The organism is Comamonas sp. A7-5 (genome assembly GCF_039581385.1).
Taxonomy (GTDB): Bacteria; Pseudomonadota; Gammaproteobacteria; order Burkholderiales; family Burkholderiaceae_C; genus Comamonas; species Comamonas thiooxydans.
In genome coordinates this window covers 454,121-510,713 of the sequence record NZ_JBCPWO010000001.1, presented here as the reverse complement: position 1 = coordinate 510,713, position 56,593 = coordinate 454,121, and the positions used below count along the sequence as shown (strand labels likewise).

Annotated in this window: 50 protein-coding genes and 2 tRNA genes (2 of these 52 cut by a window edge); 33 read left to right on the top strand and 19 right to left on the bottom strand. The window is 61.8% G+C overall.

Annotation, left to right across the window (positions count from 1 at the left end; translation table 11 throughout):
- The 4 genes from AAIL67_RS02300 to AAIL67_RS02285 all read left to right on the top strand — a co-directional run.
- A protein-coding gene (locus AAIL67_RS02300) for a DUF4178 domain-containing protein (protein ID WP_063660844.1) crosses the window boundary here: on the top strand, positions 1-1,219 show its 3' portion. Its footprint begins 308 nt before the window's first position; 1,219 of the gene's 1,527 nt are visible here — the last part of the coding sequence; its start codon lies off the left edge, out of view; the stop codon is at positions 1,217-1,219.
- A gap of 51 nt (positions 1,220-1,270) precedes the next feature.
- The gene (locus tag AAIL67_RS02295) at positions 1,271-1,489 is read left to right on the top strand and encodes a DUF350 domain-containing protein (RefSeq protein ID WP_003063240.1); all 219 of its coding nucleotides are present in this window, start codon (positions 1,271-1,273) and stop codon (positions 1,487-1,489) included.
- A 196-nt stretch (positions 1,490-1,685) separates the two neighbouring features.
- Positions 1,686-3,236, top strand: coding sequence for a polyamine aminopropyltransferase (locus AAIL67_RS02290; protein ID WP_034383795.1), 1,551 nt, complete (start codon positions 1,686-1,688; stop codon positions 3,234-3,236).
- On the top strand, positions 3,236-4,972 hold the full coding sequence (locus tag AAIL67_RS02285; protein WP_343483297.1) for an FAD-dependent oxidoreductase: 1,737 nt from the start codon (positions 3,236-3,238) through the stop codon (positions 4,970-4,972). The genes AAIL67_RS02290 and AAIL67_RS02285 overlap by 1 nt, the downstream gene beginning before the upstream one ends.
- A gap of 6 nt (positions 4,973-4,978) precedes the next feature.
- Here the strand turns inward: AAIL67_RS02285 and AAIL67_RS02280 are convergent, their stop codons facing one another.
- The 3 genes from AAIL67_RS02280 to AAIL67_RS02270 form a co-directional block, all read right to left on the bottom strand.
- Positions 4,979-5,971 carry an HD domain-containing phosphohydrolase gene (locus AAIL67_RS02280; RefSeq protein WP_034383801.1) on the bottom strand — a complete coding sequence of 331 codons (993 nt, stop codon included), beginning with the start codon at positions 5,969-5,971 and terminating at the stop codon, positions 4,979-4,981.
- A gap of 15 nt (positions 5,972-5,986) precedes the next feature.
- On the bottom strand, positions 5,987-6,625 hold the full coding sequence (locus AAIL67_RS02275; protein WP_063660998.1) for a TIGR02281 family clan AA aspartic protease: 639 nt from the start codon (positions 6,623-6,625) through the stop codon (positions 5,987-5,989).
- A 126-nt stretch (positions 6,626-6,751) separates the two neighbouring features.
- Positions 6,752-7,237, bottom strand: a complete 486-nt coding sequence (locus AAIL67_RS02270; RefSeq protein WP_003063225.1) for a YajQ family cyclic di-GMP-binding protein — start codon at positions 7,235-7,237, stop codon at positions 6,752-6,754.
- Positions 7,238-7,340: 103 nt separating this feature from the next.
- Between AAIL67_RS02270 and murB the strand changes: the two genes are divergently transcribed.
- The gene (gene murB / locus AAIL67_RS02265; protein WP_034351763.1) at positions 7,341-8,438 is read left to right on the top strand and encodes a UDP-N-acetylmuramate dehydrogenase; all 1,098 of its coding nucleotides are present in this window, start codon (positions 7,341-7,343) and stop codon (positions 8,436-8,438) included.
- Positions 8,439-8,500: 62 nt separating this feature from the next.
- Here murB and AAIL67_RS02260 read toward each other — a convergent pair whose 3' ends face one another.
- Positions 8,501-8,992, bottom strand: a complete 492-nt coding sequence (locus AAIL67_RS02260; RefSeq protein WP_034351767.1) for a hypothetical protein — start codon at positions 8,990-8,992, stop codon at positions 8,501-8,503.
- A gap of 262 nt (positions 8,993-9,254) precedes the next feature.
- Here AAIL67_RS02260 and phaR point away from each other — a divergent pair, with 262 nt between their 5' ends.
- From phaR to AAIL67_RS02235, 5 genes are all read left to right on the top strand, one after another.
- Entirely contained in the window at positions 9,255-9,800 is a 546-nt protein-coding gene (gene phaR, locus AAIL67_RS02255; protein ID WP_012837888.1) for a polyhydroxyalkanoate synthesis repressor PhaR, read from the top strand.
- Positions 9,801-10,015: 215 nt separating this feature from the next.
- Entirely contained in the window at positions 10,016-11,398 is a 1,383-nt protein-coding gene (locus AAIL67_RS02250) for a DUF1329 domain-containing protein (protein WP_034351768.1), read from the top strand.
- A gap of 143 nt (positions 11,399-11,541) precedes the next feature.
- Positions 11,542-12,306 (top strand): SDR family oxidoreductase, encoded by a 765-nt coding sequence (locus AAIL67_RS02245; RefSeq protein ID WP_045839077.1) that lies wholly within the window; start codon positions 11,542-11,544, stop codon positions 12,304-12,306.
- A gap of 150 nt (positions 12,307-12,456) precedes the next feature.
- The gene (locus tag AAIL67_RS02240) at positions 12,457-12,849 is read left to right on the top strand and encodes a VOC family protein (protein WP_343483296.1); all 393 of its coding nucleotides are present in this window, start codon (positions 12,457-12,459) and stop codon (positions 12,847-12,849) included.
- 418 nt (positions 12,850-13,267) lie between these two features.
- Positions 13,268-14,524: a tetratricopeptide repeat protein gene (locus AAIL67_RS02235; RefSeq protein WP_343483295.1), complete on the top strand. Its 1,257-nt coding sequence runs from the start codon at positions 13,268-13,270 to the stop codon at positions 14,522-14,524.
- A 53-nt stretch (positions 14,525-14,577) separates the two neighbouring features.
- Here the strand turns inward: AAIL67_RS02235 and AAIL67_RS02230 are convergent, their stop codons facing one another.
- Both AAIL67_RS02230 and AAIL67_RS02225 read right to left on the bottom strand, forming a co-directional pair.
- Positions 14,578-14,970, bottom strand: a complete 393-nt coding sequence (locus AAIL67_RS02230) for a VOC family protein (RefSeq protein ID WP_057092062.1) — start codon at positions 14,968-14,970, stop codon at positions 14,578-14,580.
- Between the two features lie 129 nt (positions 14,971-15,099).
- Positions 15,100-15,663 (bottom strand): TetR/AcrR family transcriptional regulator, encoded by a 564-nt coding sequence (locus AAIL67_RS02225; RefSeq protein WP_003063204.1) that lies wholly within the window; start codon positions 15,661-15,663, stop codon positions 15,100-15,102.
- 193 nt (positions 15,664-15,856) lie between these two features.
- Here AAIL67_RS02225 and AAIL67_RS02220 point away from each other — a divergent pair, with 193 nt between their 5' ends.
- From AAIL67_RS02220 to AAIL67_RS02195, 6 genes are all read left to right on the top strand, one after another.
- A complete protein-coding gene (locus AAIL67_RS02220; protein ID WP_063660849.1) occupies positions 15,857-17,017 on the top strand; it encodes an efflux RND transporter periplasmic adaptor subunit in 1,161 nt (386 codons plus the stop codon).
- Positions 17,018-17,081: 64 nt separating this feature from the next.
- Positions 17,082-20,228, top strand: a complete 3,147-nt coding sequence (locus AAIL67_RS02215) for an efflux RND transporter permease subunit (protein ID WP_343483294.1) — start codon at positions 17,082-17,084, stop codon at positions 20,226-20,228.
- Entirely contained in the window at positions 20,225-21,640 is a 1,416-nt protein-coding gene (locus tag AAIL67_RS02210; protein WP_343483293.1) for an efflux transporter outer membrane subunit, read from the top strand. Before AAIL67_RS02215 ends, AAIL67_RS02210 begins: the two co-directional genes overlap by 4 nt.
- Before the next feature lie 312 nt (positions 21,641-21,952).
- The gene (locus AAIL67_RS02205) at positions 21,953-22,435 is read left to right on the top strand and encodes a sigma-70 family RNA polymerase sigma factor (protein WP_343483366.1); all 483 of its coding nucleotides are present in this window, start codon (positions 21,953-21,955) and stop codon (positions 22,433-22,435) included.
- Between the two features lie 3 nt (positions 22,436-22,438).
- Positions 22,439-23,455 carry a FecR domain-containing protein gene (locus tag AAIL67_RS02200; RefSeq protein WP_343483292.1) on the top strand — a complete coding sequence of 339 codons (1,017 nt, stop codon included), beginning with the start codon at positions 22,439-22,441 and terminating at the stop codon, positions 23,453-23,455.
- Between the two features lie 136 nt (positions 23,456-23,591).
- Positions 23,592-26,054, top strand: coding sequence for a TonB-dependent siderophore receptor (locus AAIL67_RS02195; protein ID WP_224650515.1), 2,463 nt, complete (start codon positions 23,592-23,594; stop codon positions 26,052-26,054).
- Between the two features lie 362 nt (positions 26,055-26,416).
- Here AAIL67_RS02195 and AAIL67_RS02190 read toward each other — a convergent pair.
- From AAIL67_RS02190 to AAIL67_RS02175, 4 genes are all read right to left on the bottom strand, one after another.
- Positions 26,417-26,507: transfer RNA gene (locus tag AAIL67_RS02190), tRNA-Ser, on the bottom strand.
- 67 nt (positions 26,508-26,574) lie between these two features.
- Positions 26,575-26,665 (bottom strand) — tRNA-Ser (locus AAIL67_RS02185).
- A gap of 92 nt (positions 26,666-26,757) precedes the next feature.
- On the bottom strand, positions 26,758-27,678 hold the full coding sequence (locus AAIL67_RS02180) for a stomatin-like protein (RefSeq protein ID WP_003063190.1): 921 nt from the start codon (positions 27,676-27,678) through the stop codon (positions 26,758-26,760).
- A 90-nt stretch (positions 27,679-27,768) separates the two neighbouring features.
- Positions 27,769-28,194 carry an NfeD family protein gene (locus AAIL67_RS02175; protein WP_063660854.1) on the bottom strand — a complete coding sequence of 142 codons (426 nt, stop codon included), beginning with the start codon at positions 28,192-28,194 and terminating at the stop codon, positions 27,769-27,771.
- Positions 28,195-28,333: 139 nt separating this feature from the next.
- Between AAIL67_RS02175 and AAIL67_RS02170 the strand changes: the two genes are divergently transcribed.
- The gene (locus tag AAIL67_RS02170; RefSeq protein WP_343483291.1) at positions 28,334-30,856 is read left to right on the top strand and encodes an arginine/lysine/ornithine decarboxylase; all 2,523 of its coding nucleotides are present in this window, start codon (positions 28,334-28,336) and stop codon (positions 30,854-30,856) included.
- A 127-nt stretch (positions 30,857-30,983) separates the two neighbouring features.
- Entirely contained in the window at positions 30,984-31,247 is a 264-nt protein-coding gene (locus tag AAIL67_RS02165; RefSeq protein WP_343483290.1) for a VanZ family protein, read from the top strand.
- 91 nt (positions 31,248-31,338) lie between these two features.
- Here the strand turns inward: AAIL67_RS02165 and AAIL67_RS02160 are convergent, their stop codons facing one another.
- The 3 genes from AAIL67_RS02160 to AAIL67_RS02150 all read right to left on the bottom strand — a co-directional run bounded on the left by AAIL67_RS02160 (position 31,339) and on the right by AAIL67_RS02150 (position 34,654).
- Positions 31,339-32,301 (bottom strand): tripartite tricarboxylate transporter substrate binding protein, encoded by a 963-nt coding sequence (locus tag AAIL67_RS02160; protein ID WP_343483365.1) that lies wholly within the window; start codon positions 32,299-32,301, stop codon positions 31,339-31,341.
- 157 nt (positions 32,302-32,458) lie between these two features.
- The gene (locus AAIL67_RS02155) at positions 32,459-33,673 is read right to left on the bottom strand and encodes a CaiB/BaiF CoA-transferase family protein (RefSeq protein ID WP_343483289.1); all 1,215 of its coding nucleotides are present in this window, start codon (positions 33,671-33,673) and stop codon (positions 32,459-32,461) included.
- Positions 33,674-33,718: 45 nt separating this feature from the next.
- Entirely contained in the window at positions 33,719-34,654 is a 936-nt protein-coding gene (locus tag AAIL67_RS02150) for a hydroxymethylglutaryl-CoA lyase (protein ID WP_343483288.1), read from the bottom strand.
- Between the two features lie 141 nt (positions 34,655-34,795).
- Between AAIL67_RS02150 and AAIL67_RS02145 the strand changes: the two genes are divergently transcribed.
- A complete protein-coding gene (locus AAIL67_RS02145; protein ID WP_343483287.1) occupies positions 34,796-35,524 on the top strand; it encodes an IclR family transcriptional regulator in 729 nt (242 codons plus the stop codon).
- A 61-nt stretch (positions 35,525-35,585) separates the two neighbouring features.
- On the opposite strand, the gene AAIL67_RS02140 is transcribed toward AAIL67_RS02145, so the two are convergent.
- The 3 genes from AAIL67_RS02140 to fabI all read right to left on the bottom strand — a co-directional run bounded on the left by AAIL67_RS02140 (position 35,586) and on the right by fabI (position 38,164).
- The gene (locus AAIL67_RS02140) at positions 35,586-36,491 is read right to left on the bottom strand and encodes a DNA ligase (RefSeq protein ID WP_082877214.1); all 906 of its coding nucleotides are present in this window, start codon (positions 36,489-36,491) and stop codon (positions 35,586-35,588) included.
- Positions 36,492-36,669: 178 nt separating this feature from the next.
- Entirely contained in the window at positions 36,670-37,191 is a 522-nt protein-coding gene (locus AAIL67_RS02135; protein WP_034393115.1) for a superoxide dismutase family protein, read from the bottom strand.
- A gap of 172 nt (positions 37,192-37,363) precedes the next feature.
- Positions 37,364-38,164: an enoyl-ACP reductase FabI gene (gene fabI, locus AAIL67_RS02130; protein WP_003063172.1), complete on the bottom strand. Its 801-nt coding sequence runs from the start codon at positions 38,162-38,164 to the stop codon at positions 37,364-37,366.
- Positions 38,165-38,284: 120 nt separating this feature from the next.
- Here fabI and AAIL67_RS02125 point away from each other — a divergent pair, with 120 nt between their 5' ends.
- From AAIL67_RS02125 to AAIL67_RS02105, 5 genes are all read left to right on the top strand, one after another.
- Positions 38,285-40,099 carry an extracellular solute-binding protein gene (locus AAIL67_RS02125; protein ID WP_343483286.1) on the top strand — a complete coding sequence of 605 codons (1,815 nt, stop codon included), beginning with the start codon at positions 38,285-38,287 and terminating at the stop codon, positions 40,097-40,099.
- Positions 40,100-40,488: 389 nt separating this feature from the next.
- Positions 40,489-41,517, top strand: a complete 1,029-nt coding sequence (locus tag AAIL67_RS02120) for an ABC transporter permease subunit (protein WP_034351795.1) — start codon at positions 40,489-40,491, stop codon at positions 41,515-41,517.
- Between the two features lie 48 nt (positions 41,518-41,565).
- On the top strand, positions 41,566-42,666 hold the full coding sequence (locus AAIL67_RS02115) for an ABC transporter permease (protein ID WP_343483285.1): 1,101 nt from the start codon (positions 41,566-41,568) through the stop codon (positions 42,664-42,666).
- Positions 42,663-44,318, top strand: coding sequence for a dipeptide ABC transporter ATP-binding protein (locus AAIL67_RS02110; RefSeq protein ID WP_343483284.1), 1,656 nt, complete (start codon positions 42,663-42,665; stop codon positions 44,316-44,318). Before AAIL67_RS02115 ends, AAIL67_RS02110 begins: the two co-directional genes overlap by 4 nt.
- Before the next feature lie 197 nt (positions 44,319-44,515).
- Positions 44,516-44,677 (top strand): hypothetical protein, encoded by a 162-nt coding sequence (locus AAIL67_RS02105; RefSeq protein ID WP_003056362.1) that lies wholly within the window; start codon positions 44,516-44,518, stop codon positions 44,675-44,677.
- Between the two features lie 102 nt (positions 44,678-44,779).
- Here AAIL67_RS02105 and AAIL67_RS02100 read toward each other — a convergent pair whose 3' ends face one another.
- Both AAIL67_RS02100 and AAIL67_RS02095 read right to left on the bottom strand, forming a co-directional pair.
- Positions 44,780-45,112, bottom strand: coding sequence for a chaperone modulator CbpM (locus AAIL67_RS02100; protein ID WP_034394175.1), 333 nt, complete (start codon positions 45,110-45,112; stop codon positions 44,780-44,782).
- A gap of 11 nt (positions 45,113-45,123) precedes the next feature.
- Positions 45,124-46,104 (bottom strand): J domain-containing protein, encoded by a 981-nt coding sequence (locus AAIL67_RS02095; RefSeq protein ID WP_343483364.1) that lies wholly within the window; start codon positions 46,102-46,104, stop codon positions 45,124-45,126.
- A gap of 230 nt (positions 46,105-46,334) precedes the next feature.
- Between AAIL67_RS02095 and AAIL67_RS02090 the strand changes: the two genes are divergently transcribed.
- The 7 genes from AAIL67_RS02090 to typA all read left to right on the top strand — a co-directional run bounded on the left by AAIL67_RS02090 (position 46,335) and on the right by typA (position 55,196).
- On the top strand, positions 46,335-46,715 hold the full coding sequence (locus AAIL67_RS02090) for a thioredoxin family protein (RefSeq protein WP_224650528.1): 381 nt from the start codon (positions 46,335-46,337) through the stop codon (positions 46,713-46,715).
- Positions 46,716-46,895: 180 nt separating this feature from the next.
- Positions 46,896-47,474, top strand: a complete 579-nt coding sequence (gene rimP / locus AAIL67_RS02085; protein ID WP_034351798.1) for a ribosome maturation factor RimP — start codon at positions 46,896-46,898, stop codon at positions 47,472-47,474.
- An 83-nt stretch (positions 47,475-47,557) separates the two neighbouring features.
- Positions 47,558-49,045, top strand: a complete 1,488-nt coding sequence (nusA, locus tag AAIL67_RS02080; protein ID WP_003063156.1) for a transcription termination factor NusA — start codon at positions 47,558-47,560, stop codon at positions 49,043-49,045.
- 23 nt (positions 49,046-49,068) lie between these two features.
- Positions 49,069-51,903 (top strand): translation initiation factor IF-2, encoded by a 2,835-nt coding sequence (infB, locus tag AAIL67_RS02075; RefSeq protein WP_012837914.1) that lies wholly within the window; start codon positions 49,069-49,071, stop codon positions 51,901-51,903.
- 95 nt (positions 51,904-51,998) lie between these two features.
- The gene (gene rbfA, locus AAIL67_RS02070; RefSeq protein WP_003056352.1) at positions 51,999-52,376 is read left to right on the top strand and encodes a 30S ribosome-binding factor RbfA; all 378 of its coding nucleotides are present in this window, start codon (positions 51,999-52,001) and stop codon (positions 52,374-52,376) included.
- A gap of 4 nt (positions 52,377-52,380) precedes the next feature.
- Positions 52,381-53,373, top strand: a complete 993-nt coding sequence (truB, locus tag AAIL67_RS02065; protein WP_003080481.1) for a tRNA pseudouridine(55) synthase TruB — start codon at positions 52,381-52,383, stop codon at positions 53,371-53,373.
- Positions 53,370-55,196 (top strand): translational GTPase TypA, encoded by a 1,827-nt coding sequence (typA, locus tag AAIL67_RS02060; protein WP_034351801.1) that lies wholly within the window; start codon positions 53,370-53,372, stop codon positions 55,194-55,196. Before truB ends, typA begins: the two co-directional genes overlap by 4 nt.
- Positions 55,197-55,526: 330 nt before the next feature.
- Here typA and AAIL67_RS02055 read toward each other — a convergent pair whose 3' ends face one another.
- Entirely contained in the window at positions 55,527-55,832 is a 306-nt protein-coding gene (locus AAIL67_RS02055; protein ID WP_034350048.1) for a c-type cytochrome, read from the bottom strand.
- A gap of 113 nt (positions 55,833-55,945) precedes the next feature.
- Here AAIL67_RS02055 and AAIL67_RS02050 point away from each other — a divergent pair, with 113 nt between their 5' ends.
- The gene (locus tag AAIL67_RS02050; RefSeq protein WP_343483283.1) at positions 55,946-56,185 is read left to right on the top strand and encodes a TIGR04438 family Trp-rich protein; all 240 of its coding nucleotides are present in this window, start codon (positions 55,946-55,948) and stop codon (positions 56,183-56,185) included.
- Between the two features lie 140 nt (positions 56,186-56,325).
- A protein-coding gene (ilvD, locus tag AAIL67_RS02045; protein WP_003063146.1) for a dihydroxy-acid dehydratase crosses the window boundary here: on the top strand, positions 56,326-56,593 show its start. The gene runs 1,592 nt beyond the window's last position; the window shows 268 of its 1,860 coding nt (coding positions 1-268); the start codon lies at positions 56,326-56,328; the stop codon falls past the right edge of the window.

The following is a 56,593-nucleotide window of genomic DNA, read 5'->3' as shown; positions in this document are numbered from 1 at the left end:
CAACGGCGAGCTGGCCTGGCTGAGCGAGGACAACGGCAGCTTTGTCTTTGCCGTGAGCTGGCAGCCGCCGGGCTGGAACGTGAAAGAGTTCCAGCAGCGTGAATGGCGCATGGGCCGCGAGCTCAAGGCAGGCACCGAATCCTTCACCGTCACCAGCATTCAGGATGCGCAACTGATGGCGGCTCAGGGCGAGCTGCCCCAACTGCCTCAGCTGGGCAAGAGCTTCAAGCTGGTGGAGCTGCGCAGCGACAAGAACCAGATTCTCTCCATCGACTTCAGCGACAAGACACCGGCCTTCAGCCTGGGGGCAGCCGTGGCGCTGGATGCTTTGCAGATGCAGGGTCTGCGCAGCAGCGCCCAGCAGAAAACCCAGGGCCGCCACTTCAACTGTCCCAAGTGCGGTGCCGTGGTGCCCGTGCGCTTCGACACCACCAAGGCCCTGAGCTGCCCCAGCTGTGGCAGCCTGATCGACATGTCCAAGGGCATGGGGGCGGAGCTGAGCTATGCCGAGCAGCGCAGAAAGGTCAAGCCTCTGATCCCGCTGGGCAGCGAAGGCACGCTGGATGGCCTGAAATGGCAGGTCGTGGGTTTTCAAAGGCGCAGCGGGCGTGGTCTGGGCGAGGATGAGGACGACAGCTTCACCTGGGACGAGTACCTGCTCTACAACAAGAAGGCGGGCTTTTCGTTCATCGTCGATTCGGAAGACGGCTGGAGCACGGCCCGCGTCATCACGGGTGCTCCCAAGCTCAGCAAGAACGGCGCCACTGCGACCTATCTGCAGCGCAAATACCAGCGCGACTACGCCTACCTGGCGGAGACGGAATATGCAGAGGGCGAGTTCTACTGGCCCGTCTTCAAGGGCGCCAAGTCCAGCAATGTGGACTTTGCCAATGGCGGCAAGCAGTCCACGCTGGCGCTGGAGACTGCCAATCAGGAAACGACCTGGACCCATGGCCAGCGCGTTTCGGCTGAGACGGTGGCCAAGGCGTTCGGCACGGCCAAGCTCAAGGATCGCTCCCAGGTCAGTCCTCTGTCGGGCAGCGGCTTCAGCTGGGGCACGATTCTGTTCTGGTTGTTCCTGCTGCTGTTCATCCTGCCGTTCCTGCGTGCCTGCATGTCCAGTCCCAACTGCGACCCGCGCACAGATCCCAACTGCACGTACAGCCGCTCCAGCAGCGGCTCCTACGGTGGTTACACCTCCGGTGGCAGCCATAAATAAGCGTCGCTGCTCTCACAGGCAGGCCCCCTATCTCATTACAGGAGAGACATCATGAATTTCGACTGGTTCAGCGCCCAGAACTTCTTCGGCTCCATCATCTACGCCCTGGTGGGCGTGGTGGTGTTCTGGCTGTGCTTCATCATCATCGACAAGATCACGCCCGTGGACATGTGGGCCGAGATCGTGGAGAAGCACAACAAGGCACTGGCCATGGTGGTGGCGGCCATGTGCCTGGGGATCAGCATCATCGTCGCTGCGGCGATTCACTAAACACCCCCTGAGGCGCCCGTGCCTTCCCCCTCTCTCGCTACGCGGGAGGGGGACGACTGCATCGCTGCGCGGCGGCGCTTGCTGGCAGTCCCTCGTTTGCAGCGCGCCGGGTCTGAGCTTCAGAGTCCAATGGGAAGTGCTGATTCCTGAGGAGTGCAGGCCGATGGTGTGCTGAACTAGATAGAAAGTACCTTTGATGACTTCGATGGTGGCCGAGCAGGACAGCGCTGGCCTGGGGCCTAGGCCCATTGATGTGGCGCTGCTGGCCAGCGTCTTCGTGATTGCGGCCTGCGGTCTGCTCTATGAGCTGGCGGCAGGCGCGCTGGCATCCTATCTGCTCGGTGATTCGGTGCTGCAGTTCTCCACCATCATCGGCACCTATCTGTTTGCCATGGGCATAGGCTCGTGGCTGTCGCGCTATTTCGAAGATCAGCTGCCCGCGCATTTTCTGCGCGTGGAGCTGATGGTGGCGCTGGTCGGCGGTGCCTTGCCGGCCGTGCTGTTTCTGGCCAATGCCTATGCGCCGGGCGCGTTCCGCTTTCTGCTCTACGGCATGGTGATGGTGGTGGGAACGCTGGTGGGGCTGGAGATTCCGCTTGTCATGCGCATTCTCAAGCGCAATGCATCGCTCAAGGATCTGGTCTCCAAGGTGCTGACCTTCGACTATCTGGGGGCCTTGGCCGTGTCGCTGGCGTTTCCCATCGTGCTGGTGCCCAAGCTGGGCCTGGTGCGCACAGGTCTGCTGTTCGGCTTCATGAACGCGGCCATTGCCGTGTGGGCCCTGGTGCTGTTCAAGCATGAGCTGCGCAATCTGCGCGCCCATGCCTGGGCCTGTGCGCTGGTGCTGCTGGCCCTGGGCGGCGGCATCGCGGGCGCGGATCAGCTGACCCGGCTGGCCGACGACCATTTCTACCAGGACCGCATCGTGCTGAGCAGCAGCTCGCCCTACCAGCGCATCGTGGTGACACAGGGGCGCCAGGGCGCGCGGCTGTACCTGAACGGCAATCTGCAGTTTGCCCAGAGCGACGAGTACCGCTATCACGAAGCGCTGGTCCACCCCGCCATGGCCGCACATGGTGCACCGAGGAAGGTGGCGGTGCTGGGTGGTGGCGACGGCATGGCCGTGCGCGAGGTGCTCAAGTACCCCGGCGTGGAGTCCGTGGTGCTGGTGGAGCTGGACCCGGCCATGACCGGCCTGTTCAAGAGCAATGCCATGATGACGGCGCTCAATGGCAATGCACTCAACGATGCCCGCGTGAGCATCGTCAACACCGACGCCTTTCACTGGTTGCAGGAGACTGCAGACACCTTCGATGTGATCGTGGTGGACTTTCCCGATCCCACGAATTTCGCCATAGGAAAGCTGTTCACCAATAGTTTTTATTCGCTGCTGGACAAGCGTCTGGCGGCCAGCGGCTATGCCGTGATTCAAACCACCTCGCCGCTGATTGCGCGCCAGAGCTTCTGGACCGTGGTGCAGACCGTGGAGTCCGTGGGTCTGACGGCGAAGCCCTATCACGTGCATGTGCCCAGTTTTGGCGAATGGGGTTTTGTGCTGGCCAGCCACCGTCCCTGGCGCGAGCCCGAGGCTTTGCCCGCTGGCATGCGTTTTCTGACCCTGCCCACGCTGCGCCTGATGTTTGACTTCCCTCTCGATATGGCGCGCCTGCCGACCGAGGTGAATCGCCTGTCCAATCAGGTCCTGGTCAACACCTATGAGCGCGAGTGGGGCAAGGTGGAGCATTGATGCGGGCCGATCTGAAGCGGCGCGACTGGCTCGGGCTGGCGGCTGCCAGCGCTTTGGGCGCAGCTGGCCTGGCCGGCTGCAAGCAGCCAGCGCCCAGACTGGAGGACTTGCCTGGCGGCTTCAGCGGCGTGGCGCTGGAGCGTGGTCATGGCCTGCGCCCTTTCTGGCAGCGCCTGGCGCAGGGGCTGGAGCTGCCTGCACCTGCGGTGGTGCACCGAGCGCCGGTCGTGATTGCGGGCGGGGGCATGGCCGGGCTGGCGGCGGCACGCGCGCTGGAACTGGCTGGCGTGCAGGGCGCAGCCTTGCTCGATACCCAGGCCGCCATGGGAGGTAACAGCCAGGCCGGGCAAGTCAAGGGCATTGCCTGCCCCTTGGGCGCGCACTATCTGCCCGTTCCCGGCGACGATGCCCATGAGGTGCAGGACTGGCTGGAGGAGCTGGGCGTGCGCCAGCGCTTCGCTGGCCGCTGGCGCTATGACGAGCGCTATCTCTGCCATAGCCCGCAGGAGCGCCTGTACTGGCAGGGCGTCTGGCACGAAGGACTGCTGCCCGTGCAGGGCGTGAGCCAGCGCACGCTGGAGCAATATGCGCTGTTTGAAAAGCAGGTCGAGGCAGCGTCTCGGGCCGCAGCCTTTGCCATGCCTTCCATCCGTGTCTGGCAGCGCGAAGCGGGTCTGCCTGCCTCTCATGCGGTGCTCGATGCACAGCGTTTCGACCAATGGCTGGCGGCGCAGGGCCTCGATGACGAGCGTCTGCTCTGGTATCTGGACTACAGCTGCCGGGATGATTTCGGTGCCGGTCTGAGCCGCGTATCGGCCTGGGCGGGGATTCACTATTTCGCCAGCCGCCATGGTTTCCACGCGCCGCGTCCGCAGTCCGAGCACGAGAGCGAAGCGGATGGCGAGCAGGTGCTGACCTGGCCCCAGGGCAATGGCTGGCTGTCGCAGCAACTGGCGGCGGGACTGAAGGCCACGCAGCTGCAGACCGATTGCAGCGTGCTTGCCGTCACCGAGGACGCGGGCGGCGTGCAGATCGAGGTTTATCACCATGGCCGCCAGCAGCATGAGCGCTGGCTGGCGCGCCATTGCGTGGTGGCGCTGCCCAGCTTTGTTGCTGCAAGAGTGCTGCGCAATGCGCCCGATTTTCTGCGTGCCGTGGCGGCTCGCCTGGACTGGGCCCCCTGGCTGGTGGCGAACATCCATATCGACCGACCATTGGCCGACTACCCCGGCGCCGAGCCCGCCTGGGACAATGTGCTGTATCGCGATGGCAATGCGGGCGGGCTGGGCTATGTGGATGCGGGCAATCAGCGACTGGACCGCATCCGCAGTCAGCCCACGGTGCTGAGCTACTACCAGGCGCTGGGGGACTGGGCCGATGGGCGCCGGCAATTGATGCAGCAGCCGTTTGCCTTCTGGCGCGAGCGCATCGTGAACACGCTGAGCGAGCCGCACCCAGACTTGCTGCAGCATGCCACACGCATGGAAATCACCCGCTATGGCCATGCGATGGCGATTCCGCGTCCTGGCGATCAGCGGATATTGAGCGAAATAGCCGTCAAGTTCAGTACCAGCAAGCGCAATCTGCTATTGAATGGAGAGCGAGTGCAAGGCCTGCCCACGCCTGCGACGGCGCGGCTGAGCTTTGCGCATTCGGACTGGGCCGGCTACTCGGTACTGGAAGAGGCGTTCACGCGTGGCCACCATGCCGGCCTGATCGCTGCACAAGGCGTCTAGAAAGGGTCAGCGTCTGCTACCCGGCAGCTTCACCATGCGGTACAGCTCCGCATTGCCGCGTGCACTGTGAATGCCCAGCTGTGCCATGGAGCGCAGGTCCAGATCCAGCGTGAGCGACGAACGAGCCAGCGCGGAGGTGATGGCCGGCCTGCGCCCGTCCAGATGCCAGATGGGCGGGTACATGCTGTGACCGTCACGGTCGATCACGCTGGCAATCTCGGGCTCTTCCAGACTTTTTCCGCGGCGCAGCACCACGGCCACTTCGCCATTGTCCAGCTGCACATAGGTGCCGGGCGGGTACAGGCCCACGACATCGATCAAGGCCTGCTTGACCTCATCGGCGTATTGGCCGCCCTGCTGCAGCACTTGCAGCGACTCGGTAGCCGAGCGGCCGCTACGGGTCTTGCGTGGGCTGATCAGGGCCGCATATCGGTCTACCGTGCCCAGAATGCGTACCAGACGCTCCAGCGGCTGCAACTGTGCCAGCGGCGCGGGCTGCAGCACCACGTGGTGGTATTGCACGGTGTCCAGCCAGAGTCGGTCACGCACCATGAGCCGCTCCAGCATCAGCCGGCCCTCTGTGGGGTGCTGCTTGACAGCTTCGGCCTGCTGGCTGCTCAGCGGTGTACGCTGCTCGGCCAGCTGATTCTGCAGCACGGTCATGCCGATGTTCATGGTCAGAGCGGCCTGGATCAGCGTGTCGCGCTCGGATTGAGGCAGGTCAAGCTCCTTGGCAAGGATATGGCACAGGCCCGCGCAGACCACGGCGTGAGACGGGCTATAGCCCACGGTTGTCGAGCTGGCACGCTGAAACATCAGATACAGCGCGGCATCGCTGTCCTGCGTGATGAGGTCTTGCAGCCATAGATCAAGCTGGTGCAGCTTGATGGCAAAGCCGGGGATGCGCAGCGGCTCGGTCAGCAAAACCGCGAGTGCGGCCTCCAGATCCGACCACAGGCCCAGCAGGTCTTCATAGGGGTCGTCGTAGCGTGCGTGCATGGGCGAGAGGCGGGTTCAGTTCTTTTCCAGAACCATCTCATTGCCCTTGCGGGTCATCTGAAACCGGGTCAGCAGACTGTTGCCCAGCAGCACATAGGGCATGGACTGGGGGGCAACGACGGCCTCTATGCCGTAGACCTCCATCTCGCCCAGTCTGACGCTGTCGAGCTTGATGCGCCAGCCCTGGGCAGTGCCGTTGGCCGTGCGCATCAGGACGGGGGCACCCTGCTCGTAGGGCAGTCCCATGCGATCGGCATCGGCACGGCCTATGGCAATGGTGCTGGCGCCGGTGTCCACCATGTACTGCATGGTTTTCCCGTTGATATAGCCTCGATCCACAAAATGGCCGCGCGAGTCGGCGATCAGGATCAGCCGGCCCGAGCGCGCGGCGCCGCCAATGCCGCCCCTGCTGCCCACGCTGACCGGAGCTGCTCCCAGATGCACGGTCTGGCGCTGGCCCTTGATATCCACCACGGCGGAGTCGCCGCTGATCTGCAGCAGGCGCACCTCCTTGTGGCTTTCGTTGACGGCCAGCGCCTTGGGGGCACTGCCATCAATGACCAGCAAGGCCTTGCTGCCCAGCACGCCGGTCAGGGCTACGGACTGTCCAAAGGCACTGCTGGAGGCCACAGCGACTGAAAGCAAGAGCCCCATGCGACGCAGGCGAGAGGCGCGGGGCAAGGAGCTGAGCTGGCCGCGTCGCCCTGTGGCAACGGCCTCGCCCCCCTCCCGCAAGGCGAGGGAAGGGGAAGCAGCGGAGCTGCGCAGGGGGGGCTTCATTCAATCGCGGAAGTTGTTGAACGACAGAGGGTGGTCGGCCAGATCCTTGCGGATCAATGCCATGGCCGCCTGCAGATCGTCACGCTTGGCTCCGGTGATGCGGACCTTCTCTTCCTGAATGGCAGCCTGCACCTTGAGCTTGCTTTCCTTCATCAGCTTCTGGATCTTCTTGGCCAGCTCGGACTCGATGCCGTTCTTGACCTTGATGAGCTGCTTGACCTTGTCGCCGCCAATCTTCTGTGCCTTCTGGATGTCCAGGAAGCGCACATCGACATTGCGCTTGGTCAGCTTGTTGCGCAGCAGGTCCTCGACTTGCTGCAGCTGGAACTCGGCATCGCCGTAAATGGTGATTTCCTTGTCCTTGAGTTCGACGGCGGCCGATGTGCCCTTGAAGTCGAAACGGGTGCCAATTTCCTTGGTGGCGTTGTCAACGGCGTTCTTCACTTCGACGAAATCGGCTTCGCAAACAGTGTCAAAAGAAGGCATGTGTAATTCCTATCAGTATCAGAGCGGTAAACAGCCACAGTGCGCCGGGCCGTGATGTGCTGCTTGCCAGCAGCAGAGCAGGCGCAGTGCGACAATTGGATGGATGTTAGTCGAGAAAAATGTTCCCCTGCAGCATTGCAACACCTTTGGCATTGCCGCGCGCGCCGAAACGCTGGTGCGCATTCGTAGCCAGGACGATATCCGTCAGTTTCTCGCCGACCCGCTATGGGGGCGGCAGCCTGTGTTCGTCCTTGGCGGTGGCAGCAATGTGGTGCTGACGGGCGACGTGGCCCCCGTGGTGCTCAAGATGGAAATCATGGGCATGCGGCTGCTGCGCGAAACCGACAGGCACTGGATTGTCGAGGTCGGGGCGGGCGAGCGCTGGCATGACATGGTGGCATGGACGCTGGCCCAGGGCTATACAGGCCTTGAAAACATGGCCCTGATTCCAGGCACGGTAGGCGCGGCCCCGGTGCAGAACATCGGCGCTTACGGGATGGAGCTGCAGGATCGCTTCGACTCCCTGGACGCGATCGATCTGGTCACCGGCGAGCAGTTCAGCCTCAATGCCGCGCAATGTGCCTTCGGCTACCGTGACTCGGTGTTCAAACATGCACCGGCTCAGCCCAAGTACTGGCCCGTGACGGGCTCGACGGCTGTCCCGCGCGGCCTGGGTCTCAAAGGACGGGCGGTGATCACCCGGGTGCGTCTGGCGCTGCCCAAGAGCTGGCAGCCGGATCTGGGCTATCTCGATCTGCAGCGCAAGCAGGCAGAAAAAGGCATAGAGCAGCCGACTGCACAGCAGATCTTTGAATGGGTCTGCGAGATTCGTCGTGCCAAGCTGCCGGACCCCGAAGTCATCGGCAATGCGGGCAGCTTCTTCAAGAATCCCACGGTGACGACCGAGCAATGCGCGGACATCATCGCGCGCGAGCCCAAGATTGTTCACTATCCCATGGATGACGGCTCCATCAAGCTGGCGGCCGGCTGGCTGATCGATGCCTGCGGCTGGAAAGGCAAGACCATGGGCCGCGCGGGCGTCTACGACAAGCAGGCGCTGGTGCTTGTCAATCGCGGAGATCGCCACAGTCTCGACGCCAGCGTGACCGGCGGCGAGGTGATGACACTTGCAGGGGCAATTCAGACCAGTGTCTACGAGCGCTTTGGCATTCGCCTGGAGCCCGAGCCGGTGGTGATCTGACTTTGTCGGTACCAACAAAAAAAATGGAGCCAGGAGGCTCCATTTTTGATGGTGAAAAGCGCTTATTTCCAGAAGGCCGGGCGCAGCAAAATGCCCGAAATACGGTAAGGAGCCTTGGGCTCGACCGCCAGTTCCATGGGCACAAAGCCCTTGGTGCAGCTCAGCAGCACGCTGGTGGCCAGAGGTGTGGAGCTTTCCATGCGGCCAACCGCCTGGCAGCTGCCGACGCCGGTGCGCACGGAGTCCAGGGCTTTCTGCACGGTGTCGATGGGGGAGTTCTTGAGGAACTCCTCGTTGAAATTGTTGGCAGCCAGCTTGGACTTGCCGTCCATGGCTGCGACAACTGCCTGCAGGCGCTTGCGCAATGCGGCGTCTGCGGCAGCGGCATCCACATTGGCAGGGGCTGCCTGAGCTGCGGGTGCTGCCTGCGGCGCAGCGGGCTTGGCGGCATCGGCCGCAGCAGCATCGGGCTGGGCCTGTGCTGCAGTCATGAAGCCGGCGGCAGCCAGCAGGGCGGTCAGACAAACAGCATTGCGTGTTTTGGTGGTAATCATCCGTTGAGCCTTTCGTCAAACAACGAGAGGCACTGTAAACCTTCTGCAAGCTTGATTTCGATAGACGGCAAACTGTTTTTTGTGAATAAATGGCAAAGACCTGATGCTGGCTGTGACGGTGGTGCGACTTTGTTGCAACACGGACAAGCAGGGTTGTCAGGGTTACTGCTTGCCGATGCGGCTTGTGCACTGCCTAAAATCTGTTGCACTGCAATAGCTCAATTGACGACGGGGCCGACCCCCAGAACATAAAGGACTTGCGATGCAAGAAAGCAAAGAGGGCAAAGAGGGTGATGTCCAGGTGGGGAGCCAGCGAATCATCAAGAAGTATCCCAATCGCCGCCTCTACGACACCAATACCTCTTCATACATCACTCTGGCCGAGGTCAAGCAGCTGGTCATGGATAGCGAGCCGGTGGTCATCAGGGATGCCAAGACCAATGAAGACCTGACGCGTTCCATCCTGCTGCAGATCATTCTGGAAGAAGAAGCGGGTGGAGCCCCCATGTTCTCCGAGGCAATGCTGGCCAACATCATTCGCTTCTACGGTCATGCCATGCAGGGCTTCATGGGGAGCTACATCGAAAAGAACGTGCAGATGTTCACGGACTTCCAAAGCAAGCTTGCGGGCCAGTCCCAGGGCATGAACCCCGAGGCCTGGAAGCAGTTCATGAGCATGCAGCCTCAAGCCATGCAGGGTTTGATGGGCAGCTATATGGAGCAGTCCCAGAACATGTTCACGCAGATGCAGGAGCAGATGCAAAAGCAGACGGAGCAGATGCTGGGTGTGTTCGGCATCAAGCGCTGAACGAAAACTGCTTTTCCCGAGCGGGCCAATGGCCCGCTTTTTTGTGTCTGTTGCTGGCGTCTGCCTGCGCTAGTCCTAATTGACGATGTTTGCGATTGTCGCCGGTCGAACAATGATTTCGTTGCTTCCGAATCGCGAGTGGGCAAGGAAGAAGAACGATAAGAGAAGTTCAATGACAGGTAGATGCATGGCGGATGCATCCAAGGAGACTAGGCATGAAGTTAGGAGAGGGACCCCGTTTGCTGGCGGTCTTGGCTGCAGGTGTATTGTTTGTGGGGGGGGCGTGGGCCAAGGCGACGCCCGATGAGCTGGCCAGGCTGGGCAAGTCGTTGACCTGCACGGGAGGAGAAAAAGCGGGTACAGCCAGTGGTGTACCCGAGTTCACGGGCAAATGGCTGGGTACGCCGCCTGGCATTCAATACAACCCGCATGCTGGCCAGCACCCGGTGGACCCCTATGCCGGTGAAAAGCCGTTGCTCACCATCACGGCTGAGAATCTGGCGCAGTATGGCGAGCGCCTGAGCGAGGGGCAGAAGGCCATGTTTGCCAAATACCCCAAGACCTATCGCATTCCGGTCTATCAGGGCCACCGTGACTTTCGCTTCTCGGATGCCGTCTGCGCGGCAGCCAGAAAGAATGCCCAGGATGCCGTGATGAACGCAGACGGTCAGGGCACAACGGGTGCGGTCAAGGGGGCGCTGCCCTTCCCGTTCCCCAGAAATGGCCTTGAGCTGGCCTTCAACAATCTGCTGCCTTCGCGTGCTTTCACCGAACACACGCTGCGTGACAACGCCAATGTGTTGGCCGATGGCAGCATCGTCTGGGGTCGTGCCGACAATCGCGCTTTCAGTCAGATCAACGACCCGGCCAACGCAGGACAGCCACTGGGCAGTCCCATGTCCCAGGGCATGAATGCGGTCAAGTTGCCCGAACGCGAGAAAGGCGGCGTCAGCGTGGTTTCCGAGCCGGTTGAGTTTGGCAAGGAAAAGCGCCTGGGCTGGAGCTATGACCCCGGCACACGTCGTGTGCGCCAGATTCCCGAGTACGGTTTTGACCAGCCATTGTCGGGCACCGGTGGCAAGCTGACGATTGACTCCGATCGCCTGTTCAACGGCTCGCCAGAACGCTACAACTGGAAGTCGCTGGGCAAGAAGGAAGTCTATGTGCCGGCCAATGCCTACAAGATTCACGGCAGCAACGTGAAGTATGCCGATCTGCTTAAACCTGGTCATGAAAACCCCGACTACATGCGCTACGAGCTGCGCCGGGTCTGGGTGCTTGAGGCTTCGCTCAAGGATGGCTACCGCCACATGTTCGGCAAGCGCGTGCTGTTCCTCGATGAAGATACCGGGCAGGCACTGATGAGCGATTACTACGATGCACGCGGCCAGCTGTGGCTGCAGGCGGTGGTCAATCATTACTACGCCTTCGACGCAAGGATCTGGCATGCGGGCACCAGCTTCTATCACGACCTGAACTCTGGCGGCTATGTGGCCTACAACCTGTTCCAGGAGCGCCCCCAGGGTCCCGTCTTGAACAAGGGCAATATGACTGCAGCCATGTTTACGCCCGAAGCAGCGCGTAACGCAGGCAACTAAAAATGAATCCGGCAAACAGCTTGTGGCGTAGTTTGTGTGGCTGCGGGCTTTTGCCATTCAAGTCAGGAGGCGCTTGCGCCTCCTTTTTTATGTGGCAGTAGCAATGCCCTGCTCAGGGCTTGGAAAAACAAGAGGAGACGTAGATGACAAATCGTTTGCAGGGCAAGGTGGCGCTGGTCACTGGTGGTGCCAGCGGTGTGGGTCTGGAGGTGGTGAAGCTGCTTCTTGGTGAAGGCGCCAAGGTCGCATTCAGCGATATCAATGAAACGGCGGGGCAGCAACTGGCGGCTGAATTGGGCGAAGGCTCCATGTTTGTTCGCCATGACGTGAGCAGCGAGACGGACTGGACGCTTGTGATGGCGGCGGTGCAGCAACGTCTTGGCAGGCTCGATGTGCTGGTCAACAATGCCGGCATCCTGCTGCCTGGTGATATGGAAACAGGGCGTCTGGAGGATTTCAGCCGCCTGCTCAAGATCAACACCGAGTCGGTCTTCATCGGTTGCCAGCAGGGCATTGCGGCGATGAAGCAGGCCGGTGGCTCCATCATCAATATGGCTTCGGTATCCAGCTGGCTGCCCGTGGAGCAATATGCCGGCTACAGCGCCAGCAAGGCTGCAGTGTCCGCGCTGACGCGCGCCGCTGCGCTGAACTGTCGCAAGCAAGGCTATGCGATTCGCGTCAACTCCATTCATCCCGATGGCATTTATACGCCCATGATGCAGGCTTCGCTGCCAAAGGGCGTGAGCAAGGAAATGGTCTTGCACGACCCCAAACTCAACCGCGCCGGCCGCGCCTATATGCCTGAGCGCATCGCGCAGCTGGTGCTGTTCCTGGCCAGCGACGAGTCCAGTGTCATGAGCGGTAGCGAGCTGCATGCCGATAACTCGATTCTGGGCATGGGGCTATAGATGAGAGCTTGAGTCTGACCGTTCCCCCGGAAGGCCTTGAAGCGTTTCAAGGCCTTTGCCGTTTTTGCTGAGTAGGATGATGCAGGCAATGGTCTTGAGCGGTAAAGATGCGACCGTTCAAATTCGGTTGGGTTTTGAGAGGATGCCTTCATGAAATTGGGTTACACAATCATCTACGTCCCGGATGTCTCGGCATCGCTGGAATTCTTTAGCCGGGCATTCGGCATACAACAGCGTTTTCTGCATGAATCCGGAACCTACGGCGAGCTCGAGACAGGGCAGACCACGCTGGCATTTGCCGCCCATGAGCTGGGCGCGTTGAATTTTCCTGGAGGCCATGTCGAAGCGCACAGCGCTGCCAAGCCATTGGGATTTGAAATCGCGCTGGTCACGGAGGAAGTCGTGCAGGCTCATCGGAACGCGCTGAGCGCCGGCGCCATCGAGATGGCCGCTCCGACGGCCAAGCCCTGGGGTCAGATGGTGTCTTATCTGCGTTGCCCCGACGGCTGCGTGGTGGAGCTTTGTACGCCCATGACTGCCTGATCCGCAGAGATGCCTGCCCGCAAAGGTGCAAGGTCCGGGCCTGGCTTTCCGCACTGTTTGCAATATCGCGAACATGCGACGCAAATTGCACTCCGGCGGAGTTTGACCGGGCAGATCTCTGTGCTGCCGCCAGGGCGAGCATCAAGCAGCAATGCTGTCCCGAGACAAGAGAGACTTCGCGGGCGTATAGCGGCTCTGTGACTACAGTTAAGGACGAGTTCCATCGGCAGTCATTTCCGTGCTGAGGTGGGGCAGTATGGTTTTGATAGCTGCCAACGCTTTATGGGCAAGGTATTGCTTCTATATACTCCCCTTTTTTTTGTGAACAGGGGAAGCAATGCTTGCGCGATGGTCTGGTGCTTTGGTTCTGTCGGCTTGGCTGTCAGTTTTGGGTTGTGCGCAGGCTCAGCCCAGCGAAATGGTCAATGCCGCGAAGACAGGAGATGTCGCGGCACAGTACGAGTTGGGAAAAGCCTATCTTTACGGCAAGGGCGTGGAAAAGAATGCCGACGATGCCTTGCGCTGGCTGCGGCTGGCCGCAGAGCACAATCATGCGCCGTCCCAGTATCTGCTGGGTCTGGTCTATGTGCTGGGTGCCGAAGGTGTGAAAAAGGATCCTGAGGCAGGCCTGGCACACATTCATCAGGCTGCAAACGCCGGAAATCTCGATGCGCAGAACCTGCTGGGAACTATTTATCTAAAAGGCGAAGCGGTTCAGAAGGATGCCGCAACAGGTGTCGCATGGCTGGAGCGCGCCGCGCAACAGGGCTCTGCAACGGCACAAAATAGCCTGGGCTTTGTCTACCGCAAAGGCGAGTTGCTTGCCCAGGATTTGCAGGCCTCGTTTCGCTGGTATCTGAAGGCGGCCCAGCAAGCCGATGTGCTTGCGCAGTTCACCGTGGCCGAGATGTATTACCTTGGCGAAGGCGTGGAGAAGAATCGTGCCGAAGCTGCGAAATGGCTGACCCCGCTGGCAGACAAAGGCGTGCAGAAGGCCCAATTGCTGCTGGGAAAGATTTGCTTCGAAGGCCAGGGTGTGGCCCCCGACTACAAGCGGGCCGCGCTGCTGCTGCACGCTGTTGCCATCCGCGGCTCGGGCGAGGCTTACTATGAACTGGGCCGCCTGTTCGAGCAGGGCGAGGGCGAGTATCGCAACGAAAAAGAAGCGATCGCCTATTACACCCAGGCGCTGAAGTACCAGCATGCAGCGGCGGCGCAGCGGCTGGAGCAGCTCTCCGCTTCGTCGCCAAAGTCCGCAGAGTTTGCGCAGTCCATGGAATACATGGAGAACCTGAACTCGGCTCTCAAGGGCAATGTTCTGGCCCAGTACAACGTCGGTGTCTTTCAATATCTGGGCAAAGGCTTTGCGCAACCCAACTACACCGAGGCCGCCAAGTGGTTCACCATGGCAGCCAATCAAGGCTATGCCAAGGCCCAGTACAACCTGGGCACCTTGTACGAGAACGGCGAGGGTGTGGGCAAGAGCCTGGCTCAGGCGCTCAAGTGGTACCGTCTGGCCGCCGAGCAGCAGGATGCCCCGGCCCAGTACGCGCTGGGAACTTTGTACCGGGACGGTCTGGGTGTGAAGAAGAATGCCAAGCAGGCTCGTGAGTGGTTGCAGCGCGCCGCAGAGCAAGGCCATGCACCGGCAAAAAAGGCTTTGGCACAGCTCTGAGCTGACAAGCGGGGGCCGTTTTCAGAGGCCCTGGCTTGCCAGCGCGAGGGCGGCTAGGCCGGCTCCGAGATCTCGATCAGGTTCAGGTCGGGGTCACGCACATAGATGGAGCGGATTTTCGATGTGGCACCGGTGCGCATCACAGGGCCTTCGGCGATGGGAACCGACAACTGCTGCAGACGCGCGATAACCTCGTCCAGCGGCACCGAGGCCAGAAAGCACAGATCAAGGGCACCGGGCACAGGCGTGTGGGCCTTGGGCTCGAACTCGCGCCCTTTCACATGCAGATTGATCTTCTGCCGGCCGAACACAAAGGCCTTGCGCTCCACGGCCGGGGTGCCGCCGATGAAGGATTCCAGCCGCATGCCCAGGACTTCGGTGTAAAAGCGTATGCATTGGGCTTCGTTGGCCGTGGTGAGAACCAGGTGGTCGAGGTGACTGATCATGACAAGGCTACTCTCTGGTTGTGAAAACGAGTGTGAAGGCACGCGAGATCGCGTTGCAGGGGAACGGCATGACCATGGTGCAGCTGGAGGCCGGCATGGCCGGTAAGGCCGCAGTCGGGGTCGATTCTGTCAGGCTGTCGCCGTCCCATCCTGGCGCATGACTCCCTGCAAAAACGCCTGCTCGGCAAGCTGTGCCAGCGGGGCGCGCGGGATGCGACCGCGGCGCTCTCCATCGATGAGCGCGATCACGGTACCCAGCCACAGCTCGGTCAGCGTTGCGGCGCTGAAATCGATGCGGAACACGCCTTCCTGTTGGCCGCGCAGGAAAAAAGCGTCGACCTTGGGTTCCCAGATCGCATTTTCCTCCATGGGTTTTTCGACTTCATTCCAGTAATAGGTCAGGAACAGCGTGAATTCGCGGTGTTCAAGATGCTTGGCATTGAGGCGCTTGAGGGCCTCGAGCACCGGGCCTTCCTCGATGCGGGCTTCGTCCAGCGCATCGTCCAGCGTGCGCAGGCTTTGCTCCAGCAGGCGCTTGATCAGCAGATCGCGCGTGGGGCAGAAGCGATAGAGCGTGGCCTTGCTGATGCCTATGGCCTTGGCCAGTTCTTGTAGCGTGGCGCGCGGGTGGTTGACCAGGGCCAGGGCCAGTGGGGGGAGGATTGCTGTGTTGTCGTGGGGGGCGGTCGTCATTCGTGGCTCCGGTTGGGGCGGATACGGATGAACCTATTTTGATTCAAGCGGCGGGCCTAAAAGCTTGGGATAGCAACTTTACTTGGTATCAAAATGCCATGAATCAATATAGGTCTTAATGAATCAAATTTGATTCAAAAAATATTTTCATGCATCATGCGCTTCTTTCAAGATTTGACAAGACTCAAAAGCCATGAAGAAGAAAAGCCAGAATGTGCGTGCCTGGTCGGCCCTGGCCGCATTGGCAGCCGCAATGATGTTGGCCGGCTGCATCAAGTCGGAAGCGGGCGGACCGTCTCAGGAATTGCCACTGGTGGATGTGGTGACCGTCAAGCCCAGGGCGCTGAGCCTCAGCGCTGAGCTGCCCGGGCGCATCGAGCCCGTACGTGTGGCGGAGGTGCGTGCGCGGGTGCCGGGTATCGTGCTGAGCCGTAACTTCAAAGAAGGTGCCGATGTGAAGGCCGGCGAGGTGCTGTTCAACATCGACCCTGCACCGCTGCGCGCGGCGCTGTCGCGGGCCCGGGGCGAATTGGCGCGAGCCGAGGCCGCGCTCTCCGATGCTCAGTCCGTGGTGCGTCGTTATGAGCCGCTGGTGGAACAGGAAGCTGTGAGTCGCCAGGATTTCGACAGCGCCAAGGCCGCGCTGCACAGCGCCTTGGCTACGCGTCAATCGGCCCAGGCCGAAGTAGAGGCAGCACGCCTGAACCTGGACTATGCGACGGTGAGGGCTCCGATTGCGGGCCGCATCGGCCGTGCGCTGGTGACGGAAGGCGCCCTGGTCGGCCAGGGGGAGGCCACACCGATGGCAGTGATACAGCAGCTTGACCCTATTTATGCCGATTTCCGCCAGACCGCAGCGCTGGCCACGCGCTTGCGTTCACAGCAACAGGGAGAGCAGTCGCAGAAGAGTGCTCCAGTGACGCTGGTGGCGGACGGCCTGGACGAAAAGCGCCAGGGACGCATGCTGTTTTCGGATGTGACGGTGGATCGCGGCACCGGCCAGCTTGCACTGCGCGGTGAATTCCCCAACAAGGATGGCTTGCTGCTGCCCGGCATGTATGTGCGCGTGACCATGGGCCTGGGCGAGGATCCTGCGGCCATTCTCGTGCCTCAGCGCGCGGTGCAGCGCGGCGCCGACGGACTGGCCCATGTGCTGGTGCTCGACGAGAACGACATTGTGCAATCCCAGAAGGTGAGCACTGGCGCCATGTACGGCTCCGACTGGCATATCACCGAGGGCTTGAAGGAAAACGCCCGAGTGCTGGTCGGAGGCCTTGCGGCAGCCGTGCCCGGCACCAAGGTGCAGATCAGAGCTGCCGCTGTCAAAGATGCGGAAGTCACGGAAAAGAAATGAGCACTATGCGCTGGTCCTGCAAGCGCTGAATGCCAAAAAGACAAGCCTTATTCAAGGATAGACAATGTCCCGGTTTTTTATTGATCGCCCCAAGCTGGCCTGGGTGGTCGCGATCTTCATCCTGCTGGCCGGCCTGCTGGCGATCCCGGCTTTGCCCGTGGCGCAGTTTCCCAACGTGGCTCCGCCGCAGATCTCCATCTCTGCAACCTATCCGGGGGCATCGGCCACTACGGTGATGGAGTCGGTGACCAGTGTCATCGAGGAGGAGCTCAACGGCACCAAGGGTCTGCTGTACTTCGACTCGTCCAGCGGTGCCACGGGCCTGGCCGAGATCACGGCTACCTTCGCGCCGGGCACCGATCCCGCACTGGCCCAGGTCGAGGTGCAGAACCGTATCAAGAAGGCCGAGGCCAGACTGCCCGCATCGGTGATGCAGATGGGTCTGCAGGTCGAGCAGGCCAGCGCCAATTTCCTGATGATCTATTCGCTGACCTACAAGGGTGACGACAGCGGCAAGAACGAGGTCCGCCTCTCCGACTATGCGGTGCGCAACATCAATAACGAGATCCGCCGCGTGCCCGGGGTGGGCAAGGTGCAGTACTTCGGCGCCGATGTCGCCATGCGAGTCTGGGTCGATCCGCAGAAGCTGCTGGGTTACGGCCTGTCGGTGGCGGACGTGAATGCGGCCATTGCCGCGCAGAACGCCCAGGTGCCGGCAGGCAGCTTCGGCAGCCAGCCCGGATCGTCCGAGCAGGAGCTCAGCGCCACGATTGCCGTCAAGGGCACGCTGAGTTCGCCCGAGGAGTTCGGCCAGATCGTGCTGCAGGCCAGGGCCGATGGCTCGGCCGTGCACCTGGCCGATGTGGCGCGTCTCGAAGTCGGCCAGCTCGACTACAGCTTTGCCTCGCGCGAGGACGGCCACAAAGGAGTGGCGGCCGCCGTGCAACTGGCACCTGGTGCCAATGCTATGCAGACCGCCAAGGCGGTCAAGGCGAGGCTAGCCGAGCTGTCGCAGAACTTCCCCGACGATATTCAGTACGCAGTGCCCTACGACACCTCGCGCTTTGTCGAAGTCGCCATCGGCAAGGTGATCCAGACCCTGGTCGAGGCCGTGGTGCTGGTGTTTCTGGTGATGTGGCTGTTTCTGCAGAACCTGCGCTATACGCTGATTCCCACCATCGTGGTCCCGGTGTGTCTGGCCGGTACCCTGGCCGTGATGTATGCGCTGGGATTCTCGGTCAATATGATGACCATGTTCGGCATGGTGCTGGCCATCGGCATTCTGGTCGACGATGCCATCGTGGTGGTGGAGAACGTGGAGCGCCTCATGGCCGAGGAGGGGCTCTCGCCGCTAGCCGCCACCGCGCGCGCCATGCAGCAGGTCTCGGGGGCCATCGTCGGCATCACGCTGGTGCTGGTGGCCGTGTTCCTGCCTCTGGCCTTCATGAGCGGCTCGGTGGGCGTGATCTACCGCCAGTTCTCGCTGTCGCTGGCGGTCTCCATCCTGTTTTCGGGCCTGCTGGCGCTGACTTTCACGCCGGCGCTGTGCGCCACGCTGCTCAAGCCTGTTGCCGAGGATCACCACAAGGAGAAGAAAGGCCTCTTCGGCTGGTTCAACCGCCACTTTGCCAAGCTGACCGAGCGCTTTTCGCTGCTCAACCAGCGTCTGGTCAGGCGCACAGGCCGCTATATGCTGATCTATGCGGCCATCGTGGGCGGGCTGGGCTTTGCCTATACGCGCATGCCCGAGTCCTTTGTGCCTTATGAAGACATGGGCTACTACATCGTCAGCGTGCAACTGCCTCCTGGTGCAACCGAAGCACGTACCGAGGCCGTGGTGCGCGACATGGAAGCCTATGTGCAAAGCCGCCCCGCCACGGCCCAGGCCGAGTTCCTGATGGGCTACAGCTTCTCAGGCATGGGGCAGAACGCGGCCATGGCCTTCGTCACGCTCAAGGACTGGTCCTTGCGCGGCAAGGGCCAGGCGTCGTGGGACGAGGTCCAGGCCTTCAATCAGCGCTTCGGCAGTCTGTCCGATGGTGCGGCCATGGCGGTGGACCCGCCACCCATCGACGGCCTGGGCAATTCCGGCGGCTTTGCGCTGCGTCTGCAGGACCGCGCCAATCTGGGTCGCGAGGCCCTGGTTGCCGCGCGCGACGAGCTGCTGAAGAAGGCCAATGCCTCGCCGGTGATCGCCTACGCAATGATGGAGAACCTCGAAGACGCGCCGCAGCTGCGCCTGGACATAGACCGACGCAAGGCCCAGGCCCAGGGCGTAAGCTTCGCGAGCATCAGCGCCGTGCTGTCCACGGCCTATGGCTCGGCCGTGATCAACGAGTTTCCGAATGCCGGGCGCCTGCAGCGCGTGGTGGTGCAGGCCGACACGGCAGCGCGCATGACGCCCGAGGCCCTGCTGCGGCTGTATGTGCCCAATGCCCAGGGCGAGCAGGTGCCGCTGGCCTCGTTTGCCAGCGTGGAGTGGGAGCAGGGGCCGGTGCAGATCTCGCGCTACAACGGCTATCCGGCCTTCCGTATCGCGGGCGATGCCAAGCCCGGCCACACCACGGGTGAGGCCATGGCCGAGCTCGAACGCATCCTGGGTGAGATGCCGCGCGGCATAGGTTACGAGTGGACGGCACTGTCCTATCAGGAAAAGGCCGCTGGCGCACAAGCCCCCAAGCTGTTCGCACTGGCGATCTTGGTGGTGTTCCTGCTGCTCGTGGCCCTGTACGAAAGCTGGAGCATTCCCGCAGCCGTGATGCTGATCGTGCCCATAGGTGCGCTGGGATCGGTGCTGGCCACTTCGGCGCTGGGTCTCTCGAACGACGTGTACTTCAAGGTCGGCCTGATCACCATCATCGGCCTGGCGGCCAAGAACGCCATCCTGATCGTGGAGTTCGCCAAGGACCTGCACGAGCGCGGCCATTCGCTGGCGGAAGCGGCATTGCAGGCAGCCCGTTTGCGCTTCCGACCCATCGTGATGACTTCGCTGGCCTTCATCCTCGGGGTGGTGCCGCTGGCGCTGGCCAGCGGGGCGGGGGCCTCCAGCCAGGCCGCCATCGGTGTCGGCGTGATCGGCGGCATGCTCAGCGCCACCTTGCTGGGCGTGCTGTTCGTGCCCATCTTCTTTGTCTTCGTGCTCTCGCTGCGGCGCAAGCGCCGCGCAGTGCCGGAGGAAAAAAACACAGACTCCGAAGGAGAACCCGCATGAACGGGCGAAACCCCATGCGTACCGCGACGCTGACGCTGATTGCCGCGATGCTTGCCGGCTGCTCTTTTGCACCGACCTATGAAAGGCCTGCTGCGCCCATTCCCGGCAACTGGAGCGCGGCATCATCGGCCTCGGCTGCATCGATGCAGAGCTTGCACTGGAAGGATTTCGTGATCGATGAGCGCCTGCGCTCGCGTATCGAAACGGCGCTGGCCAACAACCGCGATCTGCGTCAGACACTGCTCAATGTTCAGACCGCACGCGCGGCCTATCGCGTGCAGCGTGCGGACCAACTGCCCGGTCTGGAAGCTCAGGCCGGCGGCAATCGCCAGCGCCTGCCTGCCGACCTGAGCGGCACGGGAGCGGCCAGGGTGCAGAGCAACTATCAGGCTGGCGTCGGGTTGATGGCTTTCGAGCTCGATCTCTTCGGCCGCGTGAGCTCGCTGTCCGAGGCCGCGCTCATGGAGTATCTGGCCACCGAAGAGGCCGCGCGCAGCGTGCAGATCAGTCTGGTCGCCGAAGTGATCCAGGCCTCGCTGGCCCAGGACAGCGCGCGGCAGCGTCAGGCCCTGGCGCTTCGTACCTTGCAGGCGCGCGAGAAGGAATTGCAGCTGATGAGCGAGCGTCGCAAGACCGGCACGGCAAGCCGTCTGGACGAGCAGGAGGCGCAAGGACAGCTCGAGCTGGCGCGCGCCGAAGTCGAGCGCTTCGAGCGCGAGCTGCGCCAGGCCGGCAATGCTCTGGACTGGCTGGTGGGTGATGGCAGGGTCCAGCCGGCAGCAGATCTGAGCGCCACGCCCCTGGTGCAGGAGATAGGCCCGGGTCTGCCCTCAGATCTGCTGGTGCTGCGCCCCGATATCCGCGCCGCCGAATATCAGCTGCGCTCACGCAATGCAAGCATTGGCGCGGCGCGGGCCGCGTTTTTCCCGCGCATCTCGCTCACGGGCTCCTATGGCTCGGCCAGTGCAGAGCTTGGCGATTTGTTTGCAGGCGGTCAGCGCTCCTGGTCCTTCATGCCGCAGCTGAGCCTGCCGATTTTTGATGGCGGCCGCAATCGCGCCAATCTGGAAATCGCGCAGCTGCGCAAGGACATGGCGATAGCTAGCTACGAGCGCAGCATTCAGACGGCATTTCGTGAAGTCAGCGATGCGCTGGTCTCCGTCGAGACCCTGAGGCGCGAGGAACTGGCCCGCCAGCGGCTGGTGCAGACCAGCGCGAATACGCTCAAGCTCGCCGAGCTGCGCTATCGCGCAGGGCTGGATAGCCATCTGCGCTATCTGGATGCACAGCGCACGGACTTTGCGCAGCAGATGGCACTGATCGAGGTCAGCGCGCAGCGACAGATGGCCCTGGCCACGCTGTTCAAGGCCTTGGGTGGCGGCTGGCAGGTCGGTCCGGTCGCCCAGGGCTGAGAAGGCGCCAGTGCGGCCGCTTGGTTGGCGGTGCATTGGCTGCGGCTTATGGACCAAGGAGCACAGGACTTGGTCAGTCGAGTCAAGAACGGGCGGACGGCCTGAATTCCAGGCTCTGACCCGACCATCCAAGTCAATGCGGCTCGCAATAGGCCGCTGAATCTCGTCGGCGATGAAGTCTATGACAGCGTGGGTCGAGCATCCCGAAAAAACCACAGCTATTTCACTTTTCTCAATGATCGATAATAATTCTCATTATCAAAAAATGTAAGCTGTCGTATCTTGTCATACCCGTCTCACTCCTTGACCGACATGGCCGCGATCTATGGAGAGCATCACCCCTGGCTTTTGGGCTGGCTGAGGCGCAAGCTCGGCGGAGCTGATCATGCCGCGGATCTTGCGCAAGATACCTTTGTGAGAGTGCTGGCTGCCCAGGCGGAGCAGCGCGCGCTGGTGTTACGCGAACCGCGTGCCTATCTGACCACGGTGGCGCGCAATCTGCTCATCAATCATGTGCAGCGGCTGTCGCTGGAGCAGGCATGGCTGGACGCGATGGCCCAGTTGCCGGAGCCTCTGGCGCCTTCGCCCGAGCAGCAGTTGCTGGTGCTGGAATCATTGCATCAGGTCGATGCCATGCTCAACGGCTTGCCACCCAAGGTGCGCGAGGCGTTTCTACTATCCCAACTCGATGGTCTGAGCTATGCACGGGTGGCAGAGCGCTTGGGAGTCACGTCTCGCACCGTCAAGCGCTATATGGCCCAAGCATTCGAGCAGTGCATTTTGCTGGTGATTTGAGTCATGGTTATTGCACCTCCTCCGGCTCTGGATATCGATCCGAGCGCAGCACGGCAGGCTGCACAGTGGCTTGTGCGGCTGCATGCCGACGCTGGCGACAAGACAGTGCATACAGAACTCATGCGCTGGCGCAACTCGGATCCGAGTCATGAAATGGCCTGGCAGCGGGCCGAACTGGTTCTTGGCAAACTGAATGCAACCCGGGCCGGCAACAGTGCCGAAGCAGGCAATACGCTGGGCGGTCTGAGCGCTGCAGCGCTGCGCGAGGCGAATCGCTCGCAGCGGCGTGCCGTCACGCGGCTGCTGGCTACAGCGATTGTGGCGGGGCCGCTCGGCTATGGGGCCTGGCGTCTTGCGCCCTGGCATGAATGGTCGGCGGACATGCGTACCGACACGGGAGAGAGCCGTGAATCGACGCTGGCCGACGGCAGCAGAATCCAGCTGGATACCGGCAGCGCCGTCGACATGGCGTTCACATCATCGGAGCGTCGCCTGATCCTGCGCGCGGGCGCCATCTGGGTGCAGACTGCTGCCGATGCCGCGCTGCGGCCTTTTCTGGTTCAGACAGCGCAAGGAACGGTCCGGGCATTGGGGACGCGTTTTACCGTGCGCATCGCGCCGCCCTTTGCGCGAACGGAACACAGCTGTCTCATTGCGGTTCAACAAGGAGCGGTGGAGTTGAGTCCTGTCAACGACGACACAAGCGTGCGCATCGACGCGGGAATGCAGGCACAGATGAGCGCGGGGAAGGTCGGCGTACCCGAAGCAGCCGGCCTGGCCTCCGATGGCTGGACTCACGGGGTGCTCTATGCGGAAAAGACACCGCTGGGGATTTTTGCTGCCGAGCTTTCGCGCTATCGCCCGGGCATCGTGCGATGCGATCCGGCTGTTGCTGCGCTGCCTGTGAGCGGAGCCTTTCAACTGCGCGATACGGATCAGGCGCTGGCGGCGCTGGCTGCCTCCATGCCCATCAGAATCTTGCAGCGCTCGCGTTACTGGGTGACTATCGTGCCGCGCTGAAGCACTCGATTTCTTCACCTTCCATGTCCCCTTTTTGCCAGGACGCCGGTCATACAAGAAAGGCAACACATTTATCGGCATTTTCAAAAAGGGTTACTCCATGGTCTTGGCGCAGCATATTCCCGGGCAAATTTCAGTGCCTTCATCCTCCTTTGTGCCCGTCGAGAGCCTGGGCCTCAAAAAGAACGCAGTTCAAGCTGCGCTGATCCTGCTGCTCGGGGTGGCAGGTGCCAGCGGCGTCCAAGCCCAGTCGAGTCAGGGCTCCGCCAGTAGTCAGCAAGTGAGAGAGTACAGTCTCCCCAGGGGGCCATTGAGCCAGGCGCTGGCGCGCTTTGCGGGGGAATCGGGGGTGACGCTATCCGCGGACTCTGCACTGACCGGGGAGCTCCAGACGGCTGGTTTGAATGGCAGATTTGCCGTCGCTGAGGGCTTTGCGCAGCTGCTGCGTGGTAGCGGGCTTGAGGTCGCGCAAACCCAGCCCGGTATTTTCATTCTGCGCAAAAGCACTCAGGCTCCTGTGGTGGCGGGTGCAGCCCCCAGTCTGGCGGAAGTGCTGGTGACTGCTGCGGCCGAAGCATCGACCTTCTCGGAAGGCACGGGCTCCTATGCTGCACAGCTCGTCACGATCGGCAAGAGTGCACAGAGTCTGCGAGAAATTCCGCAGTCGGTGTCGGTGGTGACGCGCCAGATGCTCGAGGACCAGAATATCCAGAGTCTCGATGACGCCATGCGCACCGTGCCCGGCGTCACCGTGGAGCCCGGCAGCACCGGAGGCAATCATGGCAATTTCTACCTGCGCGGCTACGCGGTGGATACCGTGCAGATCGACGGTGTCAACACTCCTGCGAGCACCGGCAATGATCTTTCCAGCGGATTCGGCATGGCCATGTACGACCGTATTGAGGTCCTGCGCGGTCCTGCAGGACTGTTCCAGGGGGCCGGCGACCCTGGCGGCTCCATCAATCTTGTGCGCAAGCGCCCCAAGGCACAGCGGGAGTTCAGCACGCAACTATCGGCCGGCTCCTGGAATCGCTATTACGCCGAGGCGGACATGAGCGGGCCTCTGAGCAGTGATGGACGCATACGCGGGCGTCTTGTCACGGCCTACCAGGACCAGGGCTCTTTTGTGGATCATGTGTACTCCAGGAAGCCGTTGATCTATGGCGTGCTGGAAGCCGACCTCACTCCGTCAAGCACGCTTACCGCCGGAGCCAGCCATCAGCAATACAAGGGGCGTCCCGCCTTCGGCCTGCCAGCCTATCCGGATGGCCGCCTGCTGGATATTCCGCGCTCCAGCTATCTGGATCCCATCTGGAACCACATCACGGAACGCAACACCGAGTACTTCGCAGAATTTCAGCATCGCCTGGACAATGGCGGGCAGATCAAGCTCAATGCGACCTACCGGGAGCAGGATGAGCCCTCTCGTCTCTTCGGCTGGTCGGACTGCGCGGCCGACCCAGCTACCGGCGACAGCTGCCTCATCAGCTGGGCTTACCGCAGCCACTGGAAGACCCATGGCCTTGACGGCCTCATCACCACGCCGTTTGCCGCGCTGGGCTCATCCAATAATGAGCTGACGCTGGGAGCGGACTATCGCAAGGTGCACAAGAGCTTCAAATACGGCGGCGGAGACGGTGCTCCCATCAATATCTTCGATCCCGACAACAACGTTCCCAAGCCTGCGAATTACAGCTTCTCCAACGGCAACGACAACCGAACCGAGCAGTACGGGCTCTATGGACGAATCAATCTGCGCCCGGCCAGCGGCGTGTTGCTCAGCATGGGAGGGCGCATGACCTGGTGGGACAACCATGCCGTCAATCGCAACGCCTATTTCAACCAGTTCTCCGAAACCGATACGCGCATCAGCGGCAAGTTCACTCCCTATGCGGGAGTCGTGTTCGACCTGAGCGAGCAGTTGTCTGCCTATGCAAGCTACACCCGCATTTTCGCGCCGCAGACTGCCAGCGATGCTGAGGGCATGACATTGCGCCCACGAGTGGGCCAGCAGTACGAGGCAGGCCTGAAGGGCGAGTGGCTGAACAAACAGCTCAATGCCCGTGCGGCTGTTTTCCGTATGGAAGACAGCAATCGTGCAATGACCGATCCGGCCAATCCGCTGTTTTCCCTTGCCGCTGGCAAGATGCGAAGCCAGGGGGTGGAGGCGGAAATCAACGGTCGCATAGCTCCGGGCTGGAATCTCGCTGTCGGATACGCGTACACACAGACCAAAACGCTGGAAGGAACACCGGACGAGAAGGCTCAGCTCTATACCTTCATCGCTCCGCGCCACAGCTTCAACTTGTGGACACGCTACCAGTTCGGTTCGGGGCCTCTGGAAGGCTTCAGTGTGGGTGGCGGTCTGCGCAGCGTCAGTCGGATGTACCGCCTCAATGGTGACGTGAAGTTCTCTCAGGGTCCGGTGACTACGGCTGCACTGCAGATCGGCTATCGCTTCAACAAGAATCTGGATGCAACGCTGACCGTCAACAATGTCTTTGACAAGGTGTATTACCAGCGTGTCTGGGCGGCCTATGGCTCCAACTACTATGGCGAGCCGCGCAATGTGATGCTGACATTGCGCGGCAAGTTCTGAGCTCCATGCCAAGGGGGCTGGGTAGCCCTTGAAAGCCGGGGCAATACAGGCTCGAGAGCCCAGGCGCACAAGCGGGGGCGGAGCTATCGCTTTTCGTCTGGGTTGGCGTTGCCATTCAGCGCGTCAGTACTTGCTGCGCTGGGCTTGCCAGCAGGCAGCTTGAGCACTGCGGCTGTTTGTGTGATGCCTAGCCTGAAGCAGTTGCTTGGTACGCATGGGCTGTTAGTTCCCGTGGTATTCGCCGGGGCTGAGTTGGATGAACATAGCGCAGCCATCGCTGAAAGGTCCATTCAAATCTCCTTCCAGGGGAGAAGCGCACCAAAGAAAAAAGGCCTTGAATTTCTTCAAGGCCTTTTGTCATTTGGCGGAGCAGGCGGGATTCGAACCCGCGGTGGGCTATTAACCCACACACGCTTTCCAGGCGTGCGACTTAAACCACTCATCCACCGCTCCACAGCGATCCCAAAATACTTCATTTCTGAAGTAAAAAACCAAGTGTGGTCGACTTGATTTTAAAATCTGGCGGAGCAGGCGGGATTCGAACCCGCGGTGGGCTATTAACCCACACACGCTTTCCAGGCGTGCGACTTAAACCACTCATCCACCGCTCCGTGTGATGAAGCCGCTATTCTAACCAGAAATTTCGACCTCAAAATGAAAGTGCAGAAAGTTCTTTTCTGCACGCAGCCTGAAGCGAGCAGGCTCAGGCGCTCTTGCCCACCTGAACCATTTTCATGGCAGAGGCAATCAGGCCGGAGACCTCGGTCATGTTCGCAGGAATGACCAGAGTGGTGTTGGAGTCCGCTGCCACCTTGCTATAGGCCTCCACGGCGCTCTCAGCCACCTTGAGCTGAACGGCCTGCTCGCCACCGGGCTGTCGAATGGCCGTGGCCACGCGCTCCAGCGCCTGTCCGGTGGCTTCGGCCACGGTGGTGATGGCGGCAGCTTCACCTTGCGCCTTGTTGATGGCGGCTTGCTTCTCGCCTTCGGAGCGGGCGATGAAAGCTTCGCGCTCGCCGGTGGCAATGTTGATCTGTTCCTGGCGTCGACCTTCGGAAGCTGCGATCAGGGCACGCTTTTCGCGCTCTGCCGTGATCTGGGCCTGCATGGCACGCAGGATTTCAGCGGGCGGCGTCAGGTCCTTGATTTCGTAGCGCAGCACCTTAACGCCCCAGTTCAGCGCGGCCTCGTCGATGGCATTGACGACCTGGGCGTTGATCATGTCGCGCTCTTCAAAGGTCTTGTCCAGCTCCAGCTTGCCGATCACGCTGCGCAGCGAGGTCTGGGCGAGCTGGGTCACGGCCATGATGTAGTTGGACGAGCCATAGCTGGCGCGCATGGGGTCGGTGACCTGGAAGTAGAGAATGCCGTCCACGGTCAGCTGCGTGTTGTCGCGCGTGATGCAGACCTGGCTGGGCACGTCCAGGGGAATTTCCTTGAGGCTGTGCTTGTAGGCGATGCGGTCCACGAACGGGATCAGAAAGTTCAGGCCGGGTGTGAGCGTGCCTGCGTATTTGCCCAGACGCTCCTTGACCCATGCATGCTGCTGGGGAACCACCTTGATCGAGCGGACGATGAAGATGACGGCAATGATGGCGATGGCGAGAGGGACTGCGTAATCCATATTGTCTCCAGCCCTTGTGGGGCGTTGGTGTGAAGAAAGAGAGCGAAGCGTTCCGGCGTCCAGCATAACCATGCCGGGGCCGGTCGATGATCAGATCTTGTCAACCAGCAGGCGGTTGCCGATGACTTCGGCCACGCGATGCGGGCCCGGGATGGGCAGCGCGCCCTGGCGCCCCATGACGGTCCAGGTGGCGCCGCGATAGCGGACCTGGGCCGTGCCGTCGGTGTTCCACTGTTCGATGACCACGGTTTCGCCCACATCCAGGTTGACATCGCGATTGCTGGAAGCTGGCTGTCTGCGCGGGCTGCGCTTGCGCAGCAGATAGCAGACGAGGACGGCGCCGGAGCCCAGCAGGGCCGCGGCGACGATCTGGTTGCTGGTGCCCAGACCGAAGTGAGCGCAAAGCGCACCGGCAATGGCACCAAGAGCCAGCATGAGGAGATAGAAAGTACCGGTCAACAGCTCCGCAATGACCAGCAAACCGACAAGCAACCACCACGCGGTGGAGTGATCCATACCTGAGCTCCTGTTAAGGCCTGTATTTAGTGCACCACATTCTGGGTTAAAAACAGCCTGTTTCAAAGCCGCAATAAGGATATTCCTTACACTTCGCGGCTGTTTCGTTTTTTAGGCCTGATTGGTACGGAGGCTGTTCATGAAGTTTCGCTTTCCCATCGTCATCATCGACGAGGACTATCGTTCCGAGAACACCTCGGGACTGGGCATCCGCGCCCTGGCTCAAGCCATTGAAGAAGAGGGCTTTGAAGTCCTGGGCGTGACCAGCTATGGCGATCTGTCGCAATTCGCCCAGCAGCAAAGCCGCGCCAGTGCCTTCATTTTGTCGATCGACGACGAGGAATTCCAGCTCGGCGGCGACAAGGACCCCATCATTCACAGCCTGCGTGACTTCATCGGTGAAGTGCGCCGAAAGAATGAGGAGGTGCCCATCTATATCTACGGCGAGACCAAGACCAGCCGTCACCTGCCCAACGACATTCTGCGTGAGCTGCATGGCTTCATTCACATGTTCGAGGACACGCCCGAGTTCGTGGCCAAGCACATCATCCGTGAAGCCAAGAGCTACCTGGAGAGCGTGCAGCCTCCGTTCTTCAAGGCGCTGCTGGACTACGCCGAAGATGGCTCCTACAGCTGGCACTGCCCCGGTCACTCGGGTGGCGTGGCCTTTCTGAAGAGTCCCGTGGGTCAGATGTATCACCAGTTCTACGGTGAGAACATGCTGCGCGCCGACGTCTGCAATGCCGTGGAAGAGCTGGGCCAGCTGCTGGACCACAACGGCGCCATCGGCGAGTCCGAGCGCAATGCCGCGCGCATCTTCAATGCCGATCACTGCTACTTTGTGACCAATGGCACATCGACCTCCAACAAGATCGTCTGGCACCACACCGTGGCACCCGGCGATGTGGTGGTGGTGGATCGCAACTGCCACAAGTCCATCCTGCACTCCATCATCATGACCGGTGCGATTCCGGTGTTCCTCAAGCCGACGCGCAATCACTTCGGCATCATCGGCCCGATTCCGCAGAGCGAGTTCTCGGTCGAGTCCATCCAGGCCAAGATTGCCGCCAACCCGCTGCTCAAGGGCGTGGACGCCAAGGCCGTCAAGCCCCGCGTGCTGACGCTGACGCAGTCCACCTACGACGGCGTGCTCTACAACACCGAGACCATCAAGGGCATGCTGGACGGCTATGTGGCCAATCTGCACTTCGATGAGGCCTGGCTGCCCCACGCTGCCTTCCACCCCTTCTATGGCAGCTATCACGCCATGGGCAAGAAGCGCAAGCGCCCGATGCACTCGGTGGTCTATGCCACCCAGTCCATCCACAAGCTGCTCGCCGGCATCAGCCAGGCCTCGCATGTGCTGGTGCAGGACTCGCAGACCGAGAAGCTGGATCACCCGCTGTTCAACGAGGCGTATCTGATGCACACCTCGACCAGCCCCCAGTACAGCATCATTGCCAGCTGCGACGTGGCTGCTGCCATGATGGAGCCGCCCGGCGGCACGGCGCTGGTGGAAGAGTCGATTGTCGAGGCACTGGACTTCCGCCGTGCCATGCGCAAGGTGGAAGACGAGTTCGGCGACGACGACTGGTGGTTCGAGGTCTGGGGCCCTGAAGCCCTGGCCGAGGAAGGCGTGGGCACGGCCCAGGACTGGATCATCCGTGGTACGGACGCATCGACCAAGACCCGCTCCAAGAAGAACGGCAAGGAGTTCGACAACTGGCACGGCTTTGGCGATCTGGCCGATGGCTTCAACATGCTGGACCCGATCAAGTCCACCATCGTCACGCCCGGCCTGGATCTGGACGGCGACTTTGCCGATACCGGCATTCCTGCGTCCATCGTCACCAAGTACCTGGCCGAGCATGGCGTGGTGGTCGAGAAGACCGGCCTGTATTCCTTCTTCATCATGTTCACCATCGGCATCACCAAGGGCCGCTGGAACACCATGCTGACCGCGCTGCAGCAGTTCAAGGACGACTACGACCGCAACCAGCCGCTGGCGCGCATCCTGCCCGAGTTCTGCCAGCAGCACCGCCGCTACGAGCGCATGGGCCTGCGCGATCTGTGCCAGCATGTGCACGAGCTGTATGCCAAGTACGACATCGCACGCCTGACGACCGAGATGTATCTGTCGGATCTCAAGCCCACGATGAAGCCCTCGGATGCCTACGCGCATATCGCGCAGCGCAAGACCGAGCGCGTGGAAATCGACCATCTGGTCGGCCGCACCACCGTGGGTCTGGTGACGCCTTACCCGCCCGGAATTCCGCTGCTGATCCCCGGTGAAGTCTTCAACAAGAAGATCGTTGACTACCTGGTGTTCGCGCGCGAATTCGCCAAGGAATGCCCGGGCTTCGAGACCGATATCCACGGTCTGGTCGAGCTGGAAGACGAAAACGGCGAGATCCGCTACTACGCGGACTGCGTGGCCGAGGAAAGCGTCAAGCCTGTGGCAGTGAAGAAGACTGCTGCGGTGAAGAAGCCCGCTGCCAAGAAGACGACTGCCAAGAAGACGGCTGCGGCGCCCGTAACCACGCCAGTTGCCAAGACACCCGCCAAAAAGCCGGCAACAAAGCCGGTAACAAAGGCGGCAGCCAAGTCCGCCGCAAAGCCTGCGGTGAAGGCTGCGGCCAAAACGGCAAGGAAGGCCGCATAAGCCTTGGCTTTTGCAAGGTCGGGGCGATCCCGGCCTTTTTGCACATCAGCCCGGAGTGCCTGCACTTCGGGCTTTTTCATATCCCTGCCATGCATTCATTCCTGCAACCGGCTGGCGCCGTGCCTCTGTGGAAGCTGTTGGCGGCAGCCAGCCTGGGCTGGGCCTTGTTCATGCTCTGGCGCGTGCGCATGCTACGGGCTTGCGCTGGACCGCCGAGCAAGCACTGGCCGTGGCGCTGGTCTGTGTCGGCTACGGCGGCGTGATCGAGCTGCTGCAGGCCGGCGTCGTCCCCACGCGGTCAGCCGAGTGGCTGGATGTGCTGGCCAATGCCGCGGGCGCGAGCCTGGCTGTGCTGTTCATTCAGGGGCTGCGCTACATGAAGCAAAAATAGTAGCTGCTTGCGCTTGACCTGTATCGTATATAGAAATGAATCTATTTGAAACATAGGTGGTTATTGCGCAGGCAGCTACTGATTTTGATGACTATTCCAGAATGATCTTCGCGTCGCGGATGAGCGCGGCCCAGCTGGCTTGCTCCTTTTGCAGATAGGCCTGGGCATCCTGCAGGCTGCCCCCCATGGGTGTGCTGCCTTCGGACTGCAGCTGTTTGAGCACTGCAGGGTCCTGCAAGCCGGTGTTCACTGCGGCGTTGATCTTCTGCGCCAGCGCTGCAGGCGTGTTCCTGGGGGCCACGATCAGCTTCCAGTCCACGGCTTCAAAGCCCGGAAAGCCGGACTCGGCCACGGTGGGTACCTGAGGCAGGATGGCAAGACGCTTGGCCGAGGTCACGGCCAGTGCGCGCAGGCGCTGGCCCTTGATCATGGGGTAGACCGCCTGAGGCGTGCCGAACATATAGTGGGTCTGCTTGCCCAGCAGGTCGGTCACGGCCGGCGCGGCGCCTTTGTAGGGCACGTTGAGCACATCGATCTTGGCCTTGTAGGAAAGCATTTCCCCCGCCAGATGGCCCACGGTGCCTGTGGAAGCCAGACCTTGCTTGATGGCTCCAGGCTGGGCCTTGGCCGCGGCGATCAGATCCTGCAGTGATTTCCAGGGCGAATCGGTGGGCACGACCAGCACCACGGGCTGCGAGGCCACCAGCGCCACGGGAAGCAGATCGGTCTTGGCGTTGAACGGCATGCTGGGCAGCAGCGAGGGATTGATGGCCAGATTGGCGGTCTGCCCCATGCCGAAGGTATAGCCGTCGGCCGGCGCCTTGGCGACGGCATCGAGGCCGATATTGCCGCCCGCGCCAGGCTTGTTGTCCACTACGATGACCCAGCGATTCGCGGTCGCCATGCGTTCGCTGATCTGGCGCGTCACCGTGTCGGTGCCGCCGCCAGGCGTGAAGGGCACGACCATGCGTATCGACTTGGCAGGCCATTCGCCGGGCTGGGCCGCAGCACTGCCGGCGGCCAGCGTCATGGCCGTCAGCGCGCATGCTGCCATCGCCAGGCGGCGGTTCGGGTGTCGGGAAGAGGGGCTGTACGGCATGGTTTTGTCTCCTGAATGATGGAAATGGGGCGAAAGAATCCCCGCAGGGCGCGCGTGGGCGCCCTGTTCTGGGGTGGATGAGTCGTGCGGGGCGATGGCCCCGCAGGGCCGCTCAGTCGGGCTGGCCCTGTGCCAGTGCCCGGGCCTGGGCCTGGCTGTAGCCCAGCGCTGTCAGAATCTCCAGGCTGTGCTCGCCGAGCTTGGGCGGCGAGAGGCGCACCTGCAGATGCTTGCCGTCCAGGGTCAGCGGCAGCAGCACGGTCTTGCTGTCGCGGCCGTCGGGCAAGGTGATGGGGGCCAGCGCACCGGTGGCGTTCAGGTGCGGGTCTTCGAGCAGATCGTGCGGGCGGGCGATGGGCGCAAACGGCAGGCCCTTGTCCTCGAAGACGCTGGCGATATGCGCGGCGCTGTAGCCGGCCATGGTTTCGCGCAGCAGCGGCATCAGCCAGCTGCGGGCCTGCACGCGGTCGTTGTTGCTGCCAAGGCGCGGATCGTCACGCAGCTGCTCCAGGCCAAAGGCATCGCAGAACTCGCGCCATGCGCCGTCGCTGACCACGGCCAGAAAGATCTGCTCGCCGCCCTGGACCTCGAACACGTCGTAGATCGCCCAGGCCGAAATGCGTGCGGGCATGGGTGCTGCAGGCTTGCCGGTCACCGCGTACTGCATCATGTGCTGGGCGATCAGAAACACATTGTTCTCGAACAGAGCGCTCTGCACTTCCTGGCCCTTGCCGGTCTTCTCGCGCTGGGCCAGGGCGGCCATGGCTCCCATGGCACCGAACATACCGCCCATGATGTCGTTGACACTGGTGCCCGCGCGCAGCGGGTCGCCGGGCCGGCCCGTCATATAGGCCAGGCCGCCCATCATCTGCACCACCTCGTCGAGGGCCGTGCGGTGTTCGTAGGGGCCGGGCAGAAAGCCCTTGTGACTCACATAGATGAGGCGTGGGAATTGTTGCTTGAGACTTTCATAGTCCAGGCCCAGCTTCTTCATGGTGCCGGGCTTGAAGTTTTCGGTCACCACATCGGCCGTGGCGATCAGCTTGAGCGCGGCTTCCTTGCCCTCGGGGGTCTGCAGATCCAGCGTCAGGCTTTTCTTGTTGCGGTTGAACAGCGGGAAAAAGCCCGAGCCCGAGCCGAGCAGCTTGCGCGTGGCATCGCCGTTGCGGCCGTGGCCCACGGGCTCGACCTTGATGACTTCGGCGCCCAGGTCGGCCAGCATCAGGCCGCAGCTGGGGCCCATGACCATATGGGTGAACTCCACCACGCGGATGCCGCTATAGGGCAGGGGGGAGGAAGTCTCGGCGGTTTCGGTTGAGGCGTGCATATTCATCTCTTCTTGTCTTCGGCTCATGGGCGAGCCGCTGTGTGATCAGTAGCGCTGAGGCACAAAGCCCTTGGGCAGGCCCGCGGGTGGCAGCATGCCGTAGAGCGCCTCGCCCGGCAGGCCGGCGGCCAGCGTTTCTCGCGCTGCAAGCAATCGCTCAATGTCAATGCCGGTGCGCAGCCCCATGGCTTCGAACATGAAGACCAGATCTTCGGTCACCACATTGCCCGAGGCGCCGGGGGCATAGGGGCAGCCGCCCAGTCCGGCCTGGGAAGCGTCGAAAGTGCGCACGCCGGCTTCATAGGCAGCCAGGCAGTTGGCCAGGCCCAGGCCTCGGGTGTTGTGCATATGTGCGGCACCGGCCTTGTCGCCGAGTTCGCTGCGCAGGCGTGTGAACAGGCGCTTGACCTGGGCCGGGTTGGCCATGCCCGTGGTGTCGGACAGGCCCGATTCGTCGGCGCCGGCGGCCACGCAGGCGGCAGCCAGCGCAATCACCTCGTCCTCGGGCACCAGGCCCTGCAGGGTGCAGCCGAAAGCGGTGGAGATGCCGGCCTCGATATGCACGGCAGGGGCGATCTCATCGCGCAGCCTGGCGATGGCGCGCACTTCTTCCACCATCTGCGCGGGTGTCTTGCGCACATTGGCCATGGAGTGCGCGGGGCTGGCCGATACGGGCAGCGTGATCTTGTGCGCGCCGGCGCGCATGGCGGCTTCGGCGCCCTTGAGATTGGGCACCAGGGCCATGATGGTGACGCCGGGATGGGTGACGGCGTGGCGTACGACCTCGGCGGCATCGGCCATCTGCGGCAGCAGTTTGGGCGAGACAAAGGAGCCGACCTCGATCTCCTGCACGCCCGCTGCCACCAGAGCATCGATCCATGCATGTTTGTGGGCCGTGCTCATGGTGGCCGAGATCGACTGCAGGCCGTCGCGGGGGCCGACTTCGCTGATCAGGAGATCGAAACGCTGGGGGAATGACATGGTTGCCTCACTTGGATTTCATGCTTGCATTGCGGCTGGCACAATGCTTTAATGATGTTCTGTCTGATAGAATTTAATTCTTTCTATTGAAATATTGCCTTGCGTACTGATGCCCTGTCAAGATGCGGGGCAGGAGTTTCCATGCCGCGTAAATCCCTGAATGAATCCGTAGCCGACGAAAATGCCGCACCTGGCGGTGTGGCCGCAGTGGACCGCGCTCTCAGCGTGCTGAGTGCATTCCAGGATGGCGATGCCGCGCTGAGCCTGGCCGAGCTGGCCGAGCGCACCCGGCTCTACAAGAGCACGGTGCTGAGGCTGCTGGCCTCTCTGGAGCATGGCGGCTGGGTTCAGCGCCAGGATGACGGGCGCTATGCGGTGGGCCCGGCCGTGGCCAGGCTGCATGTGGTTTATGAGCAGAGCTTTTCGCTGGATAAACTGGTCATGCCGGTGTTGCGCGCACTGGTTCAGGCTACGGGCGAGAGCGCTGCCTACCATGTGCGCCAGGGGCGTGAACGCCTGTGTCTGTACCGTGTGGATTCGCCGCACCCGGTACGCGATCATGCGCGTGCCGGCGATCTGCTCCCCCTGGATAAGGGAGCTGGCGGGCGTGTGCTGGTCGCTTTCGATCCGGAGCTGGGCGACTGGGTGAAGAAGAATCGCAACCACTATGCGCGTGTACGGGCCGATGGCTACGAAGCCCTGGTGGGCGACAGACATAGCGAGATCGCCGGCATCTCGGCTCCGGTCTTTCGCCGCAGCGGCGATCTGGCGGCCGCCCTGACGCTGACCATGCCAGCGCATCGCTATGACGAGCGCTATGTCAAAAACGTGTTGCAGGCCGCGCGCGACCTGGGGGCGCAACTGCCGTAGGTTTGGGCGCCGTGGGCTTGAGACGCAGGACCGGCAGTCGCAGGCAGCGATGAAGCCCGAGTCACGGGCCTGCCGGCTCGGGCTGAAAGCCCGGCTCGCTGCGCACGCGCAAAAAGCGGGCAAAGCGCGGCAGCCCGCTTTTTTCGTGCAGGCCCTGGTAGCGGTAGGTGACCCAGCTGCCCAGCGCGGGCGGGCTTTTGCGCATCTGCGCCGTCAGTCCGGAGCCCAGTGAAAACTGCTTGCCGTCCGGGGTCTGCACCAGCAGCGCACCCGTCATGCCCTGCCATTGTCCGCGTCCGCTTTTGTAGCCTATGACCCGGGCTTCGGCATCATCGAAAGGCTTGAGCTTGAGCAGATCGTCGCTGCGGCCCGGGCGATAGGGGGCGCTGCCTTTGTGCAGCATCAAGCCCTCGCCGCCGCCTTTGACGACTGTGTGCAGCCATTGCCGCAACTCGGCTTCCGAGCCCAGCTTGCGCTGCTCCACCATCTGCACCCAGTCCTGGGCAATGGCCCCGACGGTGCGCTGCAGCAGCGGCAGGCGCTGGTCAAAGCTGCCCGGAGCCGCGGGCAGATCAAACACCATGAATCTCATCTGGCGCCAGGCCCGATCATCCGGGATGGCCTGTGCCGTGGTGGACTGGGCATGGGAAAACCGGCCGCGTCCGGCCCAGAGCTCGCCATCCATGGGGGTGGCCGGCCAGTCCCGAACAAACCACTCTGGCGTCGCGATCCGCTGCCCGCCACGGCTGACAAGCTGGTGGCCGTTCCAGTAGCCGCGTACGCCATCCAGTTTCTCGCTGACCCAATAGTCCTGCAGCGGCAGGCCGCTGCGCCAGATCTGGGCCAGCATCAGCGAAGGCTGCTGTGTCGTGGTCTGGGCCCGCACGGCAACAAAGCCCATGCAGAGACAGGCACAGACCAGCCAGAGAATGCATTCCCGCAGGGGGCGATGCCGTGGCTCAGGCATGGCTATCTCCCGGTAAAGAGGCAGCTCATGCTAGAGCGCGGAGCCTATGCTGTCGATGCGGGTACGAACCCATATCAAAAAACATGGCTATCAGCGGCTTATCCATAAGTAATTGCGGTGATTTCAATGAAAAAGCCGCTGCAGCCAGGCAGCGGCTTTTGTCAAAGGGGCAAGACCTTCAGTCGCGGCTGATGACGGCGCAGGCGATGCGCGCGCCGGCATTGCCCGTGGGCTGGGTGGTGTAGTCGTCGGGCTGTGCATGGACAATGACCGCCCGGCCTATGACATTGCCGGGGCCGGCCAGCAAGGTGATGTCTGCCGACTGTACGTTGACGGTGGCCACGCCGTTGGAGTCGGCCTTCAGGCTGGGCAGGTCGCCCATATGGTGCTGGGTCGAGTCATATTTGCCATGCGGATTGCCCAGCGGGTTGAAGTGGCCGGCAGCGGCATTGCCATTGTCGCCACAGTCGCCCTTGTCGTGGATGTGAAAGCCATGCTCGGAATTGGGCTTGAGGCCGTGAATCACGGCATTGACCATCACCTGCTGGCCGGTCTTCTGGGTGAATTTCACATCGCCGCCGACCTTGCTACCCGAAGTGGCCTGCAGCCTGGCGATGGCCTGGGCGGGCTGGGGCTCGGGGGTGCTGCAGGCCGTCAGGGCAGCAGCGGATGCGGTCAGGATGAGAAAACGATATGGCATGTAAGCTCCTCTTGAATATTCGTCAGAACCATAGAGAAAACACTGTGAACCATAGCGTCAGTGCTTTGCCGCGCTTGTAGGGCAAGGGCCAAGATGTTGGGCACGGCCCCAAAAAACAAAGCCCCGCAGGCTGCTGAGGCCTGCGGGGCTGGTGTCGTCAAAAGCCTGGGGCTCAGACCTGATCGGCAGACAGGCCTGCGGTCTGGCTGAAGCCGCCGTCCACATAGGTGATCTCGGCGGTCACGCCGGAGGCCAGGTCGGACAGCAGGAAGGCCGCGACATTGCCCACGTCTTCAATGGTCACGTTGCGGCGCAGAGGAGCGGCGTCGGCCACACGGCCCAGCAGCTTGCCGAAGTCCTTGATGCCGGAGGCAGCCAGGGTCTTGATGGGGCCGGCGGAGATGCCGTTGGCACGAATGGCGCGGCCGTCGGCAGTGCGACCCACGGCTTCTGCCAGGTAACGCACGGATGCTTCCAGCGATGCCTTGGCCAGGCCCATGGTGTTGTAGTTGGGGATGGAGCGCAGAGCGCCCAGATAGGACAGGGTCAGCAGCGAGGACTTGTCGTTCAGGTAAGGCAGGGCTGCCTTGGCCATGGCGGGGAAGCTGTAGGCGCTGATATCGTGGGCGATCTTGAAGTTCTCGCGGCTCAGACCGTCGAGGAAGTTGCCGGCAATGGCTTCACGGGGGGCAAAACCGATGGAGTGCACAAAGCCGTCGAACTTGCCCCAGGTGGCACCCAGGTCGGCGAACAGCTTTTCGATCTGGGCGTCGTCGCCCACGTCGCAGTCGAACACCAGCTTGGAGTCGAAGTCGGCAGCAAATTCGGTGATGCGGTCCTTGAAGCGTTCACCCACATAGCTGAAAGCCAGTTCTGCGCCTTGCTCATGGCAGGCCTTGGCAATGCCGTAGGCAATGGAACGGTTGGACAGAACGCCCGTGATCAGCAGCTTTTTACCGGCGAGAAAACCCATTGTTGTTCTCCAAAGAAAATTGAAAGAGACGATGGCTGCATCTGTGGCAGACGCGCCATCTTTGAAAACGTATCTGTTCGAACTGGGTGCGAATCAGTCGGGGTAGGGCAGAATTGTCGCATGCGCCATTGGATGATTTGCTCAGCCCTGATTGTCAGCAGCCAAGTTGCCACACCTGCCCTGGCAGCACATGGCTATGCGCTCTGGGGTCAGCCCAGGTACGCGGCCGACTTCAAGCACTTTGACTATGTGAACCCTCAAGCGCCCAAGGGCGGCGAGTTGCGCATGGTCAGCAATCTGCGCTATTCGACCTTCGACAAGTACAACCCCTTCACCATCAAGGGCTCGCCGCCTGCCTATCTGGCGGACATGCTGTTCGAGACCCTGCTGACCCCCAGTCTCGACGAGACGGCCACGGGCTACGGCCTGCTGGCCGAGGATGTGGAGGTGGCGGCCGACGGCCTGTCCGCGACCTTCAAGCTGCGCAAGCAGGCGCGTTTTCACAACGGCAAGCCCGTGCTGGCTCAGGATGTGAAGCACAGCTACGAGACGCTGCTGAGCAAATATGTCTCGCCCGGCTACAAGACGCTGTTTGCCGAGGTGGCTGCCTGTGATGTGCTCGACGAGCGCACGGTGCGCTTTCGCTTCAAAAAGCCCAATCGCGACCTGCCGCTGACCGTGGGCGCCCTGTTGCCGGTGTTCAGCCGTGACTGGGGGCTGGGCGCGGATGGCAAGCCCAAGGCCTTCGATCAGGTGGTGATGGACACGCCCATCGGCAGCGGGCCCTACAAGATAGGGCCGGTCAAGTTTGGCAAGGACATCAGCTATGTTCGCGACCCTAAGTATTGGGGGGCAGCCTTGCCGGTGCGTGTCGGTTTGGCCAATTTTGACCGAGTCACCATCAAGATCTACAAGGACAACACGGCGCGGCTGGAGGCACTCAAGGCCGGTGAGTTCGATCTCATGCGCATCAACAGCGCGGGCGACTGGGCCAGGCGTCTGACGGGGCGGCGCTTCGCCTCGGGCGAACTGGTCAAGGGCGCGTTCGAGAACAAGCTGCCCTCGGGCTTTCAGAGCTTCTTTCTGAACCTGCGCCGCGAGCAGCTCAAGGATGTACGCGTGCGCGAGGCCCTGGGCCTGGCTTATGACTTTGAGTGGATGAGCCGTCAGATGTTCTATGGCGCATATCAGCGCGTGCATGGATTGTTTGGCAACACCGCTTGCGAAACCACGGGCGATCCCAGTGATGCCGAGTTGGCCCTGCTCAAGCCCTATGAGAGCAGTCTGCCGCCAGGCACGCTGGGGCAGATGGCCCAGCCGCCACGTACCGACGGGCCTGATGGCCTGCGCGGCAATCTGCGGCGTGCGCAGAAGCTGCTGGCCGATGCCGGCTGGACGGTCAGGGATGGAGCCTTGCGCAACGCCAAGGGCGAGCCCATGGTGCTGGAATATCTGGACAGCAGCGAGAGCGGTGTCAAGATCGTCAGCAGCTGGATGCGCAATCTGGAAAAGCTGGGCATCACTCTCAAGGTCCGCAATGTGGACTACGCGCTCTATCAGCAGCGCATGGACAAATACGATTTCGACATCGTGACGCTCAACGTGCCCGGCACGCACAATCCGGGCCAGGAATATGCCGAGCTGTTCGGCAGCGCCGCCGCCGATGTGGAGGGAGCCTCGAACTATGTCGGTCTCAAGAGCAAGGCCGTGGATGCCATCATCGCCCAGATGGCTGCGGCCAAGTCCGAGCAGCAGATGCTGTCCGCCTGCCACGCGCTGGAGCGCATCATCGTCCACGGCCATTACCTGATCCCGCAGTATTACTCGGGCACGCACCGCATGGTCTATGACGCCTGGAAGTTGGCGCTGCCGGGGCAGATTCCGGCCTATTCGCCGGGCGAGCTATGGGCCGTCTATGCCTGGTGGGTCAAGTAAGGTGACCCCCACGCTCCACCGTTGCACGGGTCGCTGCCCCCCGAGGGGGCTGGCCTTGCTTGGGGCGGCCCGGCGCTGCGGCCCAGGTAAGGTGGCCCCCACGCTCCACCGTTGCACGGGGCGCTGCCCCCCAAGGGCGCTGCCCCCCAAGGGGGCTGGCCCTGCTTGGGGCGGCCGGCGCTGCGGCCCAGGTAAAGTGGCCCCCACGCTCCACCGTTGCACGGGTCGCTGCCCCCCGAGGGGGCTGGCCTTGCTTGGGGCGGCCCGGCGCGGCGGCCCAGGTAAAGTGGCCCCCACGCTCCACCGTTGTACGGGTCGCTGCCCCCTGCTTGGGATGATCCGGCGCTGCGGCCAGCGCTGCCGCGGCTGAAAACAAGGGTTGATCGAAGATGTTTGCCTATATTCTCAAACGCATTTTGCTGATGATCCCCACGCTGCTGGGCGTGCTGCTGCTGACCTTTGTCGTCATCCAGTTCGTGCCCGGTGGCCCGGTGGAGCAGTATCTGGCCGAGGCCAAGGCCGGTGCCGGACACGGCGCCGAAGGCGCTTCCATGAGCTACCGGGGCGGCCAGGGCGTGGATCCCAAGCGGCTCGAAGAGATCAAGGCGCTGTACGGCTTTGACAAGCCCCCGGTAGAACGCTTTGTGCAGATGCTGGGCCAGTTCGCGCGCTTCGATCTGGGCACCAGCTTTTTTCAGAACAAAAGCGTCTGGGCGCTGGTCAAGGAAAAACTGCCGGTCTCCATCAGCCTGGGGCTGTGGACGTTTTTCATCAGCTATCTGGTGGCCGTGCCACTGGGCGTGGCCAAGGCTGTGCGGGCCGGCTCGCGCTTCGATCTGGCGACCACAATCGTGATTCTCATCGGCTATGCCATTCCGGGCTTTGTGCTGGGCGTGGCGCTGCTGGTCGTCTTTGGCGGGCAGCTGCAGTGGTTTCCGCTGCGCGGGCTGACATCGGCCAATTTCGACGAACTCAGCACCATGGGCAAGGTGGCGGACTATCTCTGGCATATCGCGCTGCCTGTGACGGCCATGGTGGCCGGCAGCTTTGCCGTGACAGCCATGCTGACCAAGAACTCGTTTCTCGAAGAGATCCGCAAGCAGTATGTGCTGACGGCCCGCGCCAAGGGTCTGTCCGAGCGCCAGGTGCTCTACAAGCATGTGTTTCGCAATGCGCTGATTCCCATCGTCACGGGCTTTCCCTCGGCTTTCATCGGCGCCTTCTTTGCCGGCGCGCTGCTGATCGAGACCCTGTTCTCGCTCGACGGCCTGGGTCTGCTCAGCTATGAAAGCGTGATCCGGCGCGACTTTCCCGTGGTGCTGGGCACGCTGTATCTGTTCACGCTGATCGGCCTGGTGACCAAGCTCATCAGCGATCTTTGCTATGTCTGGGTGGACCCCCGGGTCAAGTTTGACTGATTTATGCAAAATAAGCCTCAAACCAATGCCCTGCAAGCGCAAGAAGCTATGAATACAGGAGTAGAGCGTGCGCCGGCGGCGCCTGCTGCCAAGTCCGAATCCCCTGGGCGCCGGGCCTGGCGGCGCTTCAAAGGCAATCGACTGGGCTTTGCCAGCCTGCTGGTCTTCTCGGTGCTGGTGTTGCTCAGCCTGTTTGCCGAACTGCTGTCCAACGACAAGCCGCTCATCGTGCGCTACGAGGGGCAGACCTATCTGCCGCTGCTGCACGATTACCCGGAAACCACGTTTGGCGGCGATTTCCATACGCCGACCGATTACCTCGATCCCTTCATTCAGCAAAGGCTTGGCGAGGGCGACAACTGGGCGATCTTCCCCATCAACCGCTATGGCAAGTCCACCATCAACTACTTTGCCAAGTCGCCCAATCCTTCTGCGCCGTCGGCCGACAACTGGCTGGGCACCGACGACCGGGGGCGCGATCTGCTGGCGCAGCTCATCTACGGTTTTCGCGTCAGCGTGTTGTTCGGCCTGGCGCTGACGGCCGTGGGCGTGCTGCTGGGCGTGCTGGCGGGAGCGGTGCAGGGCTTTTTTGGCGGCAAGACTGATCTGGCCTTCCAGCGCCTGACGGAAATCTGGGGCTCCATGCCCGAGCTCTACCTGCTCATCATCTTCAGCGCGCTGTTTGCGCCCAGTGTCTCGCTGCTGCTGATCCTGCTGAGCCTGTTCGGCTGGATGGGGCTGGCCGACTATGTGAGAGCCGAGTTTCTGCGCAATCGCCAGCTCGACTATGTGAAATCCGCCCAGGCGCTGGGTGCCAGCAATCGCTCCATCATCTTTCGCCACATTCTGCCCAACAGCATGACGCCGGTGATCACCTTTTTGCCGTTTCGCATGAGCGGGGCCATCCTGGCGCTGACCTCGCTCGATTTTCTGGGTCTGGGCGTCCCGCCGGGCACGCCCAGCCTGGGTGAGCTGCTGAGCCAGGGCAAGAACAATATCGATGCCTGGTGGATTTCCCTGTCCACCTTTGGCGTGCTGGTCATCACGCTGCTGTTGCTGACCTTTATGGGGGATGCCCTGCGCGATGCGCTGGACCCGCGCAAGCAGGCGCACACCGGGACTGCAAAGCGCGCAGGAGGCAAGCCATGAGCAAGGAGAAATATGAAGGCCAGGCCGGCAGCAAGCTGCTGGCCGTGCACGATCTGAGCGTGTCTTTTGCGGGCAAGCCCGTGGTGCAGGATGTGAGCTTCGAACTTGCAGCCGGTGAAAAGCTGGCGCTGGTGGGGGAGTCCGGCTCGGGCAAGTCGGTCACGGCGCTGTCGCTGCTGCGCCTGGTGGGCGATGCGCAACTGGGTGGCCAAGCCTTGCTGGACGGGCGCGATCTGCTGGGGCTTTCGGAGCGCGAGATGCAGGGCATACGCGGCGGTGATATCGCCATGATCTTTCAGGAGCCGATGACGGCGCTGAACCCGCTGATGACCGTCGGCGCGCAGGTGGCGGAGGTGCTGCAGCTCAAGCAGGCCTTGAGCCGGGCCCAGGCCTTGAAGCAGGCCGTCGAGCTGCTGGCCACTACCGGCATCCCTGAGCCAGAGCGTCGCGCGCAGAGCTTTCCGCACCAGCTCAGCGGCGGCCAGCGTCAGCGCGCCATGATTGCCATGGCCTTGGCCAGCCGTCCCCGGCTGCTGCTGGCCGACGAGCCGACAACGGCGCTGGATGTGACGCTGCGTGGCCAGATCCTGGATTTGCTGGCCGATCTGCAGCGGCAGACCGGCATGGCCGTGCTGATGATCACGCATGACCTGAACCTGGTGCGCCGCTTTGCCGACCGCGTGGCCGTCATGGAAAAAGGCCGTCTCGTGGAGCAGGGCGCAGTGGCCGATCTCATGCGGAACCCGCAGCATGCCTATACCCGCAAGCTGCTGGCCAGCCGGCCGGTACGCAATGTGGCAGATGAGACCGTGCCGGCCGGTGAGGCTGCCGTGGTGCAAACCCGGGCCTTGCAGGTGAGCTATGCCACGCCCTTGCCAGGCATTCGCGGCTGGTTCAAAAAGGGTGCGTTCGTCGCGGTCAAGGGCGCGGATATGCTGCTGCGGCCCGGCCGTACCCTGGGCGTGATCGGTGAATCGGGCTCCGGTAAATCCACGCTGGCCCAGGCCGTGCTGGGGCTGTTGCCTGCGGCCGGGGAACTGCAGGTGGCTGGCAGGCAATGGCAGCAGCCGGCAATCCGCAACAGCGCCGCCAATCTGGCGCTGCGGCGCAAGATCCAGGTGGTGTTTCAGGATCCGTTCTCCTCGCTCTCTCCGCGCATGACGGTGGAGGAGATCGTCGGCGAAGGCCTGCGGATCCATGCCCCTGAGCTCGCTGCCGGGCCGCGGCGCGAGCGCGTGCTCAAGATGCTCGAAGAGGTGGGCTTGACCGAGGCCCAGTTTCCCGGCCTGCTGCAGCGCTATCCGCATGAATTCTCGGGCGGGCAGCGGCAGCGCCTGGCGATTTCACGCGCGCTCATCATGGAGCCCGAGGTCCTGGTGCTGGACGAGCCCACGAGTGCACTCGATGTCACCATTCAACAGCAAGTGCTGGCCCTGTTGCAGCGGCTGCAGAAGGAGCGTGGTCTGGCCTATCTGCTCATCACCCACGATGTGGACGTGATTCGCGCCATGGCCCATGAGGTGCTGGTCATGAAGGACGGGCAGATCGTGGAGCAGGGCGATGTGCAGGCGGTGCTGACTGCGCCGAGGCAGGCATATACGCGCCAGTTGGTCGAGGCCGCCGGGGTCGTTGCCGAGCCTCCGGTGGTCTGAATGTGATGGCGAGCAGCGCTTTCCCTTCAAAGGTTTGAGGCTTTGAATGCCTGCAATTGCTGTCGATTCACTGATTCGCGAGGCAGGCATTCGCTGAAAAACACTGAATCCGCACTCGAAAGTTTGTATTTATTTGGCGCGAATTCTCTGGCTGTGGCCTAATTGATCCTTTTCAACCTCCCAATTGAGAATTCGACATGGGCAATAAGATCGTTACCGAAGCAGACCGCAAGGCCACTCCCCGTCCCCAGGCACCCAATGGCGTGACCCTGCCCACTCCCGGCCGTGGCCAGCGCGTGAGCCTGGAGCGTGGTTCGCACACTCGCAGCAAGAAGCAGCCCGGCAAGCGCCACGGCTAATTCCTGCGGCAGGCTGCGCCCTGGTGTGCGGCCCGCAAAAAAGCCCTCGTCACTTCGGTACGAGGGCTTTTTGCTTTTCACGGCTTCAGAGCGTTGGTTTGCTCATCCCTGTAGGTTTTTCAGCTTGCGGCGCAGCTGCTGCACTTCCTCGATGAGATCGGTGGTCAGGGCGGCGAGCTGAGGGTCGGCGTCGAAGCTGTGTTCCAGCTGGGCAATGCGGCGTGCACGTACCAGCGTCTGGCTGCTGAAGCGCCATTGCTCGTGGCTGATCTCGCGCAGCTGACCTGCGTTGTCGTAGCTGATGACGCCTGTCTGCACATGCTCGATCACCCATTGCGGGCTGGTGCAGCAATGGCGCGCCAGCTCGTGCAGATCGAGCACGGCCTGTTCCAGCAGCTCTGCAGGTTCGTAGAAAGGGTAGTGGGAGGGGCTCATGGGAAAACCTTTCAACTCAGGCTGCGGGCATCGAACTGCGGGAAGGCCCTGGCAAAGTCGGCATAAGCCTGCTTTTGCGCGGGTGTCGCCGCGGGCGGGAAGACCACATCCAGCACCAGGTACAGATCACCCGGCGTGGCGGCGGGCAGGCCCTTGCCCTTGAGGCGCAGTTTGCGGCCCGAGCGATAGCCGGCGGGCACGGTGACTTCCAGTTCCCCGGCCAGCGTCTTGAAGGGGACGGGGCCACCCAGCTCGGCTTCCCAGGGCGCGAGCGGCACTCGCTGGTAGACATCCTTGCCTTCGGACCACCAGCGCGGGTCGCTGCGGAAGTGCACCTCCAGCAGTAGATCGCCTGGAGCACCCTTGCCCAGGCCCGGGTTGCCCTGACCGGCAAGGCGAATCATCTGGCCCTCGCGCACGCCCTTGGGAATGGTGACCTGCAGCTCCTTGTCCTTGTGGGTGGGGATGCCCTGGTCGTCGAGCACGGTGCTGCGCAGATGCAGCGAGCGCACGGCGCCGCTATAGCTGTCCTGCAGATCCAGCTCTATGCTGGCATGCTGGTCCTGGCCGCGCATGTCTGGGGTGCTGCGCGCGCTTTGCTGGCCCTGATGGCGCCGTGCACGAGCGGCCTGGCCGAACATCTGCGAGAAAAAGTCGCTGAAATCGGCGTCGCTGCCGGCATCGCCCTGGCTGCTGAAGTGAAAGTCCTGCTGATCCCAGTCGGGCGGCGGGCGAAAGCCTCCGCCGCCCTGAGCTCTGGCATTTTTAGCAAACTGCATCTCGTCGCCCATGGCGTCGTAGGCGGCGCGCTTTTCGGGGTCGGAGAGCACGGTGTTGGCTTCGTTGACCTCGGCCATGCGAGCCGCCGCGTCTTTTTCCTTGCTGATGTCGGGGTGGTATTTGCGGGCGAGTTTGCGATAGGCCTTTTTGATGTCCTCGGTGGAGGCCTTTTTGTCCACGCCAAGTATCTTGTAATAGTCCTTGTAATCCATGGAGTCACCAATCTTCTTGTCAAAAGATGGGCGCAAGACTGTTGCCTTGGCTGCTGCCATTGCTGCGCCCGCATTCAGGAAAATAATAGGGATAGAGTGCGGCAGCTTCAAGGGTCTCAATGCGCGCTGGTGGGGTGATGACCGGGGTTTGAGTCCTTAAGGGCATCTGGCGCTACCATTGCCGGGATCAATGCAGGGGCGTGTGCAAAGGCCTGCCCAGAGTTCGTGAAATGAAACAAGAAATTACAAAAGCAGACGCATGGCTGGTTGTCTGCCTCTGTGCTGACTGGTGCGGTACCTGTAAACAGTACCGGCAGCCCTTCGAGGCTCTTGCTGCCCAGTTTCCACAGATGCGTTTTGTCTGGCTCGATGTGGAAGACCGTGAGGATGTGGCGGGCGATCTGGACATAGAAACCTTTCCGTCCATTTTGGTGGCGCAGGGCGAGCTGGCCAGATTTCTGGGGCCTGTGCTTCCGCAAACGGGGGTGCTGGCGCGGATGCTGCAATCCCTGCCCGCAGATGCGGCGGCGAGGCCTGCCGATGTGCAGGAGGCCCAGGATTTGCTGCAGCGATTGTTGCGCGCTGATGACCTGCAGGAAGTCTTGCGTTGATCGCTGTTTTATGCGAGACACTTTTTGCGAAAACAGTGGTTTGCGGCTACAATCACGGCTTCACGACCAAACGGGCGGGTACATACCGCCCGTTTTTTTTGGGCAATTCATGGCGAAACCTGTTTTTGGCAGAGCTAAGTCCATGATTTGACAGATTTTTCGGGATTGAACTGAATACACGTGGCACTACAGCAAATCGTTGAACAAACCGTGACAGGTCTGGGCTATGACCTGGTTGAAATCGAGCGCTCGGCCGGCGGCCTGCTGCGCATCACGATTGATTTGCCTTGGCAGGCGCCGGAGGACGGTGCGCCTGAGCTGCCCGAGCAGTTCGTGACAGTGGAAGACTGCGAAAAGGTCACGCGCCAGCTTCAGTTTGCGCTGGAAGTCGATGGTGCGGACTACGCCCGTCTGGAGGTCTCTTCTCCAGGCATTGATCGTTTGCTGCGCCATGAGCAGGACTTCATCCGCTTTGAAGGCTCGGAGGTGGATCTGACGCTCAAGGCTCCCATCGGGGCTGCAGGTGGCGACAAGATCAATGCAAACCGCAAGAAATTTCGTGGCACGCTGGAACGGACTGAAGAAGGTGGCTGGCAGATCGTCTGGAGCGATGAGCCGCCTCCCAAGCCGGGCGTGCGCGTCAGCAAGAAGCGTGAGCCTGCGCCGTTGAACGCGATGGGCTTTACGCTTGACGAGTTGCGCGAAGCTCGTCTGGCACCGATTGTGAATTTCAAAGGACGCGCAGCCAAGCCCGAATGAGGCAGCTGAAGCGTTTGAATCTTTTGGGGCAAAGAGGTCGCATGCAAATCCTCTTTGTGTGATTGAAATAGGAGAGTCGTCGCATGAATCGCGAACTGTTGATGTTGGTTGAAGCCATTTCGCGTGAAAAGAACGTGGAACGCGATGTGGTTTTTGGTGCCGTGGAATCCGCACTGGCACAGGCCACCAAGAAGCTGTACCAAGGTGAAGTAGACATCCGCGTGTCCATCGATCGCGAAAGCGGCGACTACGACACCTTCCGCCGTTGGGTGGTGGTGTCTGACGATGCCGGTCTGCAGAACCCCGACGCCGAAGAAATGCTGATGGATGCGGAAGACCGCGTGCCCGGCATTCAAATTGGTGAGTTCATTGAAGAGCAGATCGAGTCGCTGCCTATCGGCCGTATTGGTGCCATGGCTGCCAAGCAGGTCATCCTGCAGAAGATTCGCGACGCCGAGCGCGAAATGCTGCTCAACGAATTCCTGGCCCGTGGCGAGAAGATCTTTACCGGTACCGTCAAGCGCATGGACAAGGGCGACATCATTGTCGAATCCGGCCGTGTGGAAGGCCGACTCAAGCGCGGCGAGATGATCCCCAAGGAAAATCTGCGCAATGGCGACCGCGTGCGCGCCATGATCATGGAAGTCGATGCCACCTTGCGCGGTGCTCCCATCCTGCTGTCGCGCTCGGCTCCCGAATTCATGGTGGAATTGTTCCGCAATGAAGTGCCCGAGATCGAGCAAGGCCTGCTGGAGATCAAGAGCTGCGCCCGTGACGCCGGCTCTCGTGCCAAGATTGCCGTGCTCAGCCACGACAAGCGCGTGGACCCCATTGGCACCTGCGTCGGCGTGCGCGGCACCCGCGTGAATGCGGTGACCAACGAGCTGGCCGGCGAGCGTGTGGATATCGTGCTGTGGTCCGAAGACCCCGCCCAGTTCGTGATCGGTGCCCTGGCTCCTGCCAATGTCTCTTCCATCGTTGTGGATGAGGAAAAGCATGCCATGGACGTGGTCGTGGACGAGGAAAATCTGGCCATCGCCATCGGTCGCGGCGGTCAGAACGTGCGTCTGGCCTCCGAGCTGACAGGCTGGAAGATCAACATCATGGACGCTGCAGAGTCTGCCCAGAAGCAGGCCGACGAGTCGGCTGTCTCGCGCAAGCTGTTCATGGAAAAGCTGGATGTGGACGAGGAAATCGCCAACATCCTGATCGAAGAAGGTTTCGAGACCCTGGAAGAAGTGGCCTATGTGCCGCTGCAGGAAATGCTCGAAATCGAATCCTTCGACGAAGAGACGGTGAACGAGCTGCGTAGCCGCGCCAAGGATGCACTGCTGAGTCAGGAAATTGCTCGCGAAGAAAATGTGAGCAAGGCATCCGAGGATCTGGTGTCTCTGGACGGCATGACTGCCGAGCTGCTGGACAAGCTGGCGCAAGCTGATGTGCACACACGTGACGATCTGGCCGACCTGGCGATCGACGAGCTGACCGAAATCACCGGTCAGACTGCCGAAGAAGCCAAGGCCTTGATCATGAAGGCGCGTGAGCACTGGTTTACCGATGGGCAAGAGTAAGGTCAGGGAGGTACAGAGCATTTATGTCGAGTAATACGGTTGCAGAATTTGCGAAAGAGCGCAACACGACCCCTGATACCTTGCTGCAGCAGCTCAAGGCCGCCGGGGTTGACAAGGCCAATGCGGCTGACGCGCTGACCGAAGGTGACAAGCAGCGCTTGCTGTCTCACCTGCAGGCAAGCCATGGCAGCGGTGCCAAGAAGATCACGCTGACCAAGAAGTCCACCAGCGAAATCAAGCAGGCGGATTCATCGGGCCGTGCCCGTACGATTCAGGTGGAAGTGCGCAAGAAGCGCACTTTCGTGAAGCGGGAAGACACTCCCGCCGAGGCTCAGGCCAATGCGGAAAGCATGGCTAAGGCTGTGCAGGAGCGTGCCGCTAGTCAAGAGCTGGTACGCCGTGAAGAAGATGCTCGCCGCGAGGCCGAGCTGTTGAGCCATCAGGAAGAACAATTGGCCAAGGAACGTCAAGAGCGCGAAGAGCGCGAGCGCCGCGAGCGCGAAGCCGAGGAACGTGCTGCAGCCTATGCAGCCGCGGAAGTCGCCAAGGTGGCTGAAGCCAAGGCGGCAAAGGAAGAAGAAAAGCGCGAGCACGCCGCAGGCGCTGCCGCACGTGCTGCGGCCCAGGCCGAGGCACGCGCCAAGGCGGAAGCCGAATCCCAGGCCAAGGCTGCTGAAGAAGCCAGCCGCGCCAAGGATCTGGATGAGCGCCGCCGCAAGGCCCTGGCCGAAGCGGAAGCCATCCGCGCCATGATGGCTGCGCCCAAGAAGGTGCTGGTCGCCAAGAAGCCCGAGGAGCCCAAGAAGGCTGCTCCGGTCGCTGCGGATGCCAAGAAGCCTGTTGCCGCCAAGGATGGCAACAAGCCCGCAGGCAGCGCTGGCGCGGCCAATGCCGGCGGCGGCGCCCGTCCAGGCAAGGAAGTCAAGTCCGCCAAGCTGTCTTCGAGCTGGTCCAACGACGCCGGCAAGAAGAAGGAAATCAAGACCCGTGGCGACAGCTCCGGCGGCGTGGCTGGCCGCTCCAACTGGCGCGGTGGTCCTAAGGGCGGCCGTCGTGGCAATGATCGTCACGAGCAGCAACAGCAGCAGGCTCCCGAGTTCCGTCAGTTGGAGATTTCGGTGCCCGAGACCATCACCGTGGCCGAACTGGCTCACAAGATGGCCATCAAGGCATCCGAGGTCATCAAGGTTCTGATGAAGATGGGCCAGATGGTCACCATCAACCAGCCGCTGGACCAGGACACCGCCATGATCGTGGTGGAAGAAATGGGCCACACCGCCAAGGTGGCAGCGCTGGACGATCCCGAAGCCTTCACCGCCGAGGAAGTCTCCAACTCCGAAGCCGAGCAACTGCCGCGCGCTCCCGTGGTGACCGTCATGGGTCACGTGGACCACGGCAAGACCTCGCTGCTGGACTACATCCGTCGCACCAAGGTGGCGTCGGGCGAAGCCGGCGGCATCACTCAGCACATCGGTGCCTACCATGTGAAGACGCCTCGCGGCATCATCACCTTCCTGGACACCCCCGGTCACGAGGCCTTCACGGCCATGCGTGCTCGCGGTGCCAAGTCCACCGACATCGTGATTCTGGTGGCTGCTGCCGACGACGGCGTCATGCCCCAGACTAAGGAAGCCATCAAGCACGCCAAGGCGGCTGGTGTTCCCATCGTGGTGGCCATCACCAAGGCCGACAAGCCCGAAGCCAACCCCGATCGCGTCAAGCAGGAGCTGGTCGTGGAAGAGGTGCTGCCCGAAGAATACGGCGGTGACTCTCCCTTCGTGGCCGTGTCCTCCAAGACCGGCCAGGGCATCGACGAGCTGCTGGAGCAAGTGCTGCTGCAGGCCGAAGTGCTGGAACTCAAAGCGCCCGTGGACGCCGCTGCCAAGGGTATCGTGATCGAAGCCCAGCTGGACAAGGGTCGCGGTACCGTGGCTACGGTGCTGGTGCAGTCCGGTACGCTGAAGGTCGGCGATGTGGTGCTGGCTGGCCAGACCTATGGTCGCGTGCGAGCCATGCTCGACGAAGACGGCAAGCAGACTAAGGAAGCCGGTCCTTCCATCCCTGTCGAGATCCAGGGTCTGAACGAAGTGCCCCAGGCGGGTGACGACTTCATGGTGCTGAGCGACGAACGCCGTGCCCGTGAAATTGCGACCTACCGCGCCGGCAAGTTCCGCAACACCAAGCTGGCCAAGCAGCAGGCTGCGAAGCTGGAAAACATGTTCGCCGAAATGTCCGCTGGCGATGTGCAGACCCTGCCCATCATCATCAAGGCCGACATGCAAGGCTCGCAGGAAGCTCTGGCAGCCTCGCTGCTCAAGCTGTCTACCGACGAGATCAAGGTTCAGCTGGTGTACTCCGGCGTGGGCGGTATCTCCGAGTCCGACGTCAACCTGGCGCTGGCTTCCAAGGCCATCATCATCGGCTTCAACGTGCGTGCGGATGCTCAGGCCCGCAAGACCGCTGAAGGCAACGATGTCGACGTTCGCTACTACAACATCATCTACGACGCCGTGGATGAGGTGAAGGCTGCGATGTCGGGCATGCTGGCTCCCGAGAAGCGCGAAGAGATCATCGGTATGGCCGAGATCCGTACCGTGTTCGTGGCGACGAAGATCGGCACCATTGCCGGCTCGTACATCACGCAAGGTCACGTCACCCGCAATGCACACTTCCGTCTGCTGCGCGACAACGTGGTCATCTACACGGGCGAGATCGAGTCGCTGCGTCGCATGAAGGACGATGTCAAGGAAGTCAAGGAAGGCTTCGAGTGCGGTATCAAGCTGCGCAACTACAACGACATCAAGGAAGGCGACGTGCTGGAAGTCTTCGAGATCAAGGAAATCGCTCGTACGCTGTAAAAGCAATAGCTGCTAGCGCCTGTTACGCAAGGGTTTGAGGCTGAAAATGCCTTGAATTCCTTGTGCAGCAAGCGCAAATAGCTCCTTTTTTATTCATGGCAACCAAACGCAAATCTGCTGCTCCCAACCGCAGCTTCAAAGTTTCCGACCAGATCCAGCGTGATCTGTCGGAGCTGATCGCCCGCGAGTTGAAGGACCCGCGCGTCGGCATGGTCACGCTGCAAGGCGTGGAGGTGACTCCTGACTATGCCCACGCCAAGGTGTTCTTCAGCGTGCTCGTCGGCGATCCCGAAGTGACGCTGGCAGCACTCAATCAGGCCGCAGGCTTTCTGCGCAACGGCCTGTTCAAGCGTCTGCACATTCATACCGTGCCCACGCTGCATTTCGTCTACGACCGCACTACAGAGCGCGCTGCCGACATGAACGCCTTGATCGCCAAGGCTGTGGCGTCGCGCGGACCCGAACAGGAATAAGCACATGAACGCCCCTCGCACCCGGGTGCAGCGGCGCCCTGTGCATGGGGTGTTGCTGCTCGATAAACCGCTGGGCTGGTCCAGCAACGATATCTTGCAGAAGGTCAAGTGGCTGCTGCGCGCCGAAAAGGCCGGGCATACAGGCACGCTTGATCCGCTGGCCAGTGGCGTGCTGCCGCTGTGTTTCGGCGCTGCCACCAAATTCAGTCAGCTTCAGCTCGAAGCCGAGAAAACCTACGAAGCCATTGCCCGCCTGGGCCAGACCACGACCACGGCCGATGCCGAGGGCGATGTGGTGCTGGAGCGTGCCGTCGATCTGGCAGCCATCACGCCCGAGCGCCTGGCGCAGGTGCAGGCCCAGTTCACAGGCGACATCAAGCAGGTGCCGCCCATGCACAGTGCGCTGAAGAAGGACGGCAAGGCACTCTATGAATATGCCCGTGCGGGCGTGGAAGTGGAGCGCCCCGCACGCGATGTCACCATTCATGCATTGGATCTGACTCTGGTGCAGGACGATCAGGGGCATCCGGCTGTCAAGATGAGAGTGACCTGCAGCAAGGGCACTTACATCCGCACATTGGGCGAAGACGTGGGCGAGGCCTTGGGCTGTGGCGCCCACTTGCGTTTTCTGCGCCGTGTGGAAACCGGCGGTCTTGAAGTGTCGCGTTGCGTGACGCTGCAGGCGCTGGAAGCCATGAACGATGAAGAGCGCATCGCGCAGGTCCAGCCTGTCGATACCCTGCTGCATCGTCATGCCGTCGTCACCTTGGGTGAACAGGATGCAGGACGCTTTCTATCAGGCTTGCGCCGTCGAGGGTCTTGGGCGGATGCCCCGGCCGTGGCGGTGTATGGTGAGCGCCCGCATGCCCTTTTAGGGGTAGGCCGTGTGGCGAGCGGGGAATTGATTCCCGAGCGCCTGCTCAGTCCGCTAGAAATTCAACAAATTTTGGAAGGAACGCCGCGTCCACAAGCAAGCGGCATTTTGGAAACATTATGAGCAAACAAATCCGCAACATTGCGATCATCGCGCACGTTGACCACGGTAAGACCACCATGGTGGACCAGCTGCTGCGCCAGTCCGGCACTTTTGCCGAGCACGAAAAAGTCGTCGACACCGTGATGGACAACCATGCCATCGAACGTGAGCGCGGCATCACCATTCTGGCCAAGAACTGTGCCGTGTCCTGGAAGGACACCCACATCAACATTCTCGACACGCCCGGTCACGCGGACTTCGGCGGCGAAGTGGAACGTGCCCTGTCCATGGTCGACGGCGTGGTGCTGCTGATTGATGCGCAGGAAGGCCCCATGCCCCAGACGCGCTTCGTGACCAAGAAGGCTCTGGCTCTGGGCCTGCGCCCCATCGTGGTGGTGAACAAGGTGGACAAGCCCGGCGCCAACCCCGACAAGGTGATCAACGCCGCTTTCGACCTGTTCGACAAGCTGGGCGCCACCGACGAGCAGCTGGACTTCCCCGTGGTCTACGCCTCCGGCATCAACGGCTGGTCGTCCAAGGAAGAGGGCGAGCCCGGTGCCAAGTGGGGTGAGGACATGTCCGCCCTGTTCGACACCATCCTGGATCACGTGCCTTCCGTGCAAGGCGATGCCAGCGCTCCCCTGCAGCTGCAGGTTTCTGCTCTGGATTACTCCACCTTCGTGGGTCGTATCGGCGTGGGCCGCATCACCCAGGGCACGCTCAAGCCCGGTCAGCAAGTGGCCGTGATGGCCGGTCCTGACGGCAAGAGCTACAGCGGCAAGATCAACCAGGTGCATACCTTCCAGGGTCTGGACCGCGTGCAGGCCACCGAAGCCGGTCCTTCCGAGATCGTGCTGATCAGCGGTATCGAAAACATCGGTATCGGCGAGACCGTCACCGACCCCGCCAATCCCCAGCCTCTGCCCATGCTGAAGATTGACGAGCCCACCCTGACCATGAACTTCTGCGTGAACACCTCGCCCCTGGCAGGTCGTGAAGGCAAGTTCGTGACCAGCCGCCAGATCTGGGACCGTCTGCAAAAGGAACTGCGCTCCAACGTGGCTCTGCGCGTCAAGGAAACCGACGAAGACGGTATCTTTGAAGTCTCCGGCCGCGGCGAACTGCACCTGACCATCTTGCTGGAAGAAATGCGCCGCGAAGGTTACGAGCTGGCCGTGTCCAAGCCTCGCGTCGTGATGCAGATGATTGACGGCGAAAAGCACGAGCCTATCGAGCTGGTGACTGCCGACATCGAAGAAGGCCATCAGGGCGGCGTGATGCAGGCACTGGGCGAGCGCAAGGGCGAGCTGGTGAACATGGAGCCCGATGGCCGCGGTCGCGTCCGTCTGGAATACCGTATTCCTGCTCGTGGCCTGATCGGTTTTACCAACGAATTCCTGAACCTGACACGTGGTTCCGGCCTGATCGCCAACATCTTCGACAGCTACGAACCCCATAAGGGCGACATCGGCGGCCGCAAGAACGGCGTGCTGATCTCCATGGACGACGGTGAAATCTTCACCTACGCCCTGGGCAAGCTGGACGACCGTGGCCGCATGTTCGTGAAGGCCGGCGACCCCGTGTACGAAGGCATGATCATCGGCATCCACAGCCGCGACAACGATCTGGTGGTGAACGCCACACGTACCAAGCAGCTGACCAACTTCCGTGTTTCCGGCAAGGAAGACGCGATCAAGATCACGCCTCCCATCGAGCTGTCGCTGGAGTACGGCGTGGAATTCATCGAAGAGGACGAGCTGCTGGAAATCACCCCCACCAGCCTGCGCGTGCGCAAGCGTCACCTGAAGGAACACGATCGCAAGCGTGCTTCGCGTGATGCGTAATTCACTGGCCTAGGCCGTGAATCCAAAAAAAGGCCCTTCGGGGCCTTTTTTTATTGCACGCTGCTGCCTGACAGTCTGCATTGCAACGGCTGCGGTATTGATTCGTCGCGAAGCGAGCCACGGGCCGAGTTGCTGCCGAGCAGCAGCAGTCAAGTGTTGCAGATGCTGATCTCACGGGTGTGGAGCGAAGTCTGGAATCCTGGTGCCGGTGGGCTGATGGAAGAGCAGGGCGATCCGCTGAGTCGCGGTAGCTTCAGAAACAAAAAACCGCATGGGAGCCATGCGGTTTTTGATAACGGCCCTGTCTCGCGCCGTTGAGAGGCAGTCGATTTACTTCTGCGCCAGAATCCAGGCCACCAGCTTCTTGGCATCGGCGTCGTTCACCTGGGGATTGGCGGGCATGGGCACGGGGCCCCACACGCCGGAGCCGCCCTTGATGACCTTGGCAGCCAGCTTGTCGGCTGCGTCCTTCTGGCCTGCATACTTGGCGGCCACATCCTTGAATGCGGGACCAACCAGCTTCTTGTCAACAGCGTGGCAGGCCATGCAGTTCTTGGACTGTGCCAGAGCCTGATCGGCCATGGCAGGGGCCACGGCAGCGGCGGAAAGGGCGAAAGCGATCAGAAATTGCTTCATCATGAGTTCCCAGGGTGCGGGGTTAAAGTTGATCTTTTAGCGCATTGTAGTGCTTGGCTTGTGTACTCTCCAGTGCACTCTGTGTTCTGGAAAATCAACAAAAAAGGGGATGTATGTATCTGTTAGGTTTGGCGATCGTGTTGTCGCTGCTCAAGCTGGCTCAGATCGGGCCTGTTGCAGACTGGAGCTGGTGGCCGATTCTGGGCGTTTATGGCGCGGCTGCCGCCTGGTGGGCCTGGGCCGATGCTTCGGGCTATACCAAGCGCAAGGCCATGGAGAAGATGGACCAGCGCAAGAAAGAGCGTATCGAGCGTCAGAAGCAGGCCATGGCACCGGGCCAGCGACGTCGTTGAGCAGTGAATCAGGCATCGTGATTGACGATGTCTTGTGATTGTTTTGCCTGACAGCCCGCCATGGGCTAGGCATCGCTGCCTTGCAGTGCTGGGCCATAATCCAAAGAATCATTTCCCGATAACGTCTTATAGCGAACCCCATGCCCGCATACCGTTCCAAAACCTCCACTGGCGGCCGCAACATGGCCGGTGCGCGCGCCCTGTGGCGTGCCACCGGCATGAAAGATGGCGATTTCGACAAGCCCATCATTGCGATTGCCAACTCCTTCACCCAGTTCGTGCCCGGCCATGTGCATCTGAAGGATCTGGGGCAACTGGTCGCGCGCGAGATCGAAAAGGCCGGCGGCGTGGCCAAGGAGTTCAACACCATCGCCGTGGACGATGGCATCGCCATGGGCCATGACGGCA

Coding starts and splice junctions, on each gene's coding strand:
- AAIL67_RS02205 (WP_343483366.1), top strand. CDS start 21,953: ATGGCCGCGATCTATGGAGAGCATCACCCCTGGCTTTTGGGCTGGCTG.
- AAIL67_RS02120 (WP_034351795.1), top strand. CDS start 40,489: ATGTTTGCCTATATTCTCAAACGCATTTTGCTGATGATCCCCACGCTG.
- infB (WP_012837914.1), top strand. CDS start 49,069: ATGTCGAGTAATACGGTTGCAGAATTTGCGAAAGAGCGCAACACGACC.
- AAIL67_RS02200 (WP_343483292.1), top strand. CDS start 22,439: ATGGTTATTGCACCTCCTCCGGCTCTGGATATCGATCCGAGCGCAGCA.
- AAIL67_RS02135 (WP_034393115.1), bottom strand. CDS start 37,191: ATGCCATATCGTTTTCTCATCCTGACCGCATCCGCTGCTGCCCTGACG.
- AAIL67_RS02170 (WP_343483291.1), top strand. CDS start 28,334: ATGAAGTTTCGCTTTCCCATCGTCATCATCGACGAGGACTATCGTTCC.
- AAIL67_RS02095 (WP_343483364.1), bottom strand. CDS start 46,104: ATGGATTACAAGGACTATTACAAGATACTTGGCGTGGACAAAAAGGCC.
- AAIL67_RS02090 (WP_224650528.1), top strand. CDS start 46,335: ATGAAACAAGAAATTACAAAAGCAGACGCATGGCTGGTTGTCTGCCTC.
- AAIL67_RS02275 (WP_063660998.1), bottom strand. CDS start 6,625: ATGGGGCTCTTGCTTTCAGTCGCTGTGGCCTCCAGCAGTGCCTTTGGA.
- AAIL67_RS02245 (WP_045839077.1), top strand. CDS start 11,542: ATGACAAATCGTTTGCAGGGCAAGGTGGCGCTGGTCACTGGTGGTGCC.
- AAIL67_RS02260 (WP_034351767.1), bottom strand. CDS start 8,992: ATGATTACCACCAAAACACGCAATGCTGTTTGTCTGACCGCCCTGCTG.
- AAIL67_RS02150 (WP_343483288.1), bottom strand. CDS start 34,654: ATGTCATTCCCCCAGCGTTTCGATCTCCTGATCAGCGAAGTCGGCCCC.
- murB (WP_034351763.1), top strand. CDS start 7,341: ATGTTAGTCGAGAAAAATGTTCCCCTGCAGCATTGCAACACCTTTGGC.
- AAIL67_RS02235 (WP_343483295.1), top strand. CDS start 13,268: ATGGTCAATGCCGCGAAGACAGGAGATGTCGCGGCACAGTACGAGTTG.
- AAIL67_RS02290 (WP_034383795.1), top strand. CDS start 1,686: ATGACTTCGATGGTGGCCGAGCAGGACAGCGCTGGCCTGGGGCCTAGG.
- AAIL67_RS02270 (WP_003063225.1), bottom strand. CDS start 7,237: ATGCCTTCTTTTGACACTGTTTGCGAAGCCGATTTCGTCGAAGTGAAG.
- AAIL67_RS02115 (WP_343483285.1), top strand. CDS start 41,566: ATGAATACAGGAGTAGAGCGTGCGCCGGCGGCGCCTGCTGCCAAGTCC.
- AAIL67_RS02140 (WP_082877214.1), bottom strand. CDS start 36,491: ATGCCTGAGCCACGGCATCGCCCCCTGCGGGAATGCATTCTCTGGCTG.
- nusA (WP_003063156.1), top strand. CDS start 47,558: ATGAATCGCGAACTGTTGATGTTGGTTGAAGCCATTTCGCGTGAAAAG.
- AAIL67_RS02160 (WP_343483365.1), bottom strand. CDS start 32,301: ATGGCAGCATGCGCGCTGACGGCCATGACGCTGGCCGCCGGCAGTGCT.
- AAIL67_RS02175 (WP_063660854.1), bottom strand. CDS start 28,194: ATGGATCACTCCACCGCGTGGTGGTTGCTTGTCGGTTTGCTGGTCATT.
- AAIL67_RS02105 (WP_003056362.1), top strand. CDS start 44,516: ATGGGCAATAAGATCGTTACCGAAGCAGACCGCAAGGCCACTCCCCGT.
- AAIL67_RS02295 (WP_003063240.1), top strand. CDS start 1,271: ATGAATTTCGACTGGTTCAGCGCCCAGAACTTCTTCGGCTCCATCATC.
- AAIL67_RS02055 (WP_034350048.1), bottom strand. CDS start 55,832: ATGAAGCAATTTCTGATCGCTTTCGCCCTTTCCGCCGCTGCCGTGGCC.
- AAIL67_RS02145 (WP_343483287.1), top strand. CDS start 34,796: ATGCCGCGTAAATCCCTGAATGAATCCGTAGCCGACGAAAATGCCGCA.
- AAIL67_RS02220 (WP_063660849.1), top strand. CDS start 15,857: ATGAAGAAGAAAAGCCAGAATGTGCGTGCCTGGTCGGCCCTGGCCGCA.
- AAIL67_RS02225 (WP_003063204.1), bottom strand. CDS start 15,663: ATGACGACCGCCCCCCACGACAACACAGCAATCCTCCCCCCACTGGCC.
- AAIL67_RS02125 (WP_343483286.1), top strand. CDS start 38,285: ATGCGCCATTGGATGATTTGCTCAGCCCTGATTGTCAGCAGCCAAGTT.
- AAIL67_RS02050 (WP_343483283.1), top strand. CDS start 55,946: ATGTATCTGTTAGGTTTGGCGATCGTGTTGTCGCTGCTCAAGCTGGCT.
- AAIL67_RS02155 (WP_343483289.1), bottom strand. CDS start 33,673: ATGCACGCCTCAACCGAAACCGCCGAGACTTCCTCCCCCCTGCCCTAT.
- truB (WP_003080481.1), top strand. CDS start 52,381: ATGAACGCCCCTCGCACCCGGGTGCAGCGGCGCCCTGTGCATGGGGTG.
- AAIL67_RS02180 (WP_003063190.1), bottom strand. CDS start 27,678: ATGGATTACGCAGTCCCTCTCGCCATCGCCATCATTGCCGTCATCTTC.
- AAIL67_RS02285 (WP_343483297.1), top strand. CDS start 3,236: ATGCGGGCCGATCTGAAGCGGCGCGACTGGCTCGGGCTGGCGGCTGCC.
- rbfA (WP_003056352.1), top strand. CDS start 51,999: ATGGCAACCAAACGCAAATCTGCTGCTCCCAACCGCAGCTTCAAAGTT.
- AAIL67_RS02215 (WP_343483294.1), top strand. CDS start 17,082: ATGTCCCGGTTTTTTATTGATCGCCCCAAGCTGGCCTGGGTGGTCGCG.
- typA (WP_034351801.1), top strand. CDS start 53,370: ATGAGCAAACAAATCCGCAACATTGCGATCATCGCGCACGTTGACCAC.
- AAIL67_RS02110 (WP_343483284.1), top strand. CDS start 42,663: ATGAGCAAGGAGAAATATGAAGGCCAGGCCGGCAGCAAGCTGCTGGCC.
- AAIL67_RS02240 (WP_343483296.1), top strand. CDS start 12,457: ATGAAATTGGGTTACACAATCATCTACGTCCCGGATGTCTCGGCATCG.
- AAIL67_RS02280 (WP_034383801.1), bottom strand. CDS start 5,971: ATGCACGCACGCTACGACGACCCCTATGAAGACCTGCTGGGCCTGTGG.
- AAIL67_RS02100 (WP_034394175.1), bottom strand. CDS start 45,112: ATGAGCCCCTCCCACTACCCTTTCTACGAACCTGCAGAGCTGCTGGAA.
- AAIL67_RS02230 (WP_057092062.1), bottom strand. CDS start 14,970: ATGATCAGTCACCTCGACCACCTGGTTCTCACCACGGCCAACGAAGCC.
- fabI (WP_003063172.1), bottom strand. CDS start 38,164: ATGGGTTTTCTCGCCGGTAAAAAGCTGCTGATCACGGGCGTTCTGTCC.
- phaR (WP_012837888.1), top strand. CDS start 9,255: ATGCAAGAAAGCAAAGAGGGCAAAGAGGGTGATGTCCAGGTGGGGAGC.
- AAIL67_RS02250 (WP_034351768.1), top strand. CDS start 10,016: ATGAAGTTAGGAGAGGGACCCCGTTTGCTGGCGGTCTTGGCTGCAGGT.
- AAIL67_RS02210 (WP_343483293.1), top strand. CDS start 20,225: ATGAACGGGCGAAACCCCATGCGTACCGCGACGCTGACGCTGATTGCC.